Annotated in this window: 57 protein-coding genes, 1 tRNA gene and 1 other RNA gene (2 of these 59 running past the window's edge); 26 read left to right on the top strand and 33 right to left on the bottom strand. The window is 65.1% G+C overall.

The window, feature by feature from the left end; all coding sequences use genetic code 11:
* Both ACXYN8_RS03425 and ACXYN8_RS03420 read left to right on the top strand, forming a co-directional pair.
* Nucleotides 1-584, top strand: the final stretch of a protein-coding gene (locus ACXYN8_RS03425) for a M16 family metallopeptidase (protein WP_458887899.1). Its footprint begins 2320 nt before the window's first position; only the last 584 of its 2904 coding nucleotides appear in the window; its start codon lies beyond the left edge, outside the window; it ends in the stop codon at nt 582-584.
* Nucleotides 585-631: 47 nt separating this feature from the next.
* A complete protein-coding gene (locus ACXYN8_RS03420) occupies nt 632-937 on the top strand; it encodes a hypothetical protein (protein ID WP_458887898.1) in 306 nt (101 codons plus the stop codon).
* A 60-nt stretch (nt 938-997) separates the two neighbouring features.
* Here the strand turns inward: ACXYN8_RS03420 and ACXYN8_RS03415 are convergent, their stop codons facing one another.
* The 6 genes from ACXYN8_RS03415 to rpsU form a co-directional block, all read right to left on the bottom strand.
* Nucleotides 998-1453 carry a tRNA (cytidine(34)-2'-O)-methyltransferase gene (locus ACXYN8_RS03415; protein WP_458887897.1) on the bottom strand — a complete coding sequence of 152 codons (456 nt, stop codon included), beginning with the start codon at nt 1451-1453 and terminating at the stop codon, nt 998-1000.
* A gap of 242 nt (nt 1454-1695) precedes the next feature.
* Nucleotides 1696-3192, bottom strand: a complete 1497-nt coding sequence (gene gatB / locus ACXYN8_RS03410) for an Asp-tRNA(Asn)/Glu-tRNA(Gln) amidotransferase subunit GatB (protein WP_458887896.1) — start codon at nt 3190-3192, stop codon at nt 1696-1698.
* 2 nt (nt 3193-3194) lie between these two features.
* Complete coding sequence (gene gatA, locus ACXYN8_RS03405; RefSeq protein ID WP_458887895.1) at nt 3195-4679, bottom strand: Asp-tRNA(Asn)/Glu-tRNA(Gln) amidotransferase subunit GatA; 1485 nt, start codon at nt 4677-4679, stop codon at nt 3195-3197.
* Complete coding sequence (gene gatC / locus ACXYN8_RS03400; protein WP_458887894.1) at nt 4676-4978, bottom strand: Asp-tRNA(Asn)/Glu-tRNA(Gln) amidotransferase subunit GatC; 303 nt, start codon at nt 4976-4978, stop codon at nt 4676-4678. Before gatC ends, gatA begins: the two co-directional genes overlap by 4 nt.
* Nucleotides 4979-5014: 36 nt before the next feature.
* Nucleotides 5015-5602 carry an FKBP-type peptidyl-prolyl cis-trans isomerase gene (locus ACXYN8_RS03395; RefSeq protein WP_458887893.1) on the bottom strand — a complete coding sequence of 196 codons (588 nt, stop codon included), beginning with the start codon at nt 5600-5602 and terminating at the stop codon, nt 5015-5017.
* 145 nt (nt 5603-5747) lie between these two features.
* Nucleotides 5748-5954, bottom strand: a complete 207-nt coding sequence (gene rpsU, locus ACXYN8_RS03390; RefSeq protein WP_006834591.1) for a 30S ribosomal protein S21 — start codon at nt 5952-5954, stop codon at nt 5748-5750.
* Nucleotides 5955-6180: 226 nt separating this feature from the next.
* On the opposite strand from rpsU, the gene crcB reads away from it, so the two are divergent.
* Genes crcB through ACXYN8_RS03360 form a run of 6 tightly spaced genes read left to right on the top strand, consistent with a single transcriptional unit; the run spans nt 6181 to nt 9948 of the window.
* On the top strand, nt 6181-6591 hold the full coding sequence (gene crcB, locus ACXYN8_RS03385; protein WP_458887891.1) for a fluoride efflux transporter CrcB: 411 nt from the start codon (nt 6181-6183) through the stop codon (nt 6589-6591).
* Nucleotides 6588-7784, top strand: coding sequence for an RluA family pseudouridine synthase (locus ACXYN8_RS03380; protein WP_458887890.1), 1197 nt, complete (start codon nt 6588-6590; stop codon nt 7782-7784). The genes crcB and ACXYN8_RS03380 overlap by 4 nt, the downstream gene beginning before the upstream one ends.
* A gap of 1 nt (nt 7785) precedes the next feature.
* Nucleotides 7786-8385 (top strand): FMN-binding negative transcriptional regulator, encoded by a 600-nt coding sequence (locus tag ACXYN8_RS03375; protein WP_458887889.1) that lies wholly within the window; start codon nt 7786-7788, stop codon nt 8383-8385.
* A gap of 5 nt (nt 8386-8390) precedes the next feature.
* The gene (locus ACXYN8_RS03370) at nt 8391-9044 is read left to right on the top strand and encodes an HAD-IA family hydrolase (RefSeq protein WP_458888898.1); all 654 of its coding nucleotides are present in this window, start codon (nt 8391-8393) and stop codon (nt 9042-9044) included.
* Nucleotides 9041-9253 (top strand): hypothetical protein, encoded by a 213-nt coding sequence (locus ACXYN8_RS03365; protein WP_458887888.1) that lies wholly within the window; start codon nt 9041-9043, stop codon nt 9251-9253. The genes ACXYN8_RS03370 and ACXYN8_RS03365 overlap by 4 nt, the downstream gene beginning before the upstream one ends.
* Nucleotides 9250-9948 (top strand): ATP12 family chaperone protein, encoded by a 699-nt coding sequence (locus ACXYN8_RS03360; protein WP_458887887.1) that lies wholly within the window; start codon nt 9250-9252, stop codon nt 9946-9948. Before ACXYN8_RS03365 ends, ACXYN8_RS03360 begins: the two co-directional genes overlap by 4 nt.
* Before the next feature lie 6 nt (nt 9949-9954).
* Here the strand turns inward: ACXYN8_RS03360 and ACXYN8_RS03355 are convergent, their stop codons facing one another.
* From ACXYN8_RS03355 to ACXYN8_RS03340, 4 genes are read right to left on the bottom strand one after another with little or no spacing between them, the layout of a single operon-like run.
* Nucleotides 9955-10566, bottom strand: a complete 612-nt coding sequence (locus ACXYN8_RS03355; protein ID WP_458887886.1) for an ABC-type transport auxiliary lipoprotein family protein — start codon at nt 10564-10566, stop codon at nt 9955-9957.
* Nucleotides 10563-11501, bottom strand: a complete 939-nt coding sequence (locus tag ACXYN8_RS03350) for an MlaD family protein (protein ID WP_458887885.1) — start codon at nt 11499-11501, stop codon at nt 10563-10565. The genes ACXYN8_RS03355 and ACXYN8_RS03350 overlap by 4 nt, the downstream gene beginning before the upstream one ends.
* A 4-nt stretch (nt 11502-11505) precedes the next feature.
* Nucleotides 11506-12408, bottom strand: coding sequence for an ABC transporter ATP-binding protein (locus ACXYN8_RS03345; RefSeq protein ID WP_458887884.1), 903 nt, complete (start codon nt 12406-12408; stop codon nt 11506-11508).
* Complete coding sequence (locus ACXYN8_RS03340) at nt 12405-13514, bottom strand: MlaE family ABC transporter permease (protein ID WP_458887883.1); 1110 nt, start codon at nt 13512-13514, stop codon at nt 12405-12407. Before ACXYN8_RS03340 ends, ACXYN8_RS03345 begins: the two co-directional genes overlap by 4 nt.
* Before the next feature lie 80 nt (nt 13515-13594).
* On the opposite strand from ACXYN8_RS03340, the gene ACXYN8_RS03335 reads away from it, so the two are divergent.
* Together ACXYN8_RS03335 and ACXYN8_RS03330 are read left to right on the top strand one after the other, a co-directional pair.
* Nucleotides 13595-16399 carry a valine--tRNA ligase gene (locus ACXYN8_RS03335; protein WP_458887882.1) on the top strand — a complete coding sequence of 935 codons (2805 nt, stop codon included), beginning with the start codon at nt 13595-13597 and terminating at the stop codon, nt 16397-16399.
* A 100-nt stretch (nt 16400-16499) separates the two neighbouring features.
* Complete coding sequence (locus ACXYN8_RS03330) at nt 16500-17234, top strand: 7-carboxy-7-deazaguanine synthase QueE (RefSeq protein ID WP_458887881.1); 735 nt, start codon at nt 16500-16502, stop codon at nt 17232-17234.
* A 127-nt stretch (nt 17235-17361) separates the two neighbouring features.
* Here ACXYN8_RS03330 and ACXYN8_RS03325 read toward each other — a convergent pair whose 3' ends face one another.
* From ACXYN8_RS03325 to ACXYN8_RS03305, 5 genes are all read right to left on the bottom strand, one after another.
* On the bottom strand, nt 17362-19104 hold the full coding sequence (locus ACXYN8_RS03325; RefSeq protein WP_458887880.1) for an ATP-binding protein: 1743 nt from the start codon (nt 19102-19104) through the stop codon (nt 17362-17364).
* Between the two features lie 88 nt (nt 19105-19192).
* Nucleotides 19193-19945, bottom strand: coding sequence for a TIGR02186 family protein (locus ACXYN8_RS03320; protein ID WP_458887879.1), 753 nt, complete (start codon nt 19943-19945; stop codon nt 19193-19195).
* Entirely contained in the window at nt 19942-20856 is a 915-nt protein-coding gene (locus ACXYN8_RS03315; protein ID WP_458887878.1) for a sulfite exporter TauE/SafE family protein, read from the bottom strand. The genes ACXYN8_RS03320 and ACXYN8_RS03315 overlap by 4 nt, the downstream gene beginning before the upstream one ends.
* 54 nt (nt 20857-20910) lie before the next feature.
* The gene (locus ACXYN8_RS03310) at nt 20911-22068 is read right to left on the bottom strand and encodes a hypothetical protein (protein WP_458887877.1); all 1158 of its coding nucleotides are present in this window, start codon (nt 22066-22068) and stop codon (nt 20911-20913) included.
* Nucleotides 22065-23471, bottom strand: a complete 1407-nt coding sequence (locus tag ACXYN8_RS03305; RefSeq protein WP_458887876.1) for a glycosyl transferase family protein — start codon at nt 23469-23471, stop codon at nt 22065-22067. Before ACXYN8_RS03305 ends, ACXYN8_RS03310 begins: the two co-directional genes overlap by 4 nt.
* A 136-nt stretch (nt 23472-23607) precedes the next feature.
* On the opposite strand from ACXYN8_RS03305, the gene nhaA reads away from it, so the two are divergent.
* The gene (gene nhaA, locus ACXYN8_RS03300) at nt 23608-24813 is read left to right on the top strand and encodes a Na+/H+ antiporter NhaA (RefSeq protein ID WP_458887875.1); all 1206 of its coding nucleotides are present in this window, start codon (nt 23608-23610) and stop codon (nt 24811-24813) included.
* A gap of 21 nt (nt 24814-24834) precedes the next feature.
* On the opposite strand, the gene ACXYN8_RS03295 is transcribed toward nhaA, so the two are convergent.
* Nucleotides 24835-25272 (bottom strand): VOC family protein, encoded by a 438-nt coding sequence (locus ACXYN8_RS03295; protein WP_458887874.1) that lies wholly within the window; start codon nt 25270-25272, stop codon nt 24835-24837.
* 78 nt (nt 25273-25350) lie between these two features.
* The gene (locus ACXYN8_RS03290) at nt 25351-26094 is read right to left on the bottom strand and encodes a TorF family putative porin (protein ID WP_458887873.1); all 744 of its coding nucleotides are present in this window, start codon (nt 26092-26094) and stop codon (nt 25351-25353) included.
* 245 nt (nt 26095-26339) lie between these two features.
* Here ACXYN8_RS03290 and ACXYN8_RS03285 point away from each other — a divergent pair, with 245 nt between their 5' ends.
* Together ACXYN8_RS03285 and ACXYN8_RS03280 are read left to right on the top strand one after the other, a co-directional pair.
* Nucleotides 26340-27140: a metallophosphoesterase family protein gene (locus ACXYN8_RS03285; protein ID WP_458888897.1), complete on the top strand. Its 801-nt coding sequence runs from the start codon at nt 26340-26342 to the stop codon at nt 27138-27140.
* A complete protein-coding gene (locus ACXYN8_RS03280; RefSeq protein WP_458887872.1) occupies nt 27137-28447 on the top strand; it encodes a UDP-glucose dehydrogenase family protein in 1311 nt (436 codons plus the stop codon). The genes ACXYN8_RS03285 and ACXYN8_RS03280 overlap by 4 nt, the downstream gene beginning before the upstream one ends.
* Nucleotide 28448: 1 nt before the next feature.
* On the opposite strand, the gene rnpB is transcribed toward ACXYN8_RS03280, so the two are convergent.
* The 5 genes from rnpB to ACXYN8_RS03255 all read right to left on the bottom strand — a co-directional run bounded on the left by rnpB (nt 28449) and on the right by ACXYN8_RS03255 (nt 31297).
* Nucleotides 28449-28869, bottom strand: an RNA gene (gene rnpB / locus ACXYN8_RS03275) — RNase P RNA component class A.
* A gap of 29 nt (nt 28870-28898) precedes the next feature.
* Nucleotides 28899-29387: a GNAT family N-acetyltransferase gene (locus tag ACXYN8_RS03270; RefSeq protein ID WP_458887871.1), complete on the bottom strand. Its 489-nt coding sequence runs from the start codon at nt 29385-29387 to the stop codon at nt 28899-28901.
* Between the two features lie 5 nt (nt 29388-29392).
* Entirely contained in the window at nt 29393-30097 is a 705-nt protein-coding gene (locus ACXYN8_RS03265; RefSeq protein WP_458887869.1) for an N-acetylmuramoyl-L-alanine amidase, read from the bottom strand.
* A 1-nt stretch (nt 30098) separates the two neighbouring features.
* A complete protein-coding gene (locus ACXYN8_RS03260) occupies nt 30099-30761 on the bottom strand; it encodes a histidine phosphotransferase family protein (RefSeq protein WP_458887868.1) in 663 nt (220 codons plus the stop codon).
* Between the two features lie 128 nt (nt 30762-30889).
* On the bottom strand, nt 30890-31297 hold the full coding sequence (locus ACXYN8_RS03255; RefSeq protein WP_458887867.1) for a M67 family metallopeptidase: 408 nt from the start codon (nt 31295-31297) through the stop codon (nt 30890-30892).
* Nucleotides 31298-31408: 111 nt separating this feature from the next.
* Between ACXYN8_RS03255 and ACXYN8_RS03250 the strand changes: the two genes are divergently transcribed.
* Together ACXYN8_RS03250 and rpoH are read left to right on the top strand one after the other, a co-directional pair.
* Complete coding sequence (locus ACXYN8_RS03250; RefSeq protein ID WP_458887866.1) at nt 31409-32353, top strand: RluA family pseudouridine synthase; 945 nt, start codon at nt 31409-31411, stop codon at nt 32351-32353.
* Between the two features lie 160 nt (nt 32354-32513).
* The gene (gene rpoH, locus ACXYN8_RS03245; protein WP_458888896.1) at nt 32514-33401 is read left to right on the top strand and encodes an RNA polymerase sigma factor RpoH; all 888 of its coding nucleotides are present in this window, start codon (nt 32514-32516) and stop codon (nt 33399-33401) included.
* 72 nt (nt 33402-33473) lie between these two features.
* Here the strand turns inward: rpoH and ACXYN8_RS03240 are convergent, their stop codons facing one another.
* The 3 genes from ACXYN8_RS03240 to ACXYN8_RS03230 form a co-directional block, all read right to left on the bottom strand.
* A complete protein-coding gene (locus ACXYN8_RS03240; RefSeq protein ID WP_458887865.1) occupies nt 33474-34217 on the bottom strand; it encodes an SDR family oxidoreductase in 744 nt (247 codons plus the stop codon).
* Between the two features lie 74 nt (nt 34218-34291).
* A complete protein-coding gene (locus ACXYN8_RS03235; protein WP_458887864.1) occupies nt 34292-34990 on the bottom strand; it encodes a hypothetical protein in 699 nt (232 codons plus the stop codon).
* Entirely contained in the window at nt 34987-36309 is a 1323-nt protein-coding gene (locus ACXYN8_RS03230; protein ID WP_458887863.1) for an amidohydrolase, read from the bottom strand. The genes ACXYN8_RS03235 and ACXYN8_RS03230 overlap by 4 nt, the downstream gene beginning before the upstream one ends.
* Before the next feature lie 109 nt (nt 36310-36418).
* Here ACXYN8_RS03230 and mtgA point away from each other — a divergent pair, with 109 nt between their 5' ends.
* Together mtgA and ACXYN8_RS03220 are read left to right on the top strand one after the other, a co-directional pair.
* Nucleotides 36419-37087: a monofunctional biosynthetic peptidoglycan transglycosylase gene (gene mtgA, locus ACXYN8_RS03225; protein ID WP_458887862.1), complete on the top strand. Its 669-nt coding sequence runs from the start codon at nt 36419-36421 to the stop codon at nt 37085-37087.
* 16 nt (nt 37088-37103) lie between these two features.
* The gene (locus ACXYN8_RS03220) at nt 37104-38033 is read left to right on the top strand and encodes a cation diffusion facilitator family transporter (RefSeq protein WP_458887861.1); all 930 of its coding nucleotides are present in this window, start codon (nt 37104-37106) and stop codon (nt 38031-38033) included.
* Nucleotides 38034-38145: 112 nt separating this feature from the next.
* On the opposite strand, the gene clpX is transcribed toward ACXYN8_RS03220, so the two are convergent.
* Nucleotides 38146-39411, bottom strand: coding sequence for an ATP-dependent Clp protease ATP-binding subunit ClpX (gene clpX / locus ACXYN8_RS03215; protein ID WP_458887860.1), 1266 nt, complete (start codon nt 39409-39411; stop codon nt 38146-38148).
* A gap of 187 nt (nt 39412-39598) precedes the next feature.
* A complete protein-coding gene (locus tag ACXYN8_RS03210; RefSeq protein WP_458887859.1) occupies nt 39599-40297 on the bottom strand; it encodes an ATP-dependent Clp protease proteolytic subunit in 699 nt (232 codons plus the stop codon).
* A gap of 188 nt (nt 40298-40485) precedes the next feature.
* Here ACXYN8_RS03210 and ACXYN8_RS03205 point away from each other — a divergent pair, with 188 nt between their 5' ends.
* Nucleotides 40486-42612 carry a TonB-dependent receptor plug domain-containing protein gene (locus ACXYN8_RS03205; protein WP_458887858.1) on the top strand — a complete coding sequence of 709 codons (2127 nt, stop codon included), beginning with the start codon at nt 40486-40488 and terminating at the stop codon, nt 42610-42612.
* Between the two features lie 70 nt (nt 42613-42682).
* Here ACXYN8_RS03205 and tig read toward each other — a convergent pair whose 3' ends face one another.
* Together tig and ACXYN8_RS03195 are read right to left on the bottom strand one after the other, a co-directional pair.
* Nucleotides 42683-44248 carry a trigger factor gene (gene tig, locus ACXYN8_RS03200; protein WP_458887857.1) on the bottom strand — a complete coding sequence of 522 codons (1566 nt, stop codon included), beginning with the start codon at nt 44246-44248 and terminating at the stop codon, nt 42683-42685.
* A 72-nt stretch (nt 44249-44320) separates the two neighbouring features.
* Nucleotides 44321-44405, bottom strand: a tRNA-Leu gene (locus ACXYN8_RS03195).
* A 197-nt stretch (nt 44406-44602) separates the two neighbouring features.
* Between ACXYN8_RS03195 and ACXYN8_RS03190 the strand changes: the two genes are divergently transcribed.
* Nucleotides 44603-44782 carry a hypothetical protein gene (locus ACXYN8_RS03190; RefSeq protein ID WP_458887856.1) on the top strand — a complete coding sequence of 60 codons (180 nt, stop codon included), beginning with the start codon at nt 44603-44605 and terminating at the stop codon, nt 44780-44782.
* Nucleotides 44783-44854: 72 nt separating this feature from the next.
* Nucleotides 44855-45160, top strand: coding sequence for a DUF3297 family protein (locus tag ACXYN8_RS03185; RefSeq protein WP_458887855.1), 306 nt, complete (start codon nt 44855-44857; stop codon nt 45158-45160).
* A 4-nt stretch (nt 45161-45164) separates the two neighbouring features.
* On the opposite strand, the gene ACXYN8_RS03180 is transcribed toward ACXYN8_RS03185, so the two are convergent.
* Nucleotides 45165-45857 (bottom strand): CHAP domain-containing protein, encoded by a 693-nt coding sequence (locus ACXYN8_RS03180; RefSeq protein ID WP_458887854.1) that lies wholly within the window; start codon nt 45855-45857, stop codon nt 45165-45167.
* Nucleotides 45858-46032: 175 nt separating this feature from the next.
* Here ACXYN8_RS03180 and der point away from each other — a divergent pair, with 175 nt between their 5' ends.
* A complete protein-coding gene (gene der / locus ACXYN8_RS03175; RefSeq protein ID WP_458888895.1) occupies nt 46033-47454 on the top strand; it encodes a ribosome biogenesis GTPase Der in 1422 nt (473 codons plus the stop codon).
* A 112-nt stretch (nt 47455-47566) separates the two neighbouring features.
* Nucleotides 47567-47767, top strand: coding sequence for a hypothetical protein (locus tag ACXYN8_RS03170; protein WP_458887853.1), 201 nt, complete (start codon nt 47567-47569; stop codon nt 47765-47767).
* Nucleotides 47768-47774: 7 nt separating this feature from the next.
* Here ACXYN8_RS03170 and ACXYN8_RS03165 read toward each other — a convergent pair whose 3' ends face one another.
* Both ACXYN8_RS03165 and ACXYN8_RS03160 read right to left on the bottom strand, forming a co-directional pair.
* Nucleotides 47775-49058 (bottom strand): DUF418 domain-containing protein, encoded by a 1284-nt coding sequence (locus tag ACXYN8_RS03165; RefSeq protein ID WP_458887852.1) that lies wholly within the window; start codon nt 49056-49058, stop codon nt 47775-47777.
* 49 nt (nt 49059-49107) lie between these two features.
* Nucleotides 49108-50259, bottom strand: coding sequence for an SPOR domain-containing protein (locus tag ACXYN8_RS03160; protein ID WP_458887851.1), 1152 nt, complete (start codon nt 50257-50259; stop codon nt 49108-49110).
* 199 nt (nt 50260-50458) lie between these two features.
* Between ACXYN8_RS03160 and ACXYN8_RS03155 the strand changes: the two genes are divergently transcribed.
* From ACXYN8_RS03155 to ACXYN8_RS03140, 4 genes are all read left to right on the top strand, one after another.
* The gene (locus ACXYN8_RS03155) at nt 50459-51178 is read left to right on the top strand and encodes an AAA family ATPase (RefSeq protein WP_458887850.1); all 720 of its coding nucleotides are present in this window, start codon (nt 50459-50461) and stop codon (nt 51176-51178) included.
* Nucleotides 51179-51209: 31 nt separating this feature from the next.
* Nucleotides 51210-51869, top strand: coding sequence for a hypothetical protein (locus ACXYN8_RS03150; protein ID WP_458887849.1), 660 nt, complete (start codon nt 51210-51212; stop codon nt 51867-51869).
* 29 nt (nt 51870-51898) lie between these two features.
* The gene (locus ACXYN8_RS03145) at nt 51899-53314 is read left to right on the top strand and encodes an SPOR domain-containing protein (protein WP_458887848.1); all 1416 of its coding nucleotides are present in this window, start codon (nt 51899-51901) and stop codon (nt 53312-53314) included.
* 83 nt (nt 53315-53397) lie between these two features.
* Nucleotides 53398-54057 (top strand): hypothetical protein, encoded by a 660-nt coding sequence (locus tag ACXYN8_RS03140; protein ID WP_458887847.1) that lies wholly within the window; start codon nt 53398-53400, stop codon nt 54055-54057.
* Here ACXYN8_RS03140 and ACXYN8_RS03135 read toward each other — a convergent pair whose 3' ends face one another.
* Nucleotides 54058-54955: the 3' portion of a dihydroorotase gene (locus ACXYN8_RS03135; protein ID WP_458887846.1), read on the bottom strand. It continues 335 nt past the right edge of the window; the window shows 898 of its 1233 coding nt (coding positions 336-1233); its start codon lies off the right edge, out of view; its stop codon occupies nt 54058-54060.

Here is a 54955-nt window from a genome sequence, read left to right as displayed (position 1 = left end):
CGGTGATCTTCGGCGGCCGTGTCATCGGGACCAAGGGAACAGACGACCGCATCCTGCTCGACGCCGCGAACGAGATCTTCGGCGGCAGCTTCCTCAGCCGCATCAACATGAACCTGCGCGAGACGAAGGGCTGGGCCTATGGCGTGCGCAGCATCGTTCGCCAGCCGGACGAGAGCGGCGCCTTCCTGCTCTACGCCCCGGTTCAGGCCGACCGCACCGGGGATTCCATCGCCGAATTGCGCAAAGACCTGGCCGATTTCATTTCCGGCAAGGGCGTCAGCGGCGAAGAGCTGGAGCGGACGGTCAACGGCAACGTCCGTCAGTTGCCGGGTCAGTTCGAAACCGCGGGCGATGTGCTGGGCGGCGTGATCAATATCGACAGGCTGGAACGCCCCGATGATTATTACGAGACGCTGGCGGATCGTTACCGCTCGCTCACCGCGGCGCAAATCGATGCCGAGGCGCGCAGCCGCATGACCGGAAACGATTACGTCTGGGTCGTCGTAGGCGATGCGAGCGTGGTGGAACCGCAGCTGAAACAGCTTGGCCTGCCGGTGGAAGTCCGCCCCTCGCCAGCCGAATAATTCTGCGTCATAAGAACAGCGTCGAAACACAACATCAGGAGAGAGATATGTCCGTAGCCGGCACTTACGATTGCGTCACGAAGAGCCCGATGGGTGACCAGAAGGGCACGCTTACCGTCGTGCCGAGCGAAGATGGCACGACCTTCACCGGCTCCATGGCCGGAAGCATGGGCGCGATGGACGTGCAGGACGGCACGATCGACGGAAACACCCTCGCCTGGACGATGAACATGACGGTGCCTATGCCCATGGCGCTCAACTGCACGGCCACGGTCGATGGCGACCATCTGACCGGAAAGGTCGGTGCGGGCGCGTTCGGCGATATGCCGCTGACCGGCCAGCGTCAGGGCTAATTTTCAGCACCGTTTTTTCACGGGGCCGTCGGAGCGATCCGGCGGCCCTTTTGCATGTGCCTACAGCTTGCCGCGCAACGCCTGATAGGCGGCGGCCGCAACCGTGTTTGCGAGATTCAGGGATCGCACCTTGTCCGAACGCATCGGCAGGCTGACCATTTGCGCGGCGTGCGCCTCCACGATCCCGGGCGGCAGCCCCTTGGTCTCGCGCCCGAAGACGAGATAGGCGTCGGCGGGATAGTCCGGCTCGTAGAAACTGCGCGGCGCGAACTCTTCGAACAGGAACATCTGGTCCGAACGCGGCTGCCGCTCCGCCAGAAACGAGTCCCAGCTGGGGAACTCGACCAGCCGGATATGCTGCCAGTAGTCGAGGCCGGAGCGCTTGAGCCGCTTGTCCGAAATCTCGAAACCCAGCGGATGGATGAGGATCAGCTCCAGATCGAGCGCCACGCAGGTCCGCCCCACGGCGCCAGTGTTGCCCGGTATCTCCGGTTGGACGAGAACGATGGAAGTCATGGCCCTCGCCTAACCCATTGCAGGCGAACGGCGAAGCGCGACGTGTCTATCAGATAGCAGGCATCATCGCGCGAAAGGCGCAAGGTCAGTCGCCTCCGATTGCGCCGTGCGATCTCCGTCTTAGATCTCTCGCTGAGTGCGGCTTACATTTGGTCTCGTGGGCGGGTTCCGACATCGGAAAGCACCGTCCTGTTTATTCGATCAGCAGGGTGCAGGTCTCGCCCGCACCCTGATCGGCACGATTACCCCAGCTTGTCCTTCAGGATCTGGTTGACCACCGCCGGATTGGCCTTGCCCTGCATCGCCTTCATCGTCTGGCCGACGAAGAAGCCGAACAGCTTGTCCTTGCCGCCGCGATATTCCTCCACCTTGTCGGTGTTGGCCGCGATGATGGCATCGACCGCTTCCTCGATCGCGCCGGTGTCGCTGACCTGCTTGAGGCCCTTTTCATCGGCGATGGCTTCGGGATCGCCGCCGTCACGCAGGACGATCTCGTAGATCTCCTTCGCCTGACCGCCGCTGATCTCGCCCTTGTCCTGCATGGCGAGGATGCTGGCCTGCGCGGACGCGGTGGCATTGGCGGGATCGCCATCGTCGCCGAGCGCCTTGGCCACGCCCGGCGCGACCGAGAGCGACCAGTTGGCGACCTGCGTCGCAACGTCCTTCTCCGGCTTGCCGATCTTAGCCGCGGCCTGCGCCAGCAGCGTTTCGAAGCGTGCGAAGGTTTCCACCTCTGCCGTCAGTTCGCGCGCGTTGTAGGGGGTCAGGCCAAGCTCGTTCTCATAGCGCGCCCGCTTGGCGTCCGGCAGCTCGGGCAGGCTGGCGCGACATTCCTGCAAGAAGGCATCGTCCAGTTCGACCGGCAGCAGGTCGGGGTCAGGGAAGTAGCGATAGTCGTGCGCATCTTCCTTGCTGCGCATGGAGCGGGTTTCGTTCCTGTCGGGATCGTAGAGGCGCGTTTCCTGCACCACCGTGCCGCCATCCTCGATCAGTTCGACCTGGCGGCGTGCCTCCTGCTCGATCACGGCCATCACGAAGCGTACCGAGTTGACGTTCTTCGTTTCGGTGCGCGTGCCGAATTCCTCGCCCGGTCGCCGGACCGAGACGTTGACGTCCGCGCGCATCGAGCCCTGTTCCATGTTACCGTCGCACGATCCGACGTAGCGCAGGATAGCGCGCAGCTTGCGGACATAGGCCCCGGCTTCGGCGGGGGAGCGCATATCCGGCTTCGAGACGATTTCCATCAGCGCGATGCCGGTGCGGTTGAGATCGACGTAGCTCTGCGTCGGGTGCTGATCGTGCATCAGCTTGCCCGCGTCCTGCTCGACATGGATTCGCTCGATCCCGATGACCTTGTCCGCCGGGATGCCCGCCTTCTCGTCCGCCTCGATCAGCAGCTGCCCCTCGCCCACGATGGGGTGGTAGAGCTGGCTGATCTGGTAGCCCTGCGGCAGGTCGGCGTAGAAGTAGTTCTTGCGGTCGAACCGGCTCCACGCGTTGATCTGCGCCTCGATCGCCATGCCGGTGCGAACCGCCTGTCGCAGACATTCGCGATTGGGCACGGGCAGCATTCCGGGCATCGCCGCGTCGATCAGGCTGACCTGCGTGTTCGGTTCCGCCCCGAATTGCGTGCTGGCGCTGGAGAACAGCTTGGCGTTGGAAGTGACCTGCGCGTGGACTTCGAGGCCGATGACGACCTCCCATTCCCCGGTTGCGCCCGTGATGCGATATTCGCTCATGTTTACCACCACTTCTCAGGTTTCGCCGTGAACCCGGCGCGCTGTTCTATCGCCAGCCCTGCGTTCAGCACGCCCTGTTCGTCGAAGGGCTTGCCGATGATCTGCAGACCCAGCGGCAGGCCGTCGGAGGTCAGCATCGCAGGGACGCTCATCGCCGGGAGGCCCGCCAGCGAGGCGGGGACGGCGAAGACGTCGTTGAGATACATCGACAACGGATCGTCGGTCTTGTCGCCCAGCGCAAAGGCTGCGGTGGGGCAGGTCGGCGCGAGGATCACGTCGCACTGTTCCCACGCCTTCGCGAAGTCCTGCGCGATCAGCGTGCGGATCTTCTGCGCCTGCGTGTAGTACGCATCGTAGAACCCTGCCGAGAGCACATAGGTGCCGATCAGCACGCGGCGCTTCACCTCGTCGCCGAAGCCTTCGCTGCGAGTCGCTGCGTACATATCCTGCAGGCCCGCCCCTTCGGGAAGGTCGCGCAGGCCGTATCGCACGCCGTCATAGCGCGCGAGGTTGCTGGACGCCTCGGCTGGCGCGATGATGTAATAAGCGGGGAGTGCGTATTTGGTGTGCGGCAGGCTGATGTCGACGACATCTGCGCCCGCATCCTTCAGCCAGGCAATGCCTGCGTCCCAGCTCTTGAGGACTTCCTCGTCCGTCCCGTCCATGCGGTATTCGCGCGGTATGCCGACGCGCTTGCCCTTGAGATCGGGATTGAGGCCGCCTTCCCAGTCGGGCACGGGCATGTCGAGGCTGGTCGCGTCCTTGGGGTCGAACCCCGCCATCGCGCCGAGCATGATCGCGCAGTCGCTGACATCGCGCGCCATCGGCCCGGCCTGGTCGAGGCTGCTGGCGAAGGCGACGACGCCCCAGCGCGAACAGCGTCCGTAGGTCGGCTTGATGCCGGTGATGCCGGTGAAGGCGGCAGGCTGCCGGATGGAGCCGCCGGTGTCGGTGCCGGTCGCTGCCGGGCACAGCCGCGCGGCAACCGCGCTGGACGAACCGCCGGAGCTTCCGCCCGGTGCCAGCGCAGCGTTGCCGCCTTCCTTGCGCCAGGGCGAAATGACGTTGCCGAAGTAGCTCGTCTCGTTCGACGAACCCATGGCGAACTGGTCCATGTTCAGCTTGCCGAGCATCCCCGCGCCGGCGTCCCACAGCTTCTGCGAGACGGTGCTTTCGTATTCGGGAACGAAGCCTTCGAGAATGTGGCTGGCCGCCGTCGACTGCACGCCCTTGGTGCAGAACAGGTCCTTCATGCCGATCGGCACGCCTGCCATGCTGCCGAGCGTGTCACCCTTGGCGCGCGCGGCATCTACCGAATCGGCCGCTTCCAGCGCCTTTTCGGGCGTTGCAACGATGAAGGCGTTGAGCGCATCGTTCGCGGCCGCGACATTGGCATTGAAGCCTTCCGCCACTTCGCGCGCGGTGAATTCGCCAGAGGCGACGCCGTCGCGGATCGCCTTGATGCCGAGATTGGTCAGTTCGGTCATTCGATCACCTTCGGGACTGCGAAGAAGCCGTGCTCGGCCACCGGCGCATTGGCCAGCACCTCGTCGCGCATGCCGCCGCCGGTCAGCGGGTCGGCATCGACCACGTCGTCGCGCAGGCGCAGGCTATTGGGGATGACGGCGGTCATCGGCTCGACGCCGCTGCAATCCACCTCGCCCAGCTGTTCCACCCATTTGAGGATGTTGTTGAGTTCGGGGACCATCCGCTCCAGCGCGGGCTCATCCATCCGGATGCGCGCAAGGCTGGCGATCTTGGCCACCTCTTCCTTCGTGACGGACATTCGGCCCGCCTCCTTCCTTGCTCTAAAAAGTGTTCGTTACTGCTGCGGAGCAGCGGTTTCCGGAGCGCCCGTCGGAGCACCCTGTGCGCCCGCCGCGCCCTGTTGCTGCTGCATCATCTGCTGGAGCATGGCGATGCGACGCTGGAAATCTTCTTCCGACATGAAGTCGATCATTTCCACTTCGAACACGAGGTCCGAATTGGCCGGAATGTCGGACCCCGGAGGCGGCGTCGCGCCATACCCCTTGTCCGCCGGGATGAAGAGTTCGTACTTGCCGCCCTTCTTCATCTGCTGGAGCCCTTCGAAGAAACCCTGCACGGTCGCGCCTTCCTGCACCGGGAAGGGATTGCCTTCGGGGAACAGGCCGGCGGGGATCGGCGCTTCCTGCGACTGGTCGAAGACCGTACCATCGGGAAGCTTCCCGACATATTTGACGAAGGCGACGTCACCGACCTGCGGCGCGGCGCCGAGGCCCGGCTCTATCTCCGTCACGGAAACGCCCTTGGGCATGGCGGCCCACGCCACCATCAGCGCCAGCGCGAGCGCCACGATCACGCCGAGCCATAGTTTGGCGAGCGAGCCCTGCTTGATCGGTCGCAAGGGAACGCGCGTAACTTCTGCCATCGAAATTTTCCTGTCCGAATTGTTGGCCCGGCATGTCTGGCCCGAAAATACTTGGTCAGGCCATCTGCGCCGCAACGCAAAAGGGGCCCGGGATTGCTCCCGCGCCCCTTTGGCTTATCGCTTGGCTGCGTTCAAGCGCTACGGCTTATTTGATGCCGTCGCGTTCCATCCGCTTGCGCTCCAGCTTGCGGGCGCGGCGAACGGCGGCGGCCTTTTCACGGGCGCGCTTCTCGCTCGGCTTTTCGTAGTGGCGGCGCAGCTTCATTTCGCGATACACCCCCTCGCGCTGCAGCTTCTTCTTGAGCGCGCGGAGAGCCTGATCGACATTGTTATCGCGAACCATGATCTGCATAAAAGAAATCGCCTCTTTCTGATACTTAGCGGAGATTGCCCGCGAGCAGACGCGGGATGCACCGTCCGATTGGTAAGTCTGTCATTCCAACGAAAAACGCGCCGAATCCGTTCCGGATCGGCTGGAAACAGCGCGCCACTAACGCAAGCGCGGCAAAGATGCAAGTTTGCTGAGCCATTGCCGCAGGCGCCTTCCCACGCGGCGCCATCACCGCTAGAGGGGCGCGATGGCCGTTACCCCTCCTTTCATCGCCACTGCCTATGTCGCGCTCGGCGGGGCGATCGGTGCCGTGCTGCGTCACCAACTCGGGCGCGGCATGACCGGCTGGCTCGGACCGCAGATGGTGACGAGCTTTCCCTATGCAACTCTCGCAGCGAATGTGGCGGGCAGCCTGGCCATGGGCCTGCTGGCTGGCTGGATGGCGCGCCACGGCGATGGGGGCAACGATCATTGGCGGCTGTTCCTCGGCGTCGGCGTGCTGGGCGGCTTCACCACTTTCAGCGCCTTCAGCCTGGAAATGATGATGCTGATCGAACGGGGGGAGCCGCTGACCGCGGTCACCTACGCCGCTGTGTCGCTGCTGGCCGGGCTGACCGCGCTTTACGTCGGGCTCATCGTGATGCGGGTGGCGGCATGAGCGATCGCGTAAGACAATTCACCGTTGCGCCGGATGACGATGGCGTGCGGCTCGACCGCTGGTTCAAGCGCCATCTGCCGCAAATCGGGTTCGGCACGATCAGCAAGTGGGCGCGAACCGGGCAGATCCGGGTCGATGGTGGGCGGGCCAAGCCCGAAGATCGCCTCGTCGCCGGGCAAACCGTCCGCGTGCCGCCGGGCGGCGAGGACACCGTGCGTGGTGCCCGCCCCCGCCGCGAACTGACCGACGACGAGATCGCGCAGGCCGAAGCCATGCTGATTCACCGGGACAAGGCGGCAATCGTCCTCGACAAGCCGCCGGGCCTCGCGACGCAGGGTGGCACCGGCACGCACAGCCATGTCGACGGATTGCTCGACGCCTACATGGGCGAAAAGGGCCCGCGGCCCCGCCTCGTCCACCGGCTGGACAAGGATACGAGCGGCGTATTGCTGGTCGCGGCGACACCGGGCAGCGCGGCGTTCTTCTCCAAGCGGTTCTCCGGCCGTTCGGCGCAGAAGATCTACTGGGCGCTGGTGGTCGGCGTGCCCGATGTCGGGCAAGGGACGATCGACGCGCCGCTCGCCAAGCAACCCGGTTCGGGCGGCGAGAAGATGCACGTCGACCCTGAAAACGGCCAGAACGCCAAGACGCTCTACCGCGTGGTCGACCGCGCCGGAAACCGCGCCTCCTGGGTGGAACTGCAACCGCTGACCGGCCGCACGCACCAGCTGCGCGCGCACCTCGCCGCCATCGGCCACCCCATCGTCGGCGACGGCAAGTATGGGGGACAGGAAGCATTCCTGACCGGCAGCGTCAGCCGCAAGATGCACCTCCATGCACGGCGGCTCATCATCGAGCATCCCGACGGCACGCCGCTGGATGTGACCGCCCCGCTGCCCGAACATTTCGCCGGCACGATGGCGCATCTCGGCTTCGACGAGACGATGAGCGAGGCCGAACCGCTCGCCGAGCCGGTGCCGGAGCGCAATCGCGCGGAAAAGAAACAGGCTGCCAAGGCGCATGCCAAGCAATATCGCAAGGAACGGCGCGGCGAGCGCAAGTCCCGCGGGGCGGCACCGGTCGGCAAGCTCGGCAAGAAATCCGGCGGGGGGAAGCGCAAGGGGCCGGTCAAGGGCGGCAAACCCGGCCTGAAGCCGAGCGGAGGCAAGCCAACCGGCAGGGGTCGCGGCTGACATGCATCCCAATCCGCTGTTCCGGTCAGACGATTCAGCGCTGCTCGACCGGCTGGTGGAGCGCCATTCCTTTGCCAGCATCTTCCTGACCACACCCGATGGTCCGCGCGTGGCGCATACGCCGCTCCTGCCTGCGGGCGTCGGAAAATGGCGCTTCCACCTCGCGCGGGGCAATGCGCTGACCCGCCACCTGGATGGTGCGCGCGCCCTCGCCGTGGCGCAGGGACCGCATGGTTACATCTCGCCGCGATGGTACGCCGACCGGGCGACGGTGCCGACATGGGATTACGTCGCGGTCGAACTGGAAGGCCCGGTGCGCCAGCTCTCGCAGCACGAACTCGACGCCTTTCTCTACGAGCTGATAGACCGGCATGAGGGTGCGCTGCCCGGTGATGCCTGGTCGCCGCAGGAGACGCCCCGCGCGGTGTGGGACGCTCTGCTGAAGGGTATCGCCGGTTTCGAACTGACCGTCGACATCACTCGCCCCACGCTTAAGCTCTCGCAGAAGCGCGGCGCTCAGGAGCGCGCGACCATCGCCGCCGGGCTGAAGGCCGCTGGCAATACAGAGCTTGCCGTTGCCATGCGGGATCGGACGGCATGAGCGGCCTGACGCCCCGCCTCGCAGTCTTCGATTGTGACGGAACGCTGGTCGATGGCCAGCACGAGGTCTGCGCCGCGATGGAAAGCGCCTTCGCGCAGAACGGCCTGACCGCACCCGAACGCCACGACATCCGCCGCATCGTCGGCCTCAGCCTGCCGCACGCGGTGCGCCGGCTCGCGCCCGAAGCCAGTAACACGCTGAACGCAAGGCTGGTCGCGGCATACAAGGAAGCCTTTTTCGAAGCGCGCCAGTCGGGCCGATTGCACGAACCGCTGTTCGACGGGGTGCGCGAATTGCTCGCTGCGCTGGACGAGGGCGGCTGGCTGCTCGCCGTGGCCACCGGCAAATCGGATCGCGGCCTCGACGCCTGCCTCGCCGCGCACGGGATCTCGGACCGTTTCATCAGCTTGCAGACCGCCGACCGTCATCCGGGCAAGCCCGACCCCGCCATGCTGGAAGCGGCCATGGCGGATGCGGGCACCGCGCCTGACGATACCGTGATGATCGGCGATACGACCTTCGACATCGCAATGGGCCTGAACGCGGGCGTGCGCAGCCTCGGTGTCGCATGGGGCTATCACGAAAGCGACGAACTGCTCGCCTGCGGAGCGGAAGCGGTTGCGCGCGACGTCGCGCATCTGCAGGAGCTGCTGGGATGAGCCAACACGATCCCGCCAACGCGCGCTATTACTTCATGTCACTGCACCGGCTCATCGGCGGAGTGCTGGTGCTGCTCGGCCTGATGGTCGTGTCCGAGACGCTCGATTGGTCGCCGATCGTCGGCTACGCGCTGCTGGTGGTCGGGCTGCTCGACTTCTTCATTGCGCCGCTGATATTCGCGCGGATGTGGCGGACGCCCAAGGAATGAAACGCTTTTACAAGGATGTCGCCGTCACAAAGGTGGACGGCGGCTGGCAAGTCACGCTCGATGGGCGCGGGGTGAAGACGCCCGCGAAGGCTGCTCAGGTCGTGCCCACGCAAGTGCTGGCAGAAGCGCTCGCGGAGGAATGGCGCGCACAGGGTGAGGAACTGGATTACCGAACCCTGCCCATGCGCGACTTGGCGGACTACGCCATCGACCGCGCCGGGTTGGACGCCGCGCAGATCGCCGACAAGCTGCTCGGCTTCGCCGAGACCGACACGCTTTGCTATCGCGCCGATCCCGAGCACCCACTCTACCGGCGGCAGCTGGATATTTGGGAGCCGATCCTGACCGGCATAGAGGAACGCCACGGGGTCCAGTTCGAGCGAACCAGCGGCATCCTGCACCGCCCCCTTTGCGCGGAGACGGTCGCGACTCTACGCGAGGTAGTGGCGCGGCACGATCCGTTTACGCTGGCCGCGCTGGAGGTCCTGACCGCCCTTGCCGCCTCGCTCGCCATCGGGCTTGCTGCGCTGGAGCGGGACGCCGATGCGCTCGCGCTGTTCGGAGCGGCGAACCTCGAACAGGACGTTCAGGCAGAGCGTTGGGGATGGGAGCAGGAGGCGGAGGCCGCCCGCCAGGAAAAGCAGGACGCGTTCGTCCGTTCCGCGAAATTCGCCCGGCTCGTGCGCGCGGGCTGAGCCGGGTCAGCCGACCCAGGCCGCCACGTCTGCTGCGACGGCATTGGCCGCACGGTTGAGGACCGGCGCGATCGCCGCTGCCTCCGCCGCGACGCCCGGCTCGACGCTTTCGAAGCGCCGCGTGCGATATTCGCCCGACGGCATGATCATGGTCGCGTCATAGCGCACGACAACGCTGCCGGTGGTCGCGTCGTATCCCATTTCGGTCAGCTGCCCGGTCAGCCGCGTGCCCGCGGCGAATTCGGCGTCCGGCCCTTCCAGCACCAGCCGGTTGCCCGAACTGCGGATGGTTTCCGCCAGCAGGCGTTCGAACAGCACGGCGGGTTTTTCCACCCACTGCGCGTCTTCGAGATAGGCGACATTCGCGCTGTCGATCTGCACCGGCACGCGGTTCACGTCGAGCCGCTGCGGTGCGCTGATGTCCACCACCGCGATGGCATTCTGGGGCGATCCGGACGCGCCCATGCCAGCGGCCATGGTGGCCGACGGCGTCAGCGTGAAGAGGCTGTCGGGCGGCTCAGCACCGAAGCTGATGCATCCGGCCAGCGCGGTCGTTCCGGCCAGCACCGCGGCAGGCCGCAGCCCACGCAGAGCGGAAAGAGTATGCTTCGCGATCATGGCTTGTAATCCGGCAGTTTCTGGCCGCCGACGAGCGCGCCCGCGCCCTGATCGCCGACCTTGTTGGTGATTTCACGCAGCGAGGCGCTGGTACGGCGCAGGTCGCGCAAGGTCGCCTCCGCCGCTGGCAGCGTTTCGGTATTGAGCTTGCGCATCGCGGGCTCCGCAGAATCCAGCGTCTGTTCGAGAGAGGCGGCTGCCCCTTGCGCGGAAGCGAGCGTCTTGCGCAGCTCCGCCGCGACCGACTGGCCTTCCTGATTGATGACCTCGTCGGTGGAACCCATCACCTTTTCGAACGCCGCCAGCGAATAGTTCGCCTGCCGCAAGGTCGCCTGCAGTTCTGCCAGCGTACGCTCCAGCTGGGGCGCGGCATCGGCAACGCTGTCCGTCATGCGGTTCGTGTTGTCGAGAATCCCTGCGATCGAGTTCTGGTTGCGGTCGTCCAACACCTGCGTCAGCCGCTCCGTCAGCGTGGCGAGCCGTTCCAGCAGCAGCGGCGCATTTGCCAGGATCTCGCCCAGTCCGCCCGGCTTCGTGGGGATGACCGGCACGCCTTCCGGCCCGGGATCGCTGATCGGCGGTGCGCCGCGCACGGCTCCGTCGAGAATGATAGTCGACACCCCGGTGAAGCTGCCCTGGATCGTCGCAGTCGTGCCTTGCAGGATCGGGAATTCGTCACGCACGGCGATGCGGACGCGCACGAATTCAGGGTCTTTCTCCCACAAGGCGATCTTTTTGACCTGCCCTGCGCTGACCCCGGCAAAGGTCACCTCGGAGCCGTTGGCGAGACCCGCCACCGACTGCTTGAAGAAGATGTCGTATTCCTTCTGGTCGCTCTGGTTGAGGCCGGCGAGCCAGATGATGAAGGCGGCGAGAGCCGCCAGCAAAGCCAGCGTGACGCCCCCGACCAGCAGATGATTTGCCCGTGTTTCCATGTCGCTACGCGCTATCCCCCGATTTGGCGGGTTTGTCCATCGCGCCCTCGCCCGCCGCCTGTCGCTTTTCAGCGGCTTTCTTCGACGCCGCGTCCTTGCTGCCGAGCGCGGCGCGGCCGCGCGGGCCGTTGAAATATTCCTGTATCCAGGGGTGGTCGAGCGCCATCAGTTCATCGATCGTGCCCACCGCGATCACCTTCTTGTCGGCGAGCACGGCCACGCGGTCGCAGATTTCGTGCAGCGTATCGAGGTCGTGGGTGATCAGGAACACCGTCAGCCCCAGCGTCGCCTGCAATTCCTTGGTCAGCTGGTCGAAGGCCGCGGCGCCGATCGGATCGAGTCCGGCGGTCGGCTCGTCGAGGAACAACAGTTCCGGGTCGAGCGCCAGCGCACGGGCAAGGCCGGCGCGCTTCTTCATGCCGCCCGAAAGCTCGTTCGGGTATTTGCTCAGCGCGTCTTCCGGAAGTCCCGACAGCAGCACCTTGTAGCGCGCGATTTCCTGTAGCAGCTGCGGCTCTATGTCCGGGTAGAACTGCTTGAGCGGCACCTGCACGTTCTCGCCCACCGTCAGGGTGGAGAACAGCGCCCCGCCCTGAAACAGCACGCCCCAGCGACTGCGCACGCCGATGTCTTCATCCGGCTCCGACCGGGTGATCGAGCGGCCGAAAACGTCGATGTCACCTTCCGCCGGGGTCTGAAGCCCGATGATCGAGCGCATCAGCACCGACTTGCCGGTGCCCGATCCGCCCACCACGCCGAGAATTTCGCCGCGCCGCACCTTCAGATCGAGATCCTCGTGAACCGCGAAATCGCCGAAGCGATTGGTCAGCCCTTCCACGACGATCGGATATTCGCCGCGATAACGCTCGTGCCGGCCCGGCGAATCGGTGGGGTTCTGCTCGCTCATCCCCACCCCAGCGAGGTAAAGAAGACGGCGAAGAAGGCATCGAGAACGATGACCGCGAAAATTGCCTGCACCACCGCCTTGGTCGTGCGCAGGCCGACGTCTTCGGAGTTCCCCTCCACCTTCATGCCCTGGTAGCAACCGGCAAGCGCGACGATCACGCCGAACACGGGCGCCTTCACCATGCCGACCCACAAGTCGTAAGGCGGGACCACGTCCTTGATACGTTCAAGGAAGGTCAGGAATGGAATGCCGAGCGCAATGTCACCGACCACCGCGCCGCCGATGATGGCAATCACCGAGGCATAGAAGCCAAGCACGATCATCATGAAAGTGCAGGCGAGCATCCGCGGAATCACCAGCGCCTCTATCGGCGAGATGCCGATGGTCCGCATGGCGTCGACCTCCTCGGTCAGCTTCATCGTGCCGATCTGCGCGGCGAAGGCGGAGCCGGAACGGCCCGCGACCATGATCGCGGTCATCAGCACGCCCAGTTCGCGCAAGGTGATCCGGCCGACGAGATTGACCGTCAGCGTTTCCGCCCCGAACTGCTGCAACTGCACCGCGCCCTGTTGCGCGATGACGATGCCGATCAGGAAGCTCATCAACCCGATGATCGGCAGGGCATCCACGCCGACCAGTTCCAGCTGGCGGACGAAGGCCTTCATGCGGAACCGCCGCGGGTGGCGGATAAGCGCCCCCATGCCGAGTATGATCTGACCGACGAAGCCGACGACGTCCTTGGCGCCGGTGCCGTAACCGCTCAGGATCTTGCCGAGTTCGGAGGGGACGCGGCGATAGAACGGTTCACGCGGGGGGCGCACGGCGATGTCGCTCTGCGTCGCGTTGATCGCCTTCATCAGCCGGCTTGCCCGTTCCGATGCCCCGACGACCTTCGCGCCGGTGAGTTCGGCGGTCGAGCAGGCCATGTAGGCTCCGACGGTATCGATCTCGCTAATGCCGGAAATGTCGATTTCGCTGACCGGCCCGTCGATCGCCCGCAGGTCCTGATCGATCGCACCGATGGTGGAAACCAGGTATGGCCCGGTCAGGACCAGCCGCGTGCCGCCGTCGCCTTCTTCCAGCTGATATTCCGCGACACTCGCCATCACGGCTCGCTATGCGGGCAAATTCCTGCGGCGACAAGTCGTTGCGTCGCGTCTCCACCGCTGGCATTGGCACCCGCGCCATGACCAAACAGATCGACACGACCTTCGACCCTTCCGCGATCGAGACGCGCTGGTACGCGCATTGGGAGGAGAACGGCCTGTTCCGGCCCGAGCGTCCCGATGCCGAGCCCTTCACCATCGTCAACCCGCCGCCCAACGTGACGGGGTCGCTGCACATCGGCCACGCTCTCGACAACACGTTGCAGGACATCGTGATCCGTTACGAGCGGATGCGCGGCAAGGATGCGCTGTGGGTGGTGGGCACCGACCACGCAGGGATCGCCACGCAGATGGTGGTCGAGCGCCAGATGGAAGATCGGCAGGACAAGCGGACCAATTACGACCGCGAAGGCTTCGTCGAGAAAGTCTGGGAATGGAAGGAAGAAAGCGGCGGCCAGATCACCCGCCAGCTGCGCCGGCTCGGCTGTTCGATGGACTGGAGCCGCGAGCAGTTCACCATGGACCCGCACTTCACAAAGGCGGTGCTCAAGACCTTCGTCGATCTCTATAACGACGGCCTCATCTACCGCGACAAGCGGCTGGTGAACTGGGACCCGAAGCTGAAGACCGCCATCTCCGACCTCGAGGTCGAGACACGCGAGGTGCAGGGCCACATGTGGCACTTCAAATACCCGCTCGCCGGCGGGGAAACCTACACCTACGTGGAGCGTGACGCCGAGGGTAACGTGGTGCTGGAGGAGGTGCGCGATTACATTTCCATCGCCACGACGCGCCCGGAAACCATGCTGGGCGATGGCGCTGTGGCGGTGCATCCGGACGATGCGCGCTATGCCCCGATCGTGGGCAAGATGTGCGAAATCCCGGTAGGTCCGAAAGAACATCGCCGCCTGATCCCGATCATCACCGACGACTATCCCGACCCCGACTTCGGATCGGGCGCGGTCAAGATCACCGGCGCGCATGACGAAAACGACTTCGGTGTCGCGCAGCGCAACGGCATCCCGATGTATCGCCTGATGGACGAAGCTGCGGCAATGCGTAGCGATGGCGCACCCTACGCCGAATGCTCGGCCCGCGCGCAGGCGATTGCCGCGGGCGAAGCGGCAGAGGCGAGCGTGATCGACGCGCTCAACCTCGTGCCCGAAAGCTACCGCGGGCTCGACCGCTACGCCGCGCGCAAGCAGGTCGTTGCCGACATCGACGCCGAGGGGTTGATGATCGCGGTCGAGGACAAAGTCATCATGCAACCCTTCGGCGACCGGGGCGGCGTGGTTATCGAACCGATGCTGATGGACCAATGGTACGTCGATGCCGAAAAGCTCGCCGTCGCGCCGATGCAGGCGGTGCGAGACGGGCGGATCGAGATCGTCCCGAAGGCGTGGGAAAAAACCTTCTTCAACTGGATGGAAAACATCCAGCCGTGGTGCGTCAGCCGCCAGCTGTGGTGGGGGCATCGTATTCCGGCATGGTACGGGCCAGACGGTACGGTTTTCGTCGCAGAGACAGAAGAAGAGGCGCAGGCGAAGGCAGGCGAAGGCACCCCCCTTACCCGCGATGAGGACGTCCTCGACACATGGTTCTCCAGCGCCCTGTGGCCTTTCGCCACGCTCGGCTGGCCGGACAGCACCGACCTGCTCGAAAAGCACTACCCCAACAGCCTGCTCGTCTCCGGCTTCGACATCCTGTTCTTCTGGGACGCGCGGATGATGATGCAGGGGATGCACCTGATGGGCGAGGTGCCCTGGCCGCGCCTCTATCTCCACGGCCTCGTCCGCGCGCCGGACGGGCAGAAGATGTCGAAGTCCAAGGGCAATGTCGTCGACCCGCTCGGACTGATCGACCAGTACGGCGCCGATGCGCTGCGCTTCTTCATGGCGGCGATGGAAAGCCAGGGCCGCGACATCAAGATGGATGAAAAGCGGGTCGAGGGATATCGCAACTTCGCCACCAAGCTGTGGAACGCGACCCGCTTCTGCCAGTCCAACGGCATCGGCGCGTCGGACACCATCGCCGCGCCTTCCGCGAAACTCGCCGCCAACCAGTGGATCATCGGCGAGGTCCAGCAGACCGTCGCGGAGCTGGACAAGGCGATGGCCGATCTGCGCTTCGACGCGGCCGCCAATGCGATCTACCAGTTCACCTGGAGCCGGTTCTGCGACTGGTATCTGGAACTGATCAAGCCTGTGTTCGCCGAGGGCGCGAGCGAGGATGCGGCGGCCGAGACCCGCGCGGTCGCCGGATGGGCGCTCGACCAGATCCTCGTCATGCTGCACCCATTCATGCCCTTCGTCACCGAAGAGCTGTGGCACGCGCAAGCTACGATCAGTGGGGGCGAAAGGCCGTACGATCTGATCGTCGCAAAGTGGCCCGAACCGCAGGCCAAAGTGAGCAAGCACGCGACCGACGCCATCGACTGGGTCATCGCGCTGACCACTGCCACCCGCAGCGCCAAGAACGAGCTCGGCATCCCGCCGGGCGCGAAGCTGGCAGCCTGGCTCCCCGCCCCCTCCGCCATCGCCAGCGCGACGGTAGAGCGCAGCAGCGCCGCCATCGAGCGGCTGGCGCGGCTTACGCCCGTCACCTTGGGCGAGGCACCGGACGGGCCGGCGATGCAAGTCACGGCGGGCGAAGACGTGTTCGTCATCCCGCTCGAAGGCGTGATCGACATCGACGCGGAAAAGACGCGCCTCGAAAAAGCACTCGTCGTGTCGCAGAAGGAAGCCAAGTCTCTCGAAGGGCGGCTTTCCAACGCCAATTTCGTCGAGCGGGCCAAGCCGGAAGCGGTCGAGAAGGCGCGCGAGGACCATGCCCATCATGCTCGCGAGGTCGAGCGGCTGACGGCAGCGCTCGCGCGGCTCGACTAGTTTCCGGCGGCGCGCAAACCTGTCACACGGGGGCGGATTACGCCTTCCGCGATCGTGCGGTATAGGACGTGCCAACCTTGTTAGCTGCGTGGGAAATCGAATGACGCTGGTGCTTGCCACCGACGACACTGGCGGGCCGGAGATCTTCGCTTCGCTTCAGGGCGAGGGGCCGAGCGCGGGCAAGCCGGTCGCGTTCCTGCGCCTGTCGCGCTGCAACCTCGCTTGCGTGTGGTGCGACACTGCCTACACCTGGCACTTCGAAGGGGACGCGCGCCCGCACCGTTCGGGCGAGCACTACGATCGCAAGGCCAACCAGATCGCCCTGTCGCCTGCCGAGGTGGCGGAGCGCGTTGCGGCGCTCGGCCAGAAGCGCCTTGTCATTACCGGCGGCGAGCCGCTGCTTCAGGCAGGCCGGCTGGCGGATATGCTGGAGCATCTTCCCGATACGGCCGTGGAGATTGAAACCAACGGCACGGTGGACCCGCCCGCGCGGTTCGACATCCGGGTGAGCCAGTACAACGTAAGCCCGAAGCTGGCGCATAGCGGCAACCCTGCGGACCTGGCGCTCAAGCCGGAAATGCTCGACCGCTGGGCCACCGACCCGCGCGCCTTCTTCAAGTTCGTGATCGCCAAGCCCGGCGACCTCGACGAGGTGCTGGCTCTGCAAACCCGACACGGTATCGTGCCGGAGCGCCTGTTCCTGATGCCCGAAGGTACCGACAGCGCGGCATTGCGGGAGCGGGAGGCTTGGCTCGCGCCTCTATGCCTCCAACATGGCTTCCGCCTGTCCGACCGCCTGCATATTCACCTCTACGGGGATACCCGCGGAACGTAGCTGTACAAGAGATTTCGCCGCGAGCGAAGCGAGCGCAAGGGCGACCGCCCGCCCGCGCCGGCCCCCGTAGCGCAGCGGAGGGAATAGCCGGGAGAACGGAGGCGCTGATGCGCCTTCGCAAGAAACATCACCCGCCCTGCGTGCGCCAGCGCTGCACGATGTTGTGCACCGCCTCTTCCTCGCCGCCCGTCTGGCGCCAGAGTTCGACGAAGCTGGGATCCTCGGACGCGGGCCGCTTGACCTCTTCGAGGTTGTCGAAGCTGACCCGGATCGGGATCGAAACGCCCTCGCCGCAGATGATGCACTCGCGGTTGCGAAGCGCCGGGATGGAATCGAGGAAGCCGCGCGCACCTTCGGGCATGGCCGCCTTCACGAACGCCTGGTCGCGGTCGTTGTTGAGGCGCATCGAGATGATCGTGCCGCACTGCGACAGGACGCCCTCCGCAAGGTCGGACGGGCGCTGGGTGATGAGGCCCAGGCTGATGCCGTATTTACGCCCTTCCTTGGCGATGCGCGACAGGATGTTACCGACCGACGATCCATCGGCGTTCTTCTCGTTCGGCACGTAACGGTGCGCTTCTTCGCAAACCAGCAGGATGGGCGAGGTCTTTTCCTCGCGGCCCCAGATGGCGAAGTCGAACACGAGGCGGCTCAGCACCGCGACCACCGTGCTGGTCACGTCTGACGGCACACCCGACACGTCGATGATCGAGATCGGCTTGCCGGTGCTCGGCATACGAAAGATCTTCGACAGGAAGTGCGCCATCGTGTCGCCGACCAGCATTCCGGAGAACATGAACTGGTAGCGAGGGTCGTTCTTCAGCTCGTCGAGCTTGGTCTTGATCCGCATGAAGGGGGCCGTGTTGGTCGCCTTGTCGAGCTTCCCCATCTCGTTCTGGATGATGTTCGACAGGTCGGACAGCAGATACGGCACCGGCGAATCGACGGTGATCTTCGGTATGGTTTCCGCAAGGCGGCTCTTCTGCCGCGCCTGCAGCAGGCACTTGGCGAGAATGTCGGCATCGGCCTGACGGTCGTTGCCGTAGCTGGTCAGCAGGATCTCGCAGTGCTCTTCGAAATTGAGCAGCCAGTAGGGCATCTGCAAATTGGTAACGTCGAAGATCATGCCCGTGGTCTTGAACGCGGCGGAGTATTCGCCGTGCGGGTCGATCATCACGATGTGGCCTTCAGGCGCGGCTTCGCAGATGCGGTGAAGGATCAGCGCGGCGCTGGTCGATTTGCCCGTACCGGTCGAGCCGAGCAGCGCGAAGTGCTTGCCCAACATGGCGTCGATGTAGATGCCAGCGCGAATGTCTTCCGTCGGGTAGACGGTGCCGACCTGGATCGCGCTGCGACCGTCGCTGGCGTAGATCTGGCGCAGGTCGGCCGTGGTCGCGGGATAGATCAGCGAACCGGGGATCGGATAGCGGGTGACGCCGCGGCGGAAGCCGTGAATCTTGCCGGTGATCTTTTCTTCCTGGCCTTCACCCAGGAAGTCGATGCCGGCGATGATCCCTGCATTGTTGCGCCGGTCCTGCCGCTGGTCGCGCACGCTGGCGAGCAGCCAGCCGCCCGGCACCTTGATCTTGATCTGGCTGCCGACCTGTCCGGCGAGCGCGATCGAGGGGTCGGAATCCTCGGCACATTCGCCGAGGCGTTGAACGTCGAGAGCGATCTGCGATCCTGCGCCGCCGATTTCGAGCACCACGCCAATCGGCTGGGTCGCATTGGCGGACAGTTGCTGCTGCACCGGTTCGGCAGGCTTGGCGGCAGCAGGCGCGCTCACCTGCGGCGCTGGCTGTGGCGAAGCAGAACCGTAATCGTCCGCCGGGTCATGTGTCTTGAACTTGTGTGCGCCCATATCGGTCATAGCAGAAACCGTTCCCTCATATCCGAAGGTCTTCTCGCTATGTGATCGGGGTTAATATCTGCTCAATTTTTGCAGAGGGCGTGCTCGGTCAGACCAGCGCGAACAGTCGCCCTGCGATCCAGCCCATCGCGATCGACAGTGCCACGGCAAACAGGCCGTAGAGAAACGGACTGTCCTGCGCGTAGTTGGCCACGATCCGTTCGAACCCGAGCTTGCGCACTTCGACATCCGCGCTGGCCGAGGCGATCACCCGTCCCCGCGTGATGGCGAAGGTTTCGGCGGTATAAGTGCCGGTCGTGACGTTCGATGGCAGCGATATGCGGGCCTGATAAAGCACGTCTTCGCTGATCGTGACGCCCCCCGGATTCTCCTGATACAACCCCCCGCGCCGGCGCAGGTCGACCAGCCCCGCGGTGAAACGCGCCTGTTCCTGCGGATCGATGGCACCGATGGGGGAGAGCTGGAGGTAGTTCAGCCCAAGCTCGAAGATGGCGGCGGTCTTCTCGTCGACGATCTGGTCGATCGACCGCGAACTGGCGACGGCGAAGAATGACGGGGCGGAACGAAAGTCGGTGTCGTCGGCATTGACCCACATTCCCGCGATGCGAGCCTTCTCGCGCACGCGGATGGGTTCGGTCGGCCCCTTGAGCACCACGACGATGTCGTAGTCGCGGCCCGCCCGGCGGCCATCGGGTTCGAGGATCGCGCCGAACAGCAGCAGTTCGGTTCCGGTGAAACCCTGCCGCACCTGGATTTCGTGTTGCGAGACCTCGGGCACGAGGATCGGCTCGCGCTGGGCGCTGCACAGCACCAGCGCGAGAAGGGCGATGATTATCCTCATAACGGCGCCACCGTGTAGATCTCGCTCGGCGTGATGCCGAGACCCCATGCCATGCGCAGCGCAACCAGCAGGACGGTGACCGCCAGGGCAAGGCGCAGCACCTCCGGCTTGGCCTTCTGCGCAAGGCTCGCGCCAATTTGCGCGCCGGTGACCGATCCGAACAGCAGCAGCCCGGCCAGCACGATGTCGACCGCCTTGGTCGTCAGCGCGTGGGTCATGGTCGTCGCCATGGTGATGAACAGGATGAAGAACAGCGAGCTGCCGACCACGACCCGCGCACTCATGCCAAGGATGTACAGCATGGCCGGAATCAGCAGGAAGCCACCGCCCACGCCCATCAGCATCGTCAGGATGCCCACGACGAGCCCCAGCAACATCGGTGCAAGTGGCGAGATGTAGAGGCCGGAGCCGTAGAAACGCCAGCGCATCGGCAGGCTGGCAACCAGTGGATGGTGGCGGCGCGAAGATGCGCGGGGCTTCGCCTTGCCCTTCGCCTGCTGCATGGTCTGCCAGCTTTCCCGCGCCATCAACGACCCGATCCCGCCGAGCAGCAGGACGTATAAAATATTGATCACCGTATCGATCTGGCCAAGCGAGGACAGCAGGTTAAACAGCAGCGCGCCCAGCATGGTGCCGAACAGCCCGCCGAACACCATTACGCCTGCCATGCGGAAGTCCACGCCATCGCGCCGGCTGTGCGCGAAGACGCCGGAAATGCTCGCCCCGGTGACCTGGCTGGCAGCGGAAGCCGCGGCGACCGTGGGCGGAATGCCGTAGAAGATCAGCAGCGGCGTCGTCAGGAATCCGCCGCCGACCCCGAACAGGCCTGACAGGATTCCGGTCAATCCGCCGAGCATGACAATCACCAGCCCGTTGACCGCCAAATTCGCAATCGGGAGGTAGACGTCCATCCCTGCGCGCCTAACGCACGGCGCAGCGGGAATGAAGGGAAACCTTCGCGGCGCTCAAAAACCTGCCGTGAGTGTGACCGCAGGGCCTGATCCGGGTGCGGCCTCTCCCGCGACGCGAAATCTCCAGTCGGCACTGAGACGCGCGTCGACATCGCCCACCGATACGCCAAGGCTGGCGGTCGGACCGATGTCGAGACGGCCAGAACCCTTCTGCGCGCCGCCCCATGCACCGAGGCCCGCGCGGACGGGCAGGGTCTCGAGCCGGAAGACTTCGCGATCGACGCTTAACTGGCCATCGACGAACGGCGTGGCAAAGCGTCCGCCGACATAGCCCGCCTGCGCATACGTGGTCGCACGGAGGCCAAGGGGACCTTCTACCGGCGCAATCTCCGTGACGGCGTAGGCGGCGGGCCGCAATTCGGTCCGCTCCGCAAAACGCGACACGCGGCCTTCGGCAGCAAGACTGATCGGGAGCTTTGCGATCGGCCTGATCGTGGCGCCGAGCGCGCTCTCCGCCTCACGCGCTCCCTCTAGCGCCGTCGTGGTGCGGGCAAACAGCGCAGGCCGCAGGGGCGAGGACGGGGCAAGCCGGTACCGCGCGACCGCACCTGCCTGGCTGCGCCCGTATGTCGGCCCGGACACGATACTCTTGCTGCCCCCACCGGGCCGGACGAACAGCCAGCTGTCGAGCGACCAGCGATCGGTCCGCGAAGTTGCGGGCCGGACAGCGGCGAAACCGGCTGCCGGTGTCGCTCGCGGCGACGGCTGCGCCCCCATCAGGGCTGCCGATAGCTCGGAGGGCAATGCAACGTGCGACAGGCCGGCGGCGAGCAGGATGTTGTGTCCGGCGGACAGGTGAACCGCGGGTATGTCCCGTCGCTGGAAAGCAGAGCCATGTGCAACCGGTCCGGCGAATCCGGGGCGGCTCCATGCCGTAACCGGATCGTCGGTCAGATGCGGGGCAGGCTTGATCGGGACCGGCGCAAAATGAGGGGCCTCGGTGTCGTCCGATGGGACAATGGAAGCGGGATGGCTCGCAGTGGGAGCGACCGCCGGCTGCTTCGCCGCATACTCGGAGAAGTCGGCGTAGCCGGCAAGCCGGGCCGTATCGCTAGATGCCGGCTCCCAAATCGCCGCACGCAAGCCGATCCAGCCGAATACCACCACTGTCAGAAGCAGGAGCGGCTGTCCGCGAAACGCCGCGCCCTTCATGCTGCTGCCCCGGCAGGGCGCGGGATGGACGGATGGGCGAGATGCTCGGTCTTGTCCCAGGCAGGCTTGCTGCCGTCGAGGCTGCGCAGATAGCCCGTGATGGCCCGGCGCGCCGCCATGATCGCGATGATGTTGGCGAGCGGAATGCGCAGGATCGCCAGCAATCCTTCGGTCCGCCCATAATCGCGCGACGTGAAGGCGAACCGCATCAGCGCACGCCACGCGAAGCTCACGAACCCAAGCCCCACCAGCCAAGCGAGCAAGGGCGGCAGGGCGACAGAAGGCTGCTGAGCCCACCAGCCCAACGCCGCGATCATGGCGGATATCACCAGCAGCAGGTAAGCGGCAGCCAGCACGATCGCCGCAAGCGGACCCTTGCGGTCGCGCAGCAACATCCAGGTGTCGAGCACCCGCCCGCTCCAGCCGAGCCGGTCCCAGCCTTGGAAGGCGATGCCATGCAGCCAGCGCGTTTTCTGACGAACGGCTGTGCCAAGCTGGTCGGGGAAACAGGCGCGCGTGGCGATCAGGCGCCCGCCCTCGCCCCGCACGCGCAGGAAACGCGACCGTCCGCCAAGCGCCTTCACCTTTAGGCCTAGCTCGTAATCCTCCGTTAGGCTGTCGACGGAAAAGGGCGCGCCATCGCCGTCGACCTGTTGTGCGAAGACCCGCATCATGTCGCGCGAGAAGGCGCAGCCCACGCCGGCGGCCGGGATCGCGAGGTCGAGCGCATCGCGCACGACCATCGCCTTGCCGTGGCTTTCCGCGAACTCGTCCGCATAGTGATTGGCAATCCAGCGGCGGTCGGATCGCATGGCCGGAAGAACCGGCAGCTGGACGAATTCCGCTTCCGCCAGCGCGCGGTCGACCAGCGCGAGCGCGGCCGGATCGACCATGTCTTCCGCATCGTGCAACATCACACTGCGAAAGGCGCTGCCTTCACGCTTTTCGTCGTCCTGCATCGCGCGATAAAGCCGGTTGAGACAATCCGCCTTTGTGGTCGGACCGAGCCTGTCGTGAACGACAATGCGGACACGGGGATCGCCCGCGGAGGCGTCGATAGCTTCGGCAACCGTCGCGGGATCGTTGGCGTAGCAACCGATGTAGATCCGCAGTTCGTCCTGCCGCCAGGCATCGCGCATATGCGTTATCGTCGCCCGGATGACCCCCGCCTCGCGCCATGTCGGCACGAACACGGCGCAGCGCCCCGTCAGCGGCATCTCCCGCAGCTCCGCTGCAGCAACCCGCAATCCCCGCGCACGGCCGGTGAGGCGCAGCCAGAACCAGATCAGGTCCAGGGCGAATTCGTCCAGTGCGCCGATGATGAAGAAAACGCCCGCGAACAGCAGCAGCTCGTGCTGCGCGAGCACGAGCCATTCGTAAAGCGACGCATTTGCCCAGTTCAAACGGAAGCCCCCCGTTGCGGCCCCCGCCGCTGTGCAGTCCCCAAACCACGCAAAAACACTAGGGCATGGCCAGTTCGGGAACAAGCGCCTTGGTTCGCCCTTGCAATTACCGGCCCAATCGCGAATTGGAGGCGCCATGGCTGCCCCCAATTTCCTTCTTACCGCCGTCCGTCCGTTCAAGGCGCTGTTCGCCAGCGATGCTAAGGAAGGCATCCTGCTGATCGCCATTGCGGTCGCCGCCATGGTGGTGGCCAACAGCGCGCTTTCCCACAGCTACCACGACCTGTTCCACGGGACGCTGGCGAGGTCGCCGATCCCGAAGCTCAACAATCTGCACCTGTGGATCAACGACGGTCTGATGGCGATCTTCTTCTTCGTCGTCGGGCTGGAGGTGAAGCGCGAGCTGATTTCGGGCAATCTGGCCGATCCCGCGCAGCGCCGCCTGCCGGTGGTGGCCGCCATCGCCGGCATGGCCGCACCCGCCGCCGTATTCATGTTCCTGACCCGGGGCGAACCGGGCCTGTCCAACGGCTGGGCCATCCCCGCCGCAACCGACATCGCCTTCGCCATGGGCGTCGTGGGTCTGCTCGGCACGCGCGTGCCCTCCGCCCTGCGCCTGTTCCTGCTGACCGTCGCCATCGTCGACGATATCGGGGCTGTCGCCATCATCGCGGTCGCCTACACTCCCAACATCAAGGTCTTCTGGCTGCTTGCCTCGCTCGTCGTGCTGGGCGTGATGATCGGGATGAACCGCTTCAGGGTCAGCCGCATTCTCCCCTACATCCTGGCTTCGCTGGTGCTGTGGTACTGCGTGCTGAATTCCGGCGTCCACGCGACGATCGCGGGCGTCGTGGCGGCGCTCACGATCCCGATGCGGCGGCGTGACGGACGCTCCATGCTCGAAAATATCGAGCACGCGCTGGTAGGTTGGAACGCTTATCTGGTGGTGCCGATCTTCGGCTTCGCCAATGCGGGTGTCGACGTGCGTCAGTTGGGTCTCGACGCCTTGCTCGACCCCCTCCCGCTGGCGGTCGCTGCGGGCCTCGTGGTCGGCAAGCAGGCGGGTATTTTCTCGATCGTCTGGATCGTGGATCACCTCGGCTTCGCCAAGAAACCCGAGGGCTGTTCATGGCCAGAGGTATGGGGCGTTTCGATCCTGTGCGGGATCGGGTTCACCATGTCGCTGTTCATCAGCGGCCTTGCCTTCCCCGGCTATCCCATCCTCGTCGAGGAGGCGAAGATCGGCATCCTGCTCGGCTCGCTGATCTCGGCCGTGCTCGGCTACGTCATCCTGCGCATGACGACCGAGCATCCGGAAGGACCACCGACCGCAGTCGGTTGATCCTTCTGCGGTAGCGCGGGCTCACCAGCTTCCGGTGTTCTCCATGCTCTTCCAGGGTTCCTGCGGCGGCAGATTGCCTTGCTGCAACAGCTCCACCGAGATGCCGTCGGGCGAGCGGACGAAAGCCATATGGCCATCGCGCGGCGGGCGGTTGATCGTCACGCCGGCATCCATCAGTCGCTGGCACGTCTCGTAGATATTATCGACGCGGTAGGCGAGATGGCCGAAATTGCGGCCGCCGTCATATTGCTCCGGCGCGCTGCCGTCTTCCGGCGGCCAGTTGTAGGTCAGTTCGACCTCGGCGACGCCTTCCTGACCCGGAGGTGCCATGAAAATAAGCGTGAAGCGCCCGGCTTCGACATCGAACCGGCGGACTTCCTCCAGCCCGATGAGGTTGAAGAACTGCACGGTGGCGTCGGGATCGGTGACCCGGATCATGGTGTGAAGATATTTGGCCATCGCTTGGCTCCCATCGACAGAAACAAAAAGGCCCGCCGCGCCGGTCGCGCAGCGGGCCGTCTTTGCCTGTATGGGAAATCAGAAGGAGTAGGACAAGGTGCCCACGACCGCATCGTCGGTCAGCCCGTCGACGGAAGCGCCGTCCACACCGACGTAGGCCACGCCGAGCGAAAGGCCACCGAGGACCGTTGCCGAAGCGCCGACCGAATAGTCGAAGCCGTTGCCGTCGGTTCCGCCTGCCAGCAGGTCGGGCGACAGCGCGCCGTCTGTATAGCCGAGGTGCGCGGTCACGCTGATCGGGGTTTCGGGCACGCCCATTTCGAAGTCGGTGTAGATGTAGAGGTTGTCATCGTCACCGAGCGATTCCTGGTCGGGCGCATAGGCGACACCGAGTGTCGCGCTTGCCGGACCGAGCGAACCGGAGACCGAGGCATAAGGCTCGTAATATTCGGCCGGGCCGAAATCATTGGCCGGGTAGGCATAATAGAGCACGCCGACATCGACGGTCACGCCGGAGGAAACTTCGCCCGACCAGCCTGCGTAGATATCGAGCTCCATTTCACCATAGAGCGGGCCGCCGTCGATGGAGGAACCCCAGGTGCCGACATAGAAGCCGCTGTCGGTGGTCACGTCGATGCCGCCCTGGATCGCCGGATCGCCCGCCGAAAGCGAGACGCCGCGGAAGCGATAGTCGGTGACAACGGCCACATTGCCCGAGACGGAGACGCCGCTTTCGGCATCCTGCGCGAGGACGGGAGTGGCTGCGAAGGCGACACCGGTCGCCAGAATTGAGGCGGCAAGGCCGCGAATGGACGTAAGCATGGCAATCTTCCTTGTTGCGCGTTGGTGCTTCGTCCCACCTGCAAACCTGGCAGCCAGCCTCTTTTGTTCGGGCAGCCTTTCCAGATTGGCAATAAAGCTGCACGAAATTGCTGCGTTGCACAAGAACGTTTCCCCAACGCTTCCTAATAGCGCCCAAACTGTGGCTTTTCGGCACCCGATGCTCCCTTCCGGCAGACGCGGCGGGCCTTGTGGAATTGGCAGAAAAGCCGATATGGGCGCGCACCATGCGCCAGTTGTTCAATGTCTTCCGCGGCCGCCGGGCGGAACCGCCTTCCGCGACCATTCCGGCAGGCGAGCGTGTTTATGCCGTGGGCGATATCCACGGACGGCTCGACCTGTTCCGTGCGCTACTCGATGCGATCGAGGCAGACGACCTCGCGCGCGGCGCGGCTGATACCACCATCGTCCTGCTTGGCGACCTGGTGGACCGTGGTCCGGAAAGTGCGGGCGTCGTCACCCTCGCTCGTGAACTGGCCGCGCGGCGCAAGGTCCGCCTGCTGGCGGGCAATCATGAAGAGATGCTTCTCCTCTCGCTGAAGAAGACCAGCGTCCTGCGCAGCTTCCTGCGCCACGGCGGACGAGAAACGCTGCTGAGTTACGGCTATGATCGCGACGCGCTGATCGCCGACGATTTCGAGACGGTGCAGGAGACGATGCGGCAGCTCGTACCGGCAGACGATCTTGCCTTCATCGAGAGTTTCGAGGAGCAGTTCGCCATCGGCGACTACCTGTTCGTCCATGCCGGGATCGATCCTGACGTCGCGCTCGACGCGCAGAAACGGCAGGACCTGTTATGGATTCGCGAACCCTTCCTGTCGCATGAGGCGCCCTTCGGGAAGGTCGTGGTGCACGGCCATACGATCAGCGAAGAGCCGGAAGACCGCGGCAACCGCATCGGCGTCGACACCGGCGCCTTTTATAGCGGGCGGTTGACCGCACTGGCGCTGGAAGGCACCGAGCGGCGCTATCTGGTCGCGCAGGAACATAGCGGATCGGTCTCCATCGAAGGGGTGACGGGACAATGAAGATTGCAATGGTCGGGTCGGGCTATGTCGGCCTCGTGTCGGGCGCGTGCTTCGCGGACTTCGGCCACGACGTCGTCTGCATCGACAAGGATCCGGGCAAGATCGCCAAGCTGGAAGACGGCGTCATGCCGATCTACGAACCCGGCCTCGATGCGTTGGTCGCCAGCAATGTGAAGGCGGGTCGGCTGACCTTCTCGACCGATCTGGCCTCCGCCATCGAAGGTGCGGCAGCGATCTTCATCGCGGTGGGCACGCCCAGCCGCCGGGGCGACGGGCACGCCGACCTCACCTTCGTTCACGCCGTGGCCGAGGAAATTGGCCAGAGCCTCTCGGGCGATGCCGTGATCGTGACCAAGTCGACCGTCCCGGTCGGGACCGGGGACGAGGTCGAACGGATCATCGCGAAATCCGGCACCCGGCATAAGTTCGCGGTCGTCTCCAATCCCGAGTTTCTGCGCGAAGGCGCGGCGATCGGGGATTTCAAGCGCCCCGACCGCATCGTCATCGGCGCAGAGGACGAATACGGGCGCGAGGTGATGACCGAAGTCTATCGCCCGCTGTTCCTCAACCAGTCGCCGATCCTGTTCACCAGCCGGCGAACCTCGGAACTGATCAAATACGCCGCCAACGCCTTTCTCGCGACCAAGATCACCTTCATCAACGAGATGGCGGACCTGTGCGAAAGGGTCGGCGCAAACGTGCAGGATGTCAGCCGCGGAATCGGCCTCGACAACCGCATCGGAGGCAAGTTCCTCCATGCCGGTCCCGGCTATGGCGGGTCGTGCTTCCCCAAGGACACCCTCGCGCTGCTCAAGACGGCGGAGGATTACGACAGCCCGACGCGGATCGTGGAGGCCGTGGTCGCGGTCAACGACAGCCGCAAGCGCGCGATGGGCCGCAAGGTCGTCGATGCGCTCGGCGGCCCTGACGCGGCCCGCGGGAAACGGGTCGCCATGCTGGGCCTGACGTTCAAGCCGAACACCGATGACATGCGCGACAGCCCGGCAATCGCGGTAGCGCAGACGCTGGCGGATGCGGGCGTCGCCGTTGCTGCCTACGATCCGGAGGGCATGGAGCTTGCCGCACCGCTGATGCCGGAAGTGGAAATGAAGGGCGATCCCTACGCCGCGATCGACGGTGCGGATGCGGTAGTGATCGTGACCGAATGGGATGCCTTCCGCGCGCTCGACCTGTCGCGGGTGAAAGCGCTGGCGAAAACCCCGATAATGGTGGACCTGCGGAACATCTACCGCCCGGAAGACATGCGCGCGGCCGGCTTCGAATACACCAGCGTCGGACGGCCATAAAAGCGCCAGGGGGCCTGTAAGCCGGGTTCTGTCCCGCACGCGGTATCCCCGCCAAGATGACCTCGGAGGGACCCGGCCGCGCGGTGGCAGCCATTCATCTGCGCCCCGGATCGCTCCAGGGCTCTAGCAGCCAACCCGGGCCTTCTCGGGCGAAACGCCCTAGCCTGCCCGAAGGCAGGCACGAGGCCCCTATTTGGCCTTGCTCCGGGTGGGGTTTGCCATGCGGGCCATGTTGCCATGCCCCCGGTGCGCTCTTGCCGCACCCTTTCACCCTTGGCTGTGCTCGCGGACGAGCCATCGCCGGTCTGCTCTCTGTGGCACTTTCCCTGGGGTCACCCCCGGCGGGCGTTACCCGCCACCCTTGTTTCGTGGAGCCCGGACTTTCCTCGCGACCGAAATCACGCGGCTGCCCGGCCCCCTGGCGAGCGGGGATGTAGTGCGACGGCGCAGTTTAGGAAAGACTTTCCGCGCGACCGAGATCGCAGTGCAGGAACTGGTTGAAGTCACTGGCCACGTAATCGCCGAAGGACGCCCCGTTTGCGAAACCGCGGCGACGGTAGAGCGTCAGCGCTGGCTCGAACGCATCGCCCGATCCGGTTTCGAGACTGAGGCGGCTGAGGCCCCGTTCGCGCGCAACGGTCATGATATGGTCGAGCAGGGCGGCGGCCAGGCCACAGCGAAGAAAATCGGGATGCGTCCGCATCGACTTGATCTCCCCCGTCTCGTCATCCAGCCGCTTCAGCGCGCCGATCGCCACGGGCCGGTCGTCCAGCCACGCGGTCCACACCGTAGCCTCCGGAGCCTTCAGACCCGACAGGTCGAGCGCAAAGACATTCTCCGGCGGGGAATTGGCGTGCATTCCTTCGAGGTGCAAGCGGAGCAGCGCAATCGTTTCCGGATGCGTCAGATCGTCCTCGCGGATGTCGGGACGCAGCGCCATTCTGGTCAGCGCGTCCGGCCCCGGTCGCGGTCCAGCAGCAGCTGGAACAGGATCGCGCGCACCTCCCCGTCGATCTGGCCGTCGATTCGTTCGGGCCGCCAGCGGCGCTGGAACGCCTCCACCGCCTTGTGCCCGTCCGTGATGTCATAGCCGTACCGTTCGAGCGCGAGGTAGAATGCGCCATCGTTGTCGAACGGATCGCCCAGTTCGATGCCCGGACGCGGCAGCGCGAGGTGGTATTCGGCAAGGCGTTCCCACGGGAACAGTTCGCCCGGATCGACCTTGCGCGCAGGCGCGACGTCCGAATGTCCGACGACATTGGCGCGCGGAATGTCGTAGTAATGGACCAGCCGGTGCAGCAGCGGAACCAGCGCTTCGAACTGGGCATCGCTGAACTCGCGATAGCCGAGCGCGTGGCCCGGATGGTCCAGTTCGATGCCGATGGAGATGCCGTTGATGTCCGTATGACCGCGCCAGTAGGATACGCCAGCGTGCCATGCGCGCTGGCTTTCCGGCACGAGACGCACGACTTCGCCGCCTTCGCTGATCAGGTAATGCGCGCTGACCTTCGCTTCGGGGTCGCACAGGCGATCTTCGGCAGCGCTGGCGCTTTCCATCTCGGTATAATGGAGCACCACCATGCTGATCGGATCGGTGCGTTCGTCGTAGTTGGGCGACAGGCGCTCGCGGTGCACCAGCTCGTCCGACATCTCAGCCGATCATCCCGTCATCCGCGCCGGGCAGCACCGCGCCCAGCACCAGCGTATCGTCGGTCATCATGTACTGCACACCTCCACCCGTCTGCTGCGCGGTCAGATTGACCATATGCGCCGCCGCCGTGCGGCTGGAAAGTTCCGCCACCGCCATCGTCCCGTCGAGCGCGGCGCCGATCGCCCTGTCGAAGGCGATCTTCGGACCTGTCGCGCGCACGGCAATCTCCGTCGCGCCGTCGCGCCCTTCCACCCCGATGTCGAGGTCACCGCCGCGCACCAGCGCGTCGATCGCGAGCTGCGCGAGGTTGAGCAGCACCTTCACGGCGGGCTTCGGCAACTGGCTTTCGGAAATCGCCCAGTTCAGGCGGATGCGATCATTTCCAGCCAGCAGCGCGGCAATCAGCCCTTGCGGCTCGTCAACCGGCACACGGTCGCCGTAACCACCCGCTGCCCCGAAGGCGAGGCGGAAGAACTTGAGCTTCGCGGTCGAAGTCGCGGCGCTTTGTTCGAGCAGTTCCATGCACCGTTCGCGCATTTCCGGATCCTGCTCGTCACGCATCAGCTCCAGCCCGTTGCTCAGCGCACCGACAGGGGAAAGCATGTCATGGCACAGCCGCGAACACAGCAGGCTGGCGAATTGAGTCGGATCGATATCGGTCATGAAACTCGCAGGGAAGAAGGGGCGTGGAACACTTGGAACCCTGTCCTAGCCCAAGAAAACCGCTGGCGCACCTGCCCATTAACCACGCGTGCAAAAAGGGCGGTGTTCCGAGGCAATTGCGCGCCGGCTCATGCCGAAGTCACGCGGTAGGAAAGCGGGGTGAAGCCGCCGGGCGCATCGCGCCAGAGAGTGACGGACAGTGCGCCGTCCCCGCGCCCGGCGATGAGCCAGATCCTGCCGTCGCCGCTCGCCATCGCCTGGTCCGTCTGCGAAGGGCGCGCGGCGCCTTGCGGATGCGAGTGGTAGTAACCGAGCACTTCCGGCCCGCCGATGCGCGCGGCGCGGTGAGCATCGACGAGCGCCTGCGGGTCAATCTCGAAATGGGTGCACGGCGTGGCATGAACATTGGCGGCAGGAACGACGTCGCCGATGCAATCACGGACACCAAGCAATATGCCGCAACATTCGCGGGGATGTTCAGCCCTCGCGTGTTCGACGATGCGATCCATCGCGATCTGGCTCAGCGTCACGTCCATATCGCATCGTCACCCCGGCGACGGCGGGGGTCCAGTTATTTTTCGCGAGAGCCATCGCAATGCCAGCTTTTGCTGGAATGAGGCTCGGAGAAACACCATAACCACATGGTCATGGGGGACGGCGAAATCATCAGCGGGACGACCGCATCGGCCGGGCGGGTGGACAAGGTGCTGGCTGACGTCACCGACCTTTCCCGCGCGCGTATCCAGGCGCTGATCGCGGAAGGCGCGGTCACACTGGATGGTTCATCGATTTCAGCGACATCGGTCAAAGTTAAAGCCGACTTGAGCTTTTCCATCCACCTTCCACCCCCAAGCGATCCACAGGCCAATCCACAGGATATCCCCATCGTGGTGGTGCATGAGGATGCGGACCTGATCGTGGTCGACAAGCCCGCCGGAATGGTCGTGCACCCTGCGGCAGGCAATCCTGACGGCACTCTCGTCAACGCCCTGTTGCACCACTGCCGTGGCCAGCTGTCGGGCATCGGCGGGGTCGCCCGCCCCGGCATCGTCCATCGAATCGACAAAGACACGTCCGGGCTGCTGGTAGTTGCCAAGACCGACCGCGCGCATGAAGGTCTTGCGCGCCAGTTCAAGGATCACAGCATTGAGAGAGCCTATCTGGCGGTGACGCGGGGCCATCCCTCCCCTGCCAGTGGCACGATCGCCGGCCGCATCGGGCGTTCCGACCGGGATCGCAAGAAAATGGCGATGCTCCCCAATGATTCCTCGCGTGGCAAGCACGCCGTCACCCACTACAAGGTAATAGAGGAGCTGGCGCGCGCCGCGCTGGTCGAATTCCGCCTTGAAACAGGGCGCACCCACCAGGTCCGGGTTCACGCCGCGTCAATCGGCCATCCGCTAATAGGGGACCCTGTCTATGGACGCAGCGATTCGGCCCTTTTGCCGCTGCTCAAGCGGCTCGGTTTTGCCCGGCAGGCCCTCCATGCCGCGACGCTCGGTTTCGATCATCCGGCGACCGGACAGCGCGTGCATTTTGCCAGCCAGCTGCCCCCTGACATGGGGGAACTGATCGACGAACTCGCTCGTTGAAATCGACGAAAAACACACACGGAGGCGCGGTTTTTTGCTAATGTGTGAAACAGGGGAAGCAGGTTTGTGGCCGCGCCCCGCCAGACGCCCAGCAGGGGTCGGCAAACAGGCGGTCGACGAAGGAAGGTAAAGGGAAACAGTGAGCAAATCATCCAAAAGTCTGACCATCCCGGCCCTTGGCGGAGAGCAGAGCCTCAACCGCTATCTGTCCGAGATCAAGAAATACCCGGTGCTTACCGCTGAGCAGGAATATATGCTCGCGAAGCGCTATGCCGAACATGAAGACCCGGACGCCGCGGCGCAGCTGGTAACCAGCCACCTGCGGCTCGTCGCCAAGATCGCCATGGGCTACCGCGGCTACGGCCTGCCGGTGTCCGACCTGATTTCCGAGGGTAACGTCGGTCTCATGCAAGGCGTCAAGAAGTTCGAACCCGATCGCGGCTTCCGCCTGGCGACCTATGCCATGTGGTGGATCAAGGCGAGCATGCAGGAGTTCATCCTGCGCTCGTGGAGCCTCGTGAAGATGGGCACCACCGCCGCTCAGAAAAAGCTGTTCTTCAACCTTCGCCGGATGAAGAAGCAGCTCGACGCCTACGAAGACACCGACCTGCATCCCGACGATGTGGCGAAGATCGCAACCGACCTCGGCGTGCCCGAGCAGGAAGTGATCAACATGAACCGCCGCATGATGATGGGCGGCGACGGGTCGCTCAACACGCCGATGCGCAATGGCGAAGAAGGCTCGGGCGAATGGCAGGACTGGCTGACCGACGACCGTCCGTTGCAGGACGAAACCGTCGCCGAGGCCGAGGAAGCGACCGTGCGGCATGAAATGCTGCTCGAAGCGATGGAATCGCTGAACGAGCGGGAACAGCACATCCTGACCGAGCGCCGCCTGACCGACGATCCGCAGACGCTGGAAGAGCTGTCGCAGGTCTACGACGTCAGCCGCGAACGCATCCGCCAGATCGAAGTGCGCGCGTTCGAGAAGCTGCAGAAGGCGATGAAGACCATTGCCGGCGAAAGGCTGCTGCCGACCGCCGCCTGATCGCTGACGAAGAACAAGATAGGCGCGCGGGGCATAACGCTCCGCGCGCCCTTTCTCTTACATGCCCATCTCTTACATGGACGCCAGACGGTCGAGCGCTTGCTCGAAATTGCCGTTCTTCTCCGCGTCGCGCAGCATTTGCGAATTGGGCACCAGCACTTCTGCCGGAACGTCGCCGGAAAGGAACTGCGCCATCACGGCTTCGGCGTAGTCGTCCAGCGGCATGTATTCCTCCCGCTCGGACTGACCCGGCGTGAGTTCGGTCTGCACGCCCGGCGGCGCAAGCTCGATCACCTCGACCTTGCCTTCAAGTTTCTTGCGCAGCGACACCGTATAGCTGTGCAGCGCGGCCTTGGTTGCGCTGTAGGTCGCCGCCTTGGGCAGCGGCACGAAGGCGAGGCCCGAAGTGACATTCACGATGGCCGCATCGTCCTGCGCCGACAAATGCGTGACCAGCGCGTCGATCAGCCGGATCGGGCCGAGCAGGTTCGTCTCGACCGTGTTCTCGGCGTCGGTCAGGTCGCGCGCTGCGGTGACGTCTTCGTATTTCATGATGCCAGCGTTGTTCACCAGCACGTTGAGCGACGGGTGCGCCTTCGTCAGTTCGTCGACGAAACGCGCGATCTCGGCAGGATCGGAGGCGTCGAGCGTCATAACGTGGATGTTCTCGCGCCCCTCCGCCGTCTGGTCGAGCGAGGCGCGTGTGCGTCCGGCGACGATCACCGTGTTACCGGCGTCGTGCCAGCGCTGCGCGAGTTCGCGCCCGATACCGCTGCCACCGCCTGTGACGAGGATGGTGTTGTCTGAAGATTTCATGGGGGGCTCCTTCCGATGGGGGTCGGCATCCCACATAGGGAGACGCTTGCGCCCCGGAAGGTGTGCGCCAATTTTTATCTCTGCGAGACGCCGCTTTCCGGATCTTCCTGCAACGTCAGCGTCCCCAGAGCGGGTCGGGAAAGCATGTCCGTGGCCAGGGCGAACAATTCCTCGCGCGTGTTGATCGAACAGTAGCCGGTGGAAAAGATATCGAACGCGTCCTCGTCCGCCAGCGCGCGCCAGTGCCCTGCCGGGCAGCGCTGCTGCAGGACCTCGAACGATGTCACGATCTTCTGATCCGGTGCGCGCGCGAGCAAACGATAGTCGCTTCCCGGCGACGTACCGGTCTGGAGCGCCCAAAGCTCCATCGGCGATCCCGAACGCTCGGCCTCGCCCAGCTTCACGAAGAAGCCGCGCGCAAGCTCTCCAGTTTCAAGATCCTCGCGTTGCCGGGCCGTCGCGACATTCGCAATGCAGTGAAAGGAGCCGTAGTTGGAAAAGTTGTACCAGCCCTCGACCAGCGAACCCTGATTGGCCGGGTTGGACTGCATGAACCAATCCCCGAAGCGCACCCTGCTGCTACAACCGGCGATGATTTCCTCGTCAGCAATGCTGCGCGGCCAGAGTTCCTCCCAATCGAAAGCATAGAGTGGAAGGTCCGAGTGGACCAATTCATCGATGAGTTCGTCGGCGCCGTATTCGCGCGTTCCCTGGGCTTGCGCCGGCAGGGCCGTGACCGTTCCCAGCAGGGTCGCCAAGAGGGTTGCTCTCATTTGCCCGCTAGATCGAGAACTGCCGCAACCATGGCGCGCGTGCCCATCGTCACGCTTTCCCGGGGCGCGACCTTGAACAGGGGCGAATGGTGACTGGGGACAGGCGGGCCGCCGTTTTTCTCTGCTTCGAAAGCTGCGGGCGGTGTGCCGCCCACGCCGAAGTAATAGCCCGGCACATCGTATTCGTCGGCCACGAAGAAGGCGAAATCCTCCGCACCCATGCCCTTCTGTTCGAATGGCACAAAGGCGTTTTCGCCCAGATCGCGGCGCATGACGGTGTTGAGGCGGCGTGCGAGATCGGGATCGTTGTTCGTCACGGGTGTCCCTTCGCTCACCGTTACCTTGACCGGCATATCGTCGGGCAAGCCATGCGCCTTGCCGATGCCGACCGCCACGCGTTCTATCGCGGCAAGCAATTGCGCGCGCACCGCCTCGTCATTGGCACGTACCGTCAGTTGCAGGTCCGCGCGGTCCGAGATGATGTTGTGCTTCGAACCGGAATGGAACGAGCCGACCGTGATGACCGCCGGTGACAGCGGCATGACCTCGCGGCTGACGATGCTCTGCAACGCGGTGACGATCTGCGAGGCGATATACACCGGATCGCGGCCCATGTGGGGGCTGGCGCCGTGCGCGCCGACGCCCGGTACCATGATGTCGACCGAATCCGCGCTCGAATACTGGATGCCCTCGGCAGCCGAGACGGTGCCGGTCGGCAGGACGGAGGTTACATGAAAGGCCAGCGCATAGTCGGGCTTGCCGAAGCGGTCGTAGAGGCCGTCTGCCAGCATGGCCTTCGCCCCGCCGACGCGCTCTTCCGCCGGCTGAACGACGTACATCAGCGTGCCGCTCCACTGGTCCTTCATCGCAGCGAGCTGGCGGGCCGTTCCGACCATCGAGGTGATGTGCACGTCGTGGCCGCAGGCGTGCATTACCGGGTATTCCTGCTCGTCCTGCCCGGTCTGCGTGGCGGTGGAGGCGTATTCCAGCCCGGTTTTCTCCGGCACGGGCAGCCCGTCCATGTCCGCGCGCAGCAGGATCAGCGGGCCGGGGCCGTTCTTCATCATGCCGACGACGCCTGTCCCTCCGACCTTTTCGGTCACGTCGAGACCTGCGGCGCGCAGCTCTGCCGCCATTCGCGCGGCTGTCTTGGTTTCGAGGAAGGAGAGCTCAGGGTTCTGGTGGAAGTGGACGAACAGGTCTTCGAGGTAGCTGTCGTAATCTTTCGCTACCGCCGCGCTCACATCTGCGGTCTGGGTCGCGAGCGGGCTGGCCGCCAGCGCTGCCACCAATGCCGCAATCCCGATACCGTGTCGCATGAACTTTCCCCTCGTCCGCCTGCTCCGGCTACAGAAAGCACGCCGCGCCCCGCGCCACAAGAGCGCACCGATTGCGAAGCCCCTTTCACGTCTCTAAGCAGCGGAGGGAATGATACGCTTTTTCAAATTCATCGCCAAGCTGGTGCTGTGGTTCGTCGGCGTCAGCCTCGCGCTGGTGATCGCGCTGAAGTTCCTGCCCGTCACCTACACCGCCACCATGCTGCTCGACGAGAATGGCGTGACTCGCGACTGGGAACCCATCGACAATATCGACCGCAACATGGTGCGCGCCGTGATCGCGGCGGAAGACAGCAAGTTCTGCACCCACGACGGGTTCGACCGCGAGGCGATCGAGAAAGCGATCGAGAGCAATTCGCAGGGCGGCCGCATTCGCGGCGGCTCCACCATCAGCCAACAGACCGCGAAGAACGTCTTCCTGTGGCAGGGCGGCGGCTATTTCCGCAAGGGACTGGAGGCGTGGTTCACCGTGTTGATCGAGAATATCTGGGGCAAGCGTAGGATCATGGAGGTCTACCTCAACGTGGCGGAGACCGGCATCGGCACCTACGGCGTGGAGGCCGGATCGCAGCGCTATTTCAGGCACTCTGCCGCGCGGCTGACCCCAAGCGAAGCGGCGCGCATGGCTGTGGCCCTCCCCCTCCCCAAGAAACGCGCCGTCACCTCGCCCGGCGGTTGGCTGCGCCGCCACGGCAACACCATCGCCGCGCGCATCGGCGTGGTAAGCCGCGATGGGCTCGACGCCTGCGTGTACGATTAAGGGGCTGGGACGGGTCATGGGAAGCTTACACGCGACGCGGCACGAACATGATCACGGCCATGGCCACGGCGGGCACGGGCACGCCCACGCGCCCAAAGACTTCGGGCGCGCTTTCCTGATCGGCATCATCCTCAACACCGCCTTCGTCGTGGTCGAGGCTGTGTATGGTTGGCTGTCCGGCTCGATGGCGCTGATCGCGGATGCGGGGCACAATCTGTCGGACGTGCTCGCATTGTTTCTGGCATGGGCTGCAAGCGTTGCGGCCAAGCGGCCCGCGACCGCGCGTTTCACCTATGGCTTCAAGAGCAGCACGATCCTGGCGGCGCTGGCCAATGCCGGGCTGCTGCTCGTCGCGATTGCGCTGATCCTCTACGAGACGCTCCACCGCGTGGCCGAGCCTGCGCCGGTCGAAGGCATGACGATGGTGATCGTCGCCGGCATCGGCATCCTGATCAACGGCGGTACCGCCGCGCTGTTCATGCGCGGGCAGCACGACATCAACATTCGTGGCGCGTTCCTGCACATGGCGGCTGACGCGCTGGTGAGTCTCGGCGTGGTGCTGGCGGGCCTCGCCATCATCTGGACCGGGGCGCTGTGGATCGACCCTGCGGTGAGCATCGTGATCGTGCTGGTGATCGCCTGGGGCACCTGGAGCCTGCTGAAGGACAGCGTGGCGATGAGCCTGCTTGCCGTGCCAAAGGGTATCAACGAAAGCGCCGTGCGGACCTATCTGGCCGGGCTGGACGGCGTTGAGGCGGTGCATGACCTCCACATCTGGCCGATGAGCACGACGGAAACCGCCCTGACCGCACACCTTGTCATGCCCGGCGGCCACCCGGGCGACGCCTTCCTGCGCGACATTGCCGAGGAACTGGAGCACCACCATCGCATCGGGCACGCGACCATCCAGATCGAGCACAGTCGCGAATGTGCGGCCGGGTGCTAGTCAGCGGAAGAGAGCAGGGGGACACTCCCGCATCGCACCAAAACGATCGCGGCCGGGAAGGTATCGAAACCCTCCCGGCCGCCTATTCCGTTAGCCGTAAGAAACCGCCCGTTTACGCGGCTTCTTCCTTGCCCTTCTTGCCCGCATGGACCTGCACCGGTTCCTTGCGGCCTTCGACCACATCCTTGTCGACGACGATCTCGGTCACGCCTTCCATCGTCGGCAGGTCGAACATGGTGTCGAGCAGGATCGCTTCAACGATCGAGCGCAGGCCGCGCGCGCCGGTCTTGCGGGCGATAGCCCGCTCGGCAATCGCCTGGAGCGCGTCGTCCGTGAAGGTCAGTTCGACATCTTCCAGCTCGAACATCTTGGCGTACTGCTTGACCAGTGCGTTCTTCGGTTCCTGCAGGATCGTCACCAGCGCCGCGACGTCGAGGTCTTCCAGCGTGGCGATGACCGGCAGGCGGCCGACGAATTCAGGGATCAGGCCGAATTTCAGGAGATCTTCCGGCTCCGCCTTGGTCAGCAGTTCGCCCACGCGGCGCTTGTCCGGGTCGGCGACGTGCGCACCGAACCCGATGCTGCGCTTCTGCAGGCGGTCGGCGATGATCTTGTCCAGACCGGCGAAGGCTCCGCCGCAGATGAACAGGATGTTCGTCGTGTCGACCTGCAGGAATTCCTGCTGCGGATGCTTGCGCCCGCCCTGCGGCGGAACGCTGGCCGTGGTGCCTTCCATCAGCTTGAGCAGCGCCTGCTGCACGCCTTCGCCCGAAACGTCGCGCGTGATCGACGGGTTTTCGGCCTTGCGGCTGATCTTGTCGATTTCGTCGATGTAGACGATGCCGTGCTGCGCCTTGTCGACATTGTAGTCGCTGGACTGCAACAGCTTGAGGATGATGTTCTCCACATCCTCGCCCACGTAGCCGGCTTCGGTCAGCGTGGTGGCATCGGCCATGGTGAACGGCACATCGAAAGTGCGCGCCAGCGTCTGGGCGAGCAGCGTCTTGCCCGAACCCGTCGGCCCGACGAGCAGGATGTTGGACTTCGCCAGTTCGACATCGCCCGATTTGCCGGAATGCTTCAGCCGCTTGTAGTGGTTGTGCACGGCGACCGAGAGAACGCGCTTGGCGCGGTCCTGCCCGATCACGTAATCGTTCAACGTTTCGAAGATGTCGCGCGGCGGCGGAACGCCCCCGTCGCTCTTGGCGGCGAGGCCGGCCTTGGTTTCTTCGCGGATAATGTCGTTGCACAGTTCCACGCACTCGTCGCAGATGAACACGGTGGGGCCCGCGATCAGCTTGCGCACTTCGTGCTGGGACTTGCCGCAGAAGCTGCAGTACAGCGTGCTCTTGCTATCCGATCCGCTTAATTCAGTCATAAAGTCTTTTCCTGCCCCATTGATGGGGATTCGCAACCCGATACCCTAACCGCGCATCCAACACGGTCAATATCGGTTACCTATCACGCCACGGCTTTCGCGCGGCTGAAGTTTTGAGGTTGCCAAAAGGTGACAGTCACACGCCGGGGTTATCCACCCCCGCGCGCAACCCCATGCAGGCGAGCGATTACTCAGGCGCGCCACCGCTGCCGAGTTCGCCGTCGTCGCCTTCGATTTCCGGGCGCGTTTCGAACACCTTGTCCACGATGCCGAACTTCATCGCCTCTTCCGCTTCCAGGAAGGTGTCGCGATCCATGGCCTTCTCGATGTCGGACAGGCTCTGGCCGGTGTATTTGACGTAGAGATCGTTCATCCGCTTGCGGATGCGCAGGATCTCGCGCGCCTGGATCTCGATGTCCGAGGCCATGCCGCGTGCGCCGCCGCTGGGCTGGTGAACCATGATGCGGGCGTTCGGCAGCGCGATGCGCATACCCGGCTCGCCTGCGGCCAGCAGGAAGCTGCCCATGCTGGCGGCCTGGCCGATGCACACGGTCGACACGCGCGGCTTGATGTACTGCATCGTGTCGTGGATCGCCATGCCGGCCGTCACCACGCCGCCCGGCGAGTTGATGTACATGCTGATCGGCTTCGAGGGATTTTCGCTTTCCAGGAACAGCAGCTGGGCCGTGATGAGGCTCGCCATGCCGTCTTCCACTTGGCCGGTCACGAAGACGATGCGTTCGCGCAGCAGGCGGCTGAAGATGTCGAAGCTGCGTTCGCCCCGCGCAGTCTGTTCCACCACCATCGGCACCAGCGCGCCGGTAACGGGGTCGCGGGTGAACTGGCCCTGGGTGGCGTGAGCGTCGGAGCCGAACAGGTCGATCATGAAGTATCCTTTGGGTTTGAACCGAGCCGCCTATGTCGGCGCTGGTTTCGCGATGTTCAAGGGCATTAACATTGCTTCCCCAGCCCGTCTCCCGACCGGGTCCGCGGCGATGCCATTCGTCGGAGTTTTCGTGCTGTCGGTCGAGCGTGCGGCGTAGGTGTGTTAGCCCGGCGCTACAGCTTGATGCCATGAGGATGCCGAACAGTCTTGCCGCGCGGCTGCGCGCCGCCACCATGCTCGCGACGGGTCTGGCCGCGCTGACAGCTACGTCCGCGCAGGCGCAGGACGCGCCGGCAGAGGCGGATCCGGCGCAAATCGTCCCGACCGGCGACACCGACGCAGGCGCAAACACCGCGACCAGCTATAACCCCGACCAGTTTGTCCGCTTCGCCCCGCGCAACGCGCTCGACGTGCTGGAGCGTATCCCGGGCTTCACCGCCACCGGCGCAAATGACGACCAGCGCGGTCTCGGCCAGGCCACGGCGAACGTCCTCGTCAACGAGGAACGGCTGGCGAGCAAGTCCGACAGCGTGTTCGACCAGTTGCGCCGCATCCCGCTGTCCAACATCGTGCGGATCGACATCGTCGACGGCGCATCGCTCGAAGTCCCGGGGCTGTCGGGACAGGTCGCTAACGTCATCACCTCGCAGGGCGGCGTGTCTGGCCAGTTCACATGGCGCACCGGCTTTCGCGCGCACAACACAAAGGCGCAACTGTTCGGCGGGGAGGCTTCGCTGACCGGCAGCGCGGGCGCGCTCGATTACACCGTCGCGATCAGCAACGCCAACGACCGGTTCGGCGCCGATGGCCCGGTCGTCGTGTTCGATCCGCTCGGCAATCCGATCGAGCGGCAGGACACCAAGTTCTCCGGCGGGTTCGACAATCCGAAGATCGCGACCAACCTCGCCTACGACTTCGGGGGACAGGTGCTCGCCAAGCTTAATCTGAGCTACAATGAGGACGTCTTCTACCGCGACCAGCCGGAGACTGCACTGACCGCCGCTGGTGTGGGCCGCGTCCGTGACGCCCGCACGCGGGAGAACGGGCCGGAATACGAAATCGGCGGCGATGTCGAATTTCCGCTCGGCCCCGGCAAGCTGAAGCTGATCGGACTGGAGCGTTACGAGCGCGACAATTACAAGAGCGTCGTGATCGACCGCTTCGACGATGGTTCGGCAACGCAGGGGTTTCGTTTCAACCAGATCAACGCAACGGGCGAGCGTATCGGGCGTTTCGAATATGGCTGGAAACTATGGAACGCCGACTGGCAATTGTCGGGTGAGGCGGCATTCAACCGGCTCGATCGCGCGTCGGCCCTGTTCGAGATGGACGGGGCGGAGAACTTCGTCCCGGTAGCCTTCCCCAGCGGCACGGGCGGCGTGACGGAGGATCGATACGAAACGATCCTCAGCTTCGGCAAGCAGCTGACCCGTACGCTGGCATTCCAGGCAACCGGTGGGATGGAATACTCGATCCTCGAACAGACCGGGACGGCGGCCAATTCGCGCAAGTTCCAGCGCCCCAAGGGCTCGGCATCGCTGACGTGGAAACCGCGCGCCGACTTCGACATTTCCGCCGAGGTTCGCAGGCGCGTGGGCCAGTTGTCCTTCGGCGATTTCCTAGCCAGCGTGTCGCTCAACGACGACAATCAGAGTGGCGCGAACAACCAGCTCGTCCCCAACCAGAGCTGGAACGTCGAGGTCGAGGCAAACAAGCGGCTCGGCCCCTGGGGCTCGGTCAAGCTGGAGCTGCGACAGGCCTGGTTCGAGGATTTCATCGCTTACGTGCCCCTGCCCGATGGCGGGGAGGCGCGCGGCAACGTCGGCAATGCGGAGCGCACACATCTCGAAGGCAATGCCACGATCAATCTCGACCCGCTCGGCTGGCGGGGCGCGCGCGTGGAGGCGCGAGGCGTCAAGCGCTGGATGAGCGAAACGGACGCCTTCACCGGAGAGACCCGCCCGTTCTCCTACGACCTGATCGACGAACTGCAGGTCCAGTTGCGCCATGACATACCGCAAAGCGACTGGGCTTACGGCGGGTCGCTCTACACCAACCAAAACGCCCCTTACGCGCGGCGGTACGAGGTCGGTCGCGAAGGCGAGGGGCCGAGTTTTGTCGATCTCTATGTCGAGAACAAGGACGTCTTCGGCCTGACGGTGAACGCCCGCGTCGCCAATATCCTGGGCGCGCGAAATAAGTTCCAGCGGACGGTGTTCGCGGGTGACAGGCCGGACGCGCCGGTGCTGTTCAGCGAGGTGATGGACCGCAGGATCGGGCCGATCTTCCGCTTCTCCGTCAGCGGCGACTTCTAGCCCGCGAATAGCAAAGGGGCGGCCGGATCGCTCCGACCGCCCCTTTGGCAAATTGACAGGGCTGCGAAGATTACTTCTTCGCTGCGGCCTTCTTAGCAGGTGCCTTCTTGGCCGCGGGCTTCTTTGCCGGAGCCTTCTCGGCGGCATCGTCGTCCTTCTTGGCGGCAGCCTTCTTCGCCGGGGCCTTTTTGGCGGCAGGCTTCTTTTCGGCAGCCGCGTCGTCGGACGCATCGTCGGCCTTCGCAGCCTTCTTGGCCGGGGCCTTCTTCTTGGACGGAGCCTTCTTGGCCGGCTTCGCGTCGGTCTGCTCTTCCGCCTCGATTGCGGCCTGCAGTTCCTCGCGGGTCACTTCGCGCTCGGTGACTTCGGCCTTGTCGAACAGGAAGTCGACGACCTTCTCTTCATACAGCGGCGCGCGCAGCTGGGCGGCGGCCATCGGTTCGTTCTGGACATATTCCATGAACCGCTGGCGATCTTCCGGGCGATACTGCTGAGCCGCCTGCTGGATCAGCATCTGCATTTCCTGGTTGCTGATCTCGATGCCATTGGCCTGGCCAATTTCGCTTAACAGCAGGCCGAGGCGCACGCGGCGTTCGGCGATCTTGCGGTAATCGTCCTTCTCGGATTCGATTTCCTTCATCGCTGCGTCGGGGTCGTCTTCGCGGGCCGCTTCCTGGGTCAGCTGGGCCCAGATCTGGTCGAACTCCGCATCCACCATCGTCGGCGGCACGTCGAAATCATGGCCCGAAGCAAGCTGGTCGAGCAGCGAACGCTTCATCGCGGTGCGCGTCAGCCCGGCAGTTTCCTGCTCCAGCTGGCCCTTGAGCAGGCCCTTGAGCTGGTCGAGCCCTTCGAGGCCCATGTTCTTGGCGAAATCTTCGTCCACCTTCGTTTCGCTCGCGACCTTCACCTGGTGCACGGTGATATCGAATTCGGCTTCCTTGCCGGCGAGGTTTTCTGCCGGATAATCTTCCGGGAAGGTGACTTTGATGGTCTTTTTATCGCCGGTCTTCACGCCGGTCAGCTGTTCCTCGAAACCGGGGATGAAGCGGCCCGATCCGATTTCCAGCGGCTGGCCTTCGGCCTTGCCGCCTTCGAATTCGGTGCCATCGACGCGGCCGACGAAATCGATGATCAGCTGGTCGCCTTCGGCGGCCTTCTTCGTCTTCGGCGCGTCCTTGAAGCTCTTCTGGTTCTGGGCCAGTTCGCCAAGCTGTGCGTCAACCTGTTCGTCGGTGACCGGCACGATCAGCTTCTCAAGCGTCAGACCATCGGTCTTGGGCGCCTCGATGTCGGGCAGCACTTCCAGTGCGACGTCGATCTTGGCGTCCTTGCCTTCTTCATAACCTTCCTGAAGGTCGATCTTCGGCTGCAGCGCGGGGCGCAGCTTCTTGTCCTTCATCAGGCCGTCGATCGATTCGCGGATGGTCGCGTTCAGCGCGTCGCCGTGCAGCGCTTCGCCATGCATCTTCTTGACCAGGTTGGCCGGCACCTTGCCGGGGCGGAAGCCGGGCATCCGCACCTGCGGGGCGATCTTCTTCACCTCGGCATCGATGCGCGCGGCGATATCCTTGGCCGGGATGGTCAGCACATATTCGCGCTTCAGGCCGTCATTGGTCTTTTCATCGATCTGCATGGAAATAAACTTGCCTTCTTGCCTAATTCTGTCGCGGCCACTCCGGTAGAGTTGCCTGGTTCGCGGCGAAAGTGGTGCGGGCGAAGGGACTCGAACCCCCACATCTTGCGATACTGGTACCTAAAACCAGCGCGTCTACCAGTTCCGCCACGCCCGCAGCTTGATCGTCTTCGCCCGCAATGGGCCGCCCGAACGAAGCCGCACACCATATGCCGCACGGGGGCGCGAACCCCCGCGGGTGAAGGCGCGCCTTTAGTCACGCCTCGCCAAAAGGGCAAGCGGGATGGCGCGCGCGGCAGGATGCGGAACGCCGTGCGTGCGACGAACGTTGTGGAGGGTGAAAGGACAACCGCCATGGCCACCCAGCCCGATCCGAACCCCGACACCATCGATCCCGGCGCCCCGCCCGAGTCCCCGCCCCTGGAAAATCCCGCCGAAACGCCCGGAGGCAATCCCGACGAGATCGAGCCGCCGACGCCCGACTACGACAACCCTGACCGCAGCCCGATCGAAACGCCGCCGCCGCCCGACTGAACGATACGGGGACTTGCCGCCTTGTCGCCGTCGCCCTAGGGCGAGCCGCATTCCAATTTAGCCGGAACCGACATGAGCGACGAACAGACCACCCCGCCCGCAGCCGATGCGAAGACCGACCTTCCGCCGGACCGCATCGCTATCGATCCGTCGAGCGAGTTCTTCGACGCGGATAAGCTGCAACGCGGCATCGGCATCCGGTTCAAGGACGTGGTTCGCACCAATGTCGAAGAATATTGCGTGTCCGAAGGTTGGGTCCGTGTGCAGGCGGGCAAGACCATGGATCGCAAGGGCCGCCCGCTGACGCTGAAGCTCAACGGGCCGGTAGAGGCATGGTACGAAGACCTCGGTGACGAACCGCCGGTCCTGAAAGCCTGATTGCTCAGTAGATCGCCGGCAGCCCTGCCGCCTCGGCGAACTCCGTGTTTTTCCTGGGTTTGCGCTGCTTCTTCGGCTTGGTCGGGGCGGCGTCGAAGCCTTTGCCGAATGCTTCGGTAAAAGCCTTCGAATCCTTCAGCCGTGCCGGGCCGTCGTCGATTCGCGCGATTTGCGGGCTGTATCGCGGCGCGGCAGCCTCTGCCGGATAGATGAAGCCTTCGACCGGCCACGGCGTCTTGCCGAGCGCTTGCAGCGGTGCGTACCACACGCGCACCTCGCTCCAGTCGTTCGCCGGAGAGACGTCGATGGCCTGCACGTCGTTTTCGATCTGGCCGCGGCGACCATTGATCGGGCTCCAGTTGGCATGGCGCAGCAATACGGTGCGCGAATCGATCACCCGGCTGACCGCAGCCACGTGACCGAGCTTCATGTTGCGGTGCGGCCGGAACGCCATCACCGCACCGACCTGCGGCGTGCGACCACGGGCGAACCGCCCCTCAGCCTGCTTCCACCAAGTATGCGCATCGCCGTAGATCTGGATGCCGGAGACCTGCCGCGCGTAAGGAACGCATTGCAGATAGGCGGGTATTTCCGCCCGCTCGCGAAAATCGACGTCCGCCGCGTTCGAATTCGCCAGCGCCGGTGCGGCCGCGCCGAGCGCTGCCCCTGCTGCCAGAATGATCGAAATACCCCTCATGGCGTTGGAGGATGGCGCCATATGGTTAAGATCGCCTTTCCGGGCGCTCTCGCCCGGTCAATGAGGCGGTTTGGCTTGCCAATCGGCGGGCAAGCGGCCACCTCGCGCGACGAAACGAGAAACTGCAATGTCCGAAGACGAAATCCCCGCCCTGCCCGAAGATACACCTGTGCCGATGCCGGTCGAAATCCCGGCGAAGCCCACGGTCATCATCATCGGGCGCCCCAATGTCGGCAAGTCGACCCTGTTCAACCGCCTGGTCGGCAAGAAGCTGGCGCTGGTCGACGATCAGCCCGGCGTGACGCGCGATCGCCGCATGGGCGATGCCGAGATCGCAGGGCTCGAGTTCACGGTGGTCGATACCGCCGGATGGGAAGACGAGGACCCCGACACGCTGCCGGGCCGGATGCGCGCCCAGACCGAGGTCAGCCTCGACGGGGCCGACGCCGCCATGTTCGTGATCGACGCGCGCGCCGGTCTTACCCCGCTGGACGAGGAAATCGGCCGCTGGCTGCGCGAACAGGACGTGCCGGTAGTGCTGGTCGCCAACAAGGCCGAAGGGCAGGCGGGCGAATCGGGCGTGCTGGAAAGCTATTCGCTGGGCCTTGGCGAACCTGTCGCGCTGTCCGCAGAGCACGGCGAAGGCATCGCCGACCTGTTCGGCGGCCTGTGGCCGATCGTCGGCGCGATCGAGGAACAGCGCAACCTCGCGCTGGCCGAGCAAAAGGCCGCGGGCGGTGCCGAAGCCGCCGATGGCCCGCTGAAGCTCGCCATCGTGGGGCGCCCGAACGCAGGCAAGTCCACGCTGATCAACCGCCTGCTTGGCGAAGACCGCCTGCTCACCGGCCCGGAAGCCGGCATTACCCGCGATTCGATCGCCGTCGACTGGGAATGGACGGACAAGAAGTCCGGTGAGACGCACGACATCCGCCTGATCGACACCGCCGGGATGCGGAAACGCGCGCAGGTGACCGACAAGCTGGAAAAGCTGTCCGTCGCCGACGCCAAGCGCGCCGTGGACTTCGCGGAAGTCGTCGTGCTGCTGCTCGACGCGACGAGGGGGCTGGAAGTTCAGGACCTCAAGATCGCCTCCATGGTGCTGGAGGAAGGGCGCGCGCTGATGATCGCGATCAACAAATGGGACGTTGCCGGCGAAGTCGGCACGCAGGACGCCAGCTCGATCTTCAACGGCATCAAGGGCGCGCTCGACGAAGGGCTGTCGCAGGTGCGCGGCCTGCCGCTGTTCGCCGTCAGCGCCAAGACCGGCAAGGGCCTCGACGAAATGCTGCGCGCCGCCTTCGTGCTGCGCGAAAGCTGGTCGAAGCGCGTGCCGACATCGGCGCTCAACCGCTGGTTCGACGATGCTCTGGAAGCGAACCCGCCGCCCGCCCCCAAGGGCAAGCGGATCAAGCTGCGCTACATCACGCAGGCAGGCACCCGCCCGCCGCGCTTCGTGGTGTTCGGCAACCGCCTGGACCTGCTGCCCAAGAGTTACGAGCGTTATCTCGTCAACGGCATCCGGCGGGAACTGGGCTTCGATTCGGTCCCGGTTCGCGTGGTGTTGAAAGGCGGGCAGAACCCCTTCGCCAAGCGCTGACGCGGTAAGGTTTCGCAAACCTTACCGCTTAGCTGCGTATTCACCACTAGGCGCGCAACACCCCTTCTGACGCGCGGGCGACGCCCCGTGCGAAGGATAGGGGGTGACAGCCATGATCTCTTTCGCAAAGGGCGTGCTTCCCGGTGCGCTGCTGACCTGGCTGGTCAGCCTGTTCGTTGGCACGGGTGGATCGCACGGCGGGTTCCTCAACGTCCATCTGATGACCGTGCAGGGCGAACATTTCTTCTGGTCCTGGCCGCTGTTCTTCACCGGAACCGCGCTATCGGCCTTTTTCTTCGCCACTCTCGATTGAGCGCAACCTAGCGGCGCAGGGGAAAGACCTTGCCATAGGTCAGGCAGCGCCACAGCCATTCGAGCGGGCCGAAGCGATAGCGCGCAAGCCACGGGAGCGGCCACAGCAGCATCGCCGCCCAGGCAATCGCGACCACCACGTAAAGCTCCGGCCGATCGAGCCTGCCGAACAGCCCGCCGGCCCAGCCGTGGAAGACCAGCATCATCGCGATCGACGTGCCGAGGTAATTGGTAAAAGCCGTGCGCCCAGCGGCCGAAATGCGCTGCCCCAGCCATCCGTTCGCCGCTGGCGCGATCAGCACCAACATTGCGGCATAGCCCAGGATCATCGGCAGGCGCGGCAGCGGGGAAAAGCCGACGAAAGCGGCCAGCGTACCGTAGTAGGTCAGCCCGTTCCCCTTGGTCCAAAGCCCGATTAGCAGGGTCAGCGCGCCGCCAACGACGATGCCGAGCGCGCCCCAGCGCAGCAATTTGCGCTGGCTCATCCCGCCGGAGAAGAAGCCCATTCGATACAGCCCCATGCCGACCAGCATCAGCGGCAGGGTCTCGCCTAGCCACAGGAACAGGAAGAACGGCACGTCGGAAGCATGGCGAATGATGTTGTGGGAAGCGAAACCGGCGTAGTCCCCGCTCTGGATCAGCGCCGCTTCGAGATTCCCGTCTGCGAGGTCGTCCCGCTCCGACTGCTCCAGATTGACGCGCATTTCCGCAAAGGCCGCCTGCTCTCCCATCGGCGTGTCCGCTACGAAGGGCAGCGGCCCCATCGACAGCGCGTAGAGGATCGACCCGGCCACGAAGCCCAGCAATCCGAGCGTCAGCTGCGTCTTCGCCTCCCACCGCATACACAGCAGCGCGACGAAGCCGCAAATGGCATAGGAAAACAGGATATCGCCGCGCCATACCAGGAACAGGTGCGCCGCGCCGAACAGGGCGAGCCAGAACAGCCGCCGCGCCTGCACCCAGCGCGTGCCTCCGCGCGCCCAGGTCCGTTCCATGAACAGCACCATTCCGGCACCGAACAGGAGCGTGAACAGGCCGCGGAACTTGCCGTCGACCAGTACGAACTGCGTCAACCACATCCAGCCACCATCGTCATTGGGCGGAACCAGAAACGCGTCGGGGTACATATAGGCAGTCATCGGCTGACCGAAGGCGACGATATTGGCGAGCAATATGCCGAGAATCGCGATGCCGCGCGTAAAGTCGAGGCTGCCTATCCGCTCCTCCACCCGCACAGGCTGGTCGGGCGTGCGCCCTTCGATTGCTTGGTATGTTCCGAAATCTGCCGACATTATCGCCCCCTATTGCAAGGCGGGGCTTATGTGCCGCCGGTTCGCTTGTCTATCGCGTTACCAGGCAGTCCTGGCCCGAACGCTTGAGCGCGGCGCAGGCCGTGTCGGCCTGCTCGCGCGACGCGTATCCTCCGGCGAGCAGCTTGGTCACCCGTCCCACTGGCACCAGCAGGCGTTGCCGCCCGGCCAGTTCGCTGCGGTCCGACAGGCGCGACCAGAGTTTTTCCGCGTTGCCCGCCACACCGAAGGCACCGAGCTGGATTTTCCATGGCCCGCCGCTCGCCTCGCGCGCCGGTGGAGGGGCCGGAGCCGTCACAGCCGCAACTTCCACTACGGGCGGCGTGGGTCGGGTAACGGGCGCGGCGACGCCAGCGTAGTCCGCGCCCGCCATCGCCGGGCTTTCATTGCCCGTGGCGCGGGCGGCTTCTGCAACCGCGGCCGTTGCAGCACTGACCGTGGGACGGGTGGGCGTGGCATTGGCGGGAGCTACCGTCGCCACAGGGGCGCTACGTGGCGGCGCCTTGGTGGCGAGTGCGGTGCCGTAGGAGAGGTCCGCCGCCGCCAGCTGGCGCGAGCGTTCCGCATCGGCCTGCTGGCGCAATTGCATCGCCAGACCTGCCGCCTGCTGGCGTTGTTCGAGCGGAATGTGCTTGTCCATCTCGGCAATCGCGTTGCTCGCCTGTGGTAGTCCGGCGCCGTTGGCCAGCGTCAGGAGAGCATATGCGCGCACCCAGTCCGACTGGACCATGTCGCCGTTGAAATGCGCGATGCCGAGCAGATATTGCGCGCGCGGATCGCCGCGGCCTGCGGCAGCCTCCACATAGGGAAGCGCCTGTTCGCGCCGCCCGTCCTGGAACAGCATGAGGCCGTAGGTATCCGCCGCTTCGACATGGCCCTGCGCCGCGGCCTTGCGGTAGAGGTCTTCCGCGCGGCCCTTGTCCGCGCTCACTCCGCGTCCCAGGCGGTAGGCCTGCGCCATGTTGAACTGCGCGTCCGCATCTCCGCGAGCGACCGGCCCCTGCCACTGCGCGACCGCAGTGACGTAGTCGCCCCGCGACCAGGCATCGACGCCGTCCTTGACGTCCGCCAGCGCCGGGCTGGCGAATGCGGCGCTGGCCGCCAACGCTGCCGCCGCGACCACCTTCAGCGAAGTGCCAAAGCCCTGCGAAACCTTCATCGACCCGTTTCCCCGATCACTCATCGAAAAGCTGCCATAGCAAACGACCCCTTAGCAAAGAGTTTCCAACGCTCCCCCTTCTGCGAAAGGCGGTTCTGGTCAGGCATGACGTCAAACAAGAACGCGTTCGAATTAACCGAAAATAAAGGGTGATCTGCGATCCCGCCAATCGAGCACCGAAAAGTTCGGTCGCAAGCATTCGGGTTTATCAGGGGGAACGACCTTGCGCGTTTTGGCTTTGGCATCGCAGAAGGGTGGATCGGGCAAGACCACGCTTTCCGGGCATCTGGCCGTTCAGGCACAGCGAGCGGGCGCTGGCCCGGTCGTGCTTATCGACATCGATCCGCAAGGCTCGCTCGCCGATTGGTGGAACGAGCGTGAGGCGGAATTCCCCGCCTTCGCGCAGACCACCGTCGCACGGCTGGCCAGCGATCTTCAGACCCTGCGCCAGCAGGGCTTCAAGCTGGCGGTCATCGACACGCCGCCCGCCATCACCATGGCGATCCAGTCGGTGATCTCCGTCGCCGAACTGATCGTCGTGCCGACCCGCCCCAGCCCGCACGACCTGCGCGCCGTGGGCGCCACGGTCGACCTTTGCGAGCGTGCAGGCAAGCCGCTGATCTTCGTGGTCAACGCCGCGACGCCCAAGGCCAAGATCACCAGCGAGGCCGCCGTCGCACTGAGCCAGCACGGCACGGTCGCACCGATCACGCTTCACCACCGCACCGATTTCGCCGCCTCGATGATCGACGGCCGCACGGTGATGGAAGTCGATCCCAACGGTCGCAGCTCGCAGGAAATGGCGGCGCTGTGGAACTACGTGTCGGATCGCCTCGAAAAGAACTTCCGCCGCACGGTTTTCGCCGCGCCGGGCGGTGTGCACCAGCCGCAAGGTCTCCATCGTCCCGCGGGCGGCTTCGGCCGCCGCGTTGCGCAGTCGTAACGAGAGCCGCGCGGTGAAGGGGTCCGCAACCATGAAAGAAGCGACCAACAGTTTCGCATCGCTCAGCCCCAGTCTGCTGGCGCGCAAGGGCGGGGCCCGCCCCGCGATGCGCCCGCAGCTCGCGCCGCTGACCGAAATGCCGTCAGCCGTTCCGATGGCGTCGAACCTCGACGACCTCGGCTGGAACGACATGGGCGAGGATGATTACCCGCAGCAGGCCGAGCCGCTGCACCTCACCCCCGCCCCGGCCAATGCTGCGGCAGAGGACGAAGCCGAAGCGCTCGACCTGGCGGAAGAAGCCAAGCTGGCCGACAATGCGGAAGAAAAGCGCGCCGAAGTGCTGCGCCAGCGCGAGGAACTGAAGGCCCGTCTTTCGGCCACGCCCGCTCCCACGCCCGCTACCGATCTCGCTCCCGCGCCGGAGCCTGTCGCAGAGCCTGTCGCGAAGCCCGTACCCGCCAAGGGCATTCGCAGCCCGAAGAAGAAGCTCGCCGAGAAGACCGCGGCCAAGGCAGGCGGCAAGCGCGCCGCCTTCACCCTGCGGCTCGATGCGGAACGTCACTTGAAGCTGCGCCTCGCCAGCACGATCCAGGGCGCCAGCGCCCAGCAAATCGTAACCGACGCGCTCGACAGTTTTCTTGCCAGGACACCCGAACTCGCTGCGCTCGCCGCGCAGGTCCACAAACGCTGAACGACCCGAAAGATTTGAGGGAAACGATTATGGCCTACAGCAACCGCAATTCGCACCGCATGGTCGGCTTTGCCATCACCACAGCGCTCGCCAGCGCCACGCTTGCCGGTTGCGCCGGCCAGGCAGCGGCTCCGGCGAACGTCTCGGCGGCCAAGGCCGAGAAGGCGATGCAGGCCGGCAAGGTGTCCAAGGCGGTCGAGCTGGCGGAAGCCGCCGTGCTGGCCGATCCCCGCAATGCCGAATACCGCGCAAAGCTGGGCAGCGCCTATCTGGAAGACGGGCGTTTCGCTTCGGCCGTGACCGCGTTCGACGATGCGATGAAACTGGGTGAAGCCAGCCCGCGCACCGCACTCTCGCTTGCACTTGCGCTGACCGCGACGGGTCGCGGCGGCGAAGCGCAGGCAATCCTCGATGATTGGGACGCCGAAATCGCCGAATCGGACATCGGCCTCGCCTACACGCTTGCAGGCAATCCGCAGCGCGGCATCCACATCCTCAGCAATGCCGTTCGCGGCGGTGACGACAGCGCCAAGACGCGCCAGAACCTCGCCTACAGCTTCGCCATGGCGGGCCAGTGGCGCGAGGCGCGCCTGATGGCGATGCAGGACGTACCGGGCGACCAGGTCGGCAAGCGCATGGAAGAATGGGCTGCGGCTGCACACGGCGGCAGTTCCGCCACGCGCATTGCCAAGCTGCTGAATGTTCAGCCTGCGCAGAGCGATCAGGGCATGCCCGTCCAGCTCGCGCTGTCGAACAATCCGAGCGACACCATGCTCGCCGCGCAGGCGCAGGCAGACGATGCCGCGCTGCTGGCCGCGAATTCGGGTAATGGTGAACTTCCGGCGCTGGCGATGAAGGATGTTCCGCCGCCGCCCCCTCCGCCCGCTCCGGCTGAAGCACCCTACCAGGCACCGTATCAGGCTCCGGCTCTGCCGCCGCTGGCGGGTTCGGCCGCTGCCATGGTTCGCGAAGGCGAGCCGCAGAGCTTCGCGCAGGCTTTCGACGCGCCCGCTCAGCAGGCCGCGCCTGCCGCGTCGCGCGCACCGGTCCGCAGCGCCGCTGCCGCTCCGGCCAGCCGCCCGATGCCCTTGCGGAAGGCCAGCGCCGAGAAGGCTCCTTCCTTCGCCGATGCGGGACTCCAGTCGCCCGGTTCGCACCTCGTGCAGCTTGGCAGCTTCGCCTCGGAAGCCGGCGCGCGCCGGGCATGGGGCATCTACGTCAAGCGCTATCCCGAGCTTGCCGACCACCAGATGGTGATCACGCAGGCCGTGGTGCGCGGCAAGAATTACTGGCGCGTTTCCGCCGGTGGCTACCAGCGGGCCGCCGCGGCAAGCATGTGCTCCAAGGTCAAGAGCGGCGGCAAGGGTTGCTTCGCCTGGGCCGATGGTCGCCCAATGCCCGGCGCGGTCGATCGCGGCACCCGCATGGCGCGCAACGACGTCTGACCTGACGACACCGAACAACAGCGAGGCGGCCCGTCAGCGATGACGGGCCGTTTTGCGTTTGGGGTCAGGAACTTGCGCGGCGATTGGCGCGTTCGCCGGATATGATTTCGGCGCGCATTCTCACCCTTGCTGCTCTGGCCATGACGGCAAGTGCCTGCGCCATCCCACAGCAGGAAACCGGCACGCCCGTTGCCTCTGGTTACGCATGGGCGGAAGATGTCGCGCCCGCACCTTGGTCCGCCAGTGCGCCCCTGCCTCCGCCTGAGGGCGACCTCGCCCATATCCGCGGCTACGCGGCGCAAGAGTGCTGGCCCTATACCGAGCGGATGGAGAAGCTGGCGCTGTTGAATTACTACGGCTGGCGATTGGAGCGCGAACGCTTCCCCGGTTATCAGCAGGTCTGGGGCTCCGACGCGGGATACCACGTCAATGTGAAACCGCCCTACGATCGCGCCGCCATGATCGCCCGCGCTGCCCCGCAGTTGCGCCCGCTGGTGGAAGTGCAGGAAGTTGCCCTCGACGCCGCCGAAGTAAAAGCGATGGAGGCGCGGCTGAACCGTATTTTGACGGACGAGGCCTCCAGCGCGTCGTTCGCTGCGGGTTGGGACTACAAGACTGGCCAGTTCCGCGTCGATATTCACACAGCCGAGGCCGCCGAACGCCTGCGCGCGGCCCTGCCCGCCGACATGGCGCCGCACGTTCAGGTTAACGCGACCGAGGGGCCGCCGGTCACCCTGCTTTGATCAGAGGTCGGCGACCGCGACCCCGCCTTTCCACATCGCTTTCGCGCGGCCCTGCACCGGCAACCGGTCGAAGGGCGTATTGCCCGCGCTCGCTTCCATCTTGCGGCTGTCCACGATCCATGGCGCGTCCGGGTCGACGAGGATGATGTCGGCCTCCCGATCCTCCGCCAGTTCGCCTGCTTCGACGCCCAGCAGGCGCGCGGGTGCAGCAGCGGTGAGTTCGAATGCGCCGACGAGGTCGATCACTCCGTCGCGCACGAGGCCGAGCGTCATGGCGAGCAGCGTCTCCGCCCCCGCCATGCCCGCCTCTGCGTCGGCGAAGGGCAGGCGTTTGTCCTCCGGCCCGCGAGGATCGTGGCCGCTGGCGATGACGTCGATTGTTCCGTCCCCGATCGCCTCGCGCACCGCTTGCCGGTCCGCCTCGCAGCGCAACGGCGGGGACAGGCGGGCAAATGTCCGGAACTCGACCGTTGCGAGGTCCGACAGCATGGCGTGCGCCGGGGTCACGCCCGCCGTCACCGCCACGCCTCGCCGCTTGCCCGCGCGCACCAGATCGAGCGCCGCTGCCGTCGTCACTTGCCGCAGATGCAGCCGCGCGCCCGCCATTTCGGCCAGCGCAATGTCGCGCGCCACGGCCAGCGCCTCCGCCTCTGCCGGAGCGGAGGGAAGACCCAGCCGCGTTGCCATCTCGCCCGCGGTCGCCACCGCATTGCCCGCGACGCCGCCGTCCTCGGCATGGGTCACGACCACGAGGTCGAGCATCGCGGCATATTGCAGCAGCCGCAGCATCACGCCCGAATCCGCGATCCAGCCGCGCCCCGTCGCAATTCCGCGTGCGCCCGCATCCTTCATTAGTGCCAGCTCGGCAAGCTCGGCTCCTGCCAGGCCCACCGTCGCC

The sequence above is a fragment of the Altererythrobacter sp. CAU 1778 genome (assembly GCF_054482795.1).
This window is presented reverse-complemented; position numbering and strand designations above follow the sequence as displayed.

Bases quoted from the DNA above. Each gene is read 5' to 3' on its own strand.
- ACXYN8_RS03255 (WP_458887867.1), bottom strand. From the start codon at position 31,297: ATGGACGTGACGCTGAGCCAGATCGCGATGGATCGCATCGTCGAACAC.
- ACXYN8_RS03180 (WP_458887854.1), bottom strand. From the start codon at position 45,857: ATGAGGGGTATTTCGATCATTCTGGCAGCAGGGGCAGCGCTCGGCGCG.
- ACXYN8_RS03365 (WP_458887888.1), top strand. From the start codon at position 9,041: ATGAGCCAACACGATCCCGCCAACGCGCGCTATTACTTCATGTCACTG.
- ACXYN8_RS03165 (WP_458887852.1), bottom strand. From the start codon at position 49,058: ATGTCGGCAGATTTCGGAACATACCAAGCAATCGAAGGGCGCACGCCC.
- ACXYN8_RS03375 (WP_458887889.1), top strand. From the start codon at position 7,786: ATGCATCCCAATCCGCTGTTCCGGTCAGACGATTCAGCGCTGCTCGAC.
- ACXYN8_RS03340 (WP_458887883.1), bottom strand. From the start codon at position 13,514: ATGGCGAGTGTCGCGGAATATCAGCTGGAAGAAGGCGACGGCGGCACG.
- ACXYN8_RS03290 (WP_458887873.1), bottom strand. From the start codon at position 26,094: ATGCTTACGTCCATTCGCGGCCTTGCCGCCTCAATTCTGGCGACCGGT.
- mtgA (WP_458887862.1), top strand. From the start codon at position 36,419: ATGATACGCTTTTTCAAATTCATCGCCAAGCTGGTGCTGTGGTTCGTC.
- ACXYN8_RS03220 (WP_458887861.1), top strand. From the start codon at position 37,104: ATGGGAAGCTTACACGCGACGCGGCACGAACATGATCACGGCCATGGC.
- ACXYN8_RS03415 (WP_458887897.1), bottom strand. From the start codon at position 1,453: ATGACTTCCATCGTTCTCGTCCAACCGGAGATACCGGGCAACACTGGC.
- ACXYN8_RS03350 (WP_458887885.1), bottom strand. From the start codon at position 11,501: ATGGAAACACGGGCAAATCATCTGCTGGTCGGGGGCGTCACGCTGGCT.
- gatC (WP_458887894.1), bottom strand. From the start codon at position 4,978: ATGTCCGTCACGAAGGAAGAGGTGGCCAAGATCGCCAGCCTTGCGCGC.
- tig (WP_458887857.1), bottom strand. From the start codon at position 44,248: ATGCAGATCGATGAAAAGACCAATGACGGCCTGAAGCGCGAATATGTG.
- ACXYN8_RS03310 (WP_458887877.1), bottom strand. From the start codon at position 22,068: ATGAAGGGCGCGGCGTTTCGCGGACAGCCGCTCCTGCTTCTGACAGTG.
- ACXYN8_RS03190 (WP_458887856.1), top strand. From the start codon at position 44,603: ATGGCCACCCAGCCCGATCCGAACCCCGACACCATCGATCCCGGCGCC.
- ACXYN8_RS03235 (WP_458887864.1), bottom strand. From the start codon at position 34,990: ATGAGAGCAACCCTCTTGGCGACCCTGCTGGGAACGGTCACGGCCCTG.
- ACXYN8_RS03295 (WP_458887874.1), bottom strand. From the start codon at position 25,272: ATGGCCAAATATCTTCACACCATGATCCGGGTCACCGATCCCGACGCC.
- ACXYN8_RS03320 (WP_458887879.1), bottom strand. From the start codon at position 19,945: ATGAGGATAATCATCGCCCTTCTCGCGCTGGTGCTGTGCAGCGCCCAG.
- ACXYN8_RS03325 (WP_458887880.1), bottom strand. From the start codon at position 19,104: ATGACCGATATGGGCGCACACAAGTTCAAGACACATGACCCGGCGGAC.
- ACXYN8_RS03360 (WP_458887887.1), top strand. From the start codon at position 9,250: ATGAAACGCTTTTACAAGGATGTCGCCGTCACAAAGGTGGACGGCGGC.
- ACXYN8_RS03335 (WP_458887882.1), top strand. From the start codon at position 13,595: ATGACCAAACAGATCGACACGACCTTCGACCCTTCCGCGATCGAGACG.
- ACXYN8_RS03170 (WP_458887853.1), top strand. From the start codon at position 47,567: ATGATCTCTTTCGCAAAGGGCGTGCTTCCCGGTGCGCTGCTGACCTGG.
- ACXYN8_RS03270 (WP_458887871.1), bottom strand. From the start codon at position 29,387: ATGGCGCTGCGTCCCGACATCCGCGAGGACGATCTGACGCATCCGGAA.
- ACXYN8_RS03380 (WP_458887890.1), top strand. From the start codon at position 6,588: ATGAGCGATCGCGTAAGACAATTCACCGTTGCGCCGGATGACGATGGC.
- ACXYN8_RS03355 (WP_458887886.1), bottom strand. From the start codon at position 10,566: ATGATCGCGAAGCATACTCTTTCCGCTCTGCGTGGGCTGCGGCCTGCC.
- ACXYN8_RS03160 (WP_458887851.1), bottom strand. From the start codon at position 50,259: ATGAGTGATCGGGGAAACGGGTCGATGAAGGTTTCGCAGGGCTTTGGC.
- ACXYN8_RS03205 (WP_458887858.1), top strand. From the start codon at position 40,486: ATGAGGATGCCGAACAGTCTTGCCGCGCGGCTGCGCGCCGCCACCATG.
- ACXYN8_RS03315 (WP_458887878.1), bottom strand. From the start codon at position 20,856: ATGGACGTCTACCTCCCGATTGCGAATTTGGCGGTCAACGGGCTGGTG.
- ACXYN8_RS03145 (WP_458887848.1), top strand. From the start codon at position 51,899: ATGGCCTACAGCAACCGCAATTCGCACCGCATGGTCGGCTTTGCCATC.
- der (WP_458888895.1), top strand. From the start codon at position 46,033: ATGCCGGTCGAAATCCCGGCGAAGCCCACGGTCATCATCATCGGGCGC.
- ACXYN8_RS03280 (WP_458887872.1), top strand. From the start codon at position 27,137: ATGAAGATTGCAATGGTCGGGTCGGGCTATGTCGGCCTCGTGTCGGGC.
- nhaA (WP_458887875.1), top strand. From the start codon at position 23,608: ATGGCTGCCCCCAATTTCCTTCTTACCGCCGTCCGTCCGTTCAAGGCG.
- ACXYN8_RS03285 (WP_458888897.1), top strand. From the start codon at position 26,340: ATGCGCCAGTTGTTCAATGTCTTCCGCGGCCGCCGGGCGGAACCGCCT.
- ACXYN8_RS03230 (WP_458887863.1), bottom strand. From the start codon at position 36,309: ATGCGACACGGTATCGGGATTGCGGCATTGGTGGCAGCGCTGGCGGCC.
- ACXYN8_RS03420 (WP_458887898.1), top strand. From the start codon at position 632: ATGTCCGTAGCCGGCACTTACGATTGCGTCACGAAGAGCCCGATGGGT.
- ACXYN8_RS03395 (WP_458887893.1), bottom strand. From the start codon at position 5,602: ATGGCAGAAGTTACGCGCGTTCCCTTGCGACCGATCAAGCAGGGCTCG.
- ACXYN8_RS03185 (WP_458887855.1), top strand. From the start codon at position 44,855: ATGAGCGACGAACAGACCACCCCGCCCGCAGCCGATGCGAAGACCGAC.
- ACXYN8_RS03330 (WP_458887881.1), top strand. From the start codon at position 16,500: ATGACGCTGGTGCTTGCCACCGACGACACTGGCGGGCCGGAGATCTTC.
- crcB (WP_458887891.1), top strand. From the start codon at position 6,181: ATGGCCGTTACCCCTCCTTTCATCGCCACTGCCTATGTCGCGCTCGGC.
- rpsU (WP_006834591.1), bottom strand. From the start codon at position 5,954: ATGCAGATCATGGTTCGCGATAACAATGTCGATCAGGCTCTCCGCGCG.
- gatB (WP_458887896.1), bottom strand. From the start codon at position 3,192: ATGAGCGAATATCGCATCACGGGCGCAACCGGGGAATGGGAGGTCGTC.
- ACXYN8_RS03345 (WP_458887884.1), bottom strand. From the start codon at position 12,408: ATGAGCGAGCAGAACCCCACCGATTCGCCGGGCCGGCACGAGCGTTAT.
- ACXYN8_RS03150 (WP_458887849.1), top strand. From the start codon at position 51,210: ATGAAAGAAGCGACCAACAGTTTCGCATCGCTCAGCCCCAGTCTGCTG.
- ACXYN8_RS03250 (WP_458887866.1), top strand. From the start codon at position 31,409: ATGGGGGACGGCGAAATCATCAGCGGGACGACCGCATCGGCCGGGCGG.
- ACXYN8_RS03260 (WP_458887868.1), bottom strand. From the start codon at position 30,761: ATGACCGATATCGATCCGACTCAATTCGCCAGCCTGCTGTGTTCGCGG.
- ACXYN8_RS03240 (WP_458887865.1), bottom strand. From the start codon at position 34,217: ATGAAATCTTCAGACAACACCATCCTCGTCACAGGCGGTGGCAGCGGT.
- ACXYN8_RS03265 (WP_458887869.1), bottom strand. From the start codon at position 30,097: ATGTCGGACGAGCTGGTGCACCGCGAGCGCCTGTCGCCCAACTACGAC.
- clpX (WP_458887860.1), bottom strand. From the start codon at position 39,411: ATGACTGAATTAAGCGGATCGGATAGCAAGAGCACGCTGTACTGCAGC.
- gatA (WP_458887895.1), bottom strand. From the start codon at position 4,679: ATGACCGAACTGACCAATCTCGGCATCAAGGCGATCCGCGACGGCGTC.
- ACXYN8_RS03210 (WP_458887859.1), bottom strand. From the start codon at position 40,297: ATGATCGACCTGTTCGGCTCCGACGCTCACGCCACCCAGGGCCAGTTC.